At 44.9% G+C, this 57,553-nt stretch carries 59 protein-coding genes and 1 pseudogene (1 of these 60 cut by a window edge); 32 read left to right on the top strand and 28 right to left on the bottom strand.

From position 1 onward, the window contains the following. The 10 genes from gspE to AB4249_RS16950 form a co-directional block, all read left to right on the top strand. Nucleotides 1-625 carry the 3' portion of a type II secretion system ATPase GspE gene (gspE, locus tag AB4249_RS16995; RefSeq protein ID WP_065585034.1) on the top strand. It extends 878 nt beyond the left edge of the window, so only the last 625 of its 1,503 coding nucleotides appear in the window; the start codon falls outside the window, past its left edge; its stop codon occupies nt 623-625. A 1-nt stretch (nt 626) separates the two neighbouring features. Continuing rightward, the gene (gspF, locus tag AB4249_RS16990) at nt 627-1,847 is read left to right on the top strand and encodes a type II secretion system inner membrane protein GspF (RefSeq protein WP_102320993.1); all 1,221 of its coding nucleotides are present in this window, start codon (nt 627-629) and stop codon (nt 1,845-1,847) included. An 88-nt stretch (nt 1,848-1,935) separates the two neighbouring features. Beyond that, entirely contained in the window at nt 1,936-2,379 is a 444-nt protein-coding gene (gene gspG / locus AB4249_RS16985) for a type II secretion system major pseudopilin GspG (RefSeq protein ID WP_017062485.1), read from the top strand. 78 nt (nt 2,380-2,457) lie between these two features. Further along, a complete protein-coding gene (gene gspH, locus AB4249_RS16980; protein ID WP_017062484.1) occupies nt 2,458-3,051 on the top strand; it encodes a type II secretion system minor pseudopilin GspH in 594 nt (197 codons plus the stop codon). Then, nucleotides 3,038-3,433 (top strand): type II secretion system minor pseudopilin GspI, encoded by a 396-nt coding sequence (gene gspI / locus AB4249_RS16975; protein ID WP_017062483.1) that lies wholly within the window; start codon nt 3,038-3,040, stop codon nt 3,431-3,433. The genes gspH and gspI overlap by 14 nt, the downstream gene beginning before the upstream one ends. Next, nucleotides 3,420-4,187, top strand: coding sequence for a type II secretion system minor pseudopilin GspJ (gene gspJ, locus AB4249_RS16970; protein ID WP_017063073.1), 768 nt, complete (start codon nt 3,420-3,422; stop codon nt 4,185-4,187). Before gspI ends, gspJ begins: the two co-directional genes overlap by 14 nt. Next, complete coding sequence (gene gspK / locus AB4249_RS16965; protein ID WP_017062481.1) at nt 4,171-5,220, top strand: type II secretion system minor pseudopilin GspK; 1,050 nt, start codon at nt 4,171-4,173, stop codon at nt 5,218-5,220. The genes gspJ and gspK overlap by 17 nt, the downstream gene beginning before the upstream one ends. After that, the gene (gspL, locus tag AB4249_RS16960) at nt 5,189-6,418 is read left to right on the top strand and encodes a type II secretion system protein GspL (RefSeq protein WP_102332601.1); all 1,230 of its coding nucleotides are present in this window, start codon (nt 5,189-5,191) and stop codon (nt 6,416-6,418) included. Before gspK ends, gspL begins: the two co-directional genes overlap by 32 nt. A gap of 20 nt (nt 6,419-6,438) precedes the next feature. After that, on the top strand, nt 6,439-6,927 hold the full coding sequence (locus AB4249_RS16955) for a type II secretion system protein M (RefSeq protein ID WP_102332602.1): 489 nt from the start codon (nt 6,439-6,441) through the stop codon (nt 6,925-6,927). Between the two features lies 1 nt (nt 6,928). After that, a complete protein-coding gene (locus AB4249_RS16950) occupies nt 6,929-7,708 on the top strand; it encodes a type II secretion system protein N (protein ID WP_372058093.1) in 780 nt (259 codons plus the stop codon). A 119-nt stretch (nt 7,709-7,827) separates the two neighbouring features. Here the strand turns inward: AB4249_RS16950 and cysQ are convergent, their stop codons facing one another. From cysQ to AB4249_RS16930, 4 genes are all read right to left on the bottom strand, one after another. Next, on the bottom strand, nt 7,828-8,655 hold the full coding sequence (gene cysQ / locus AB4249_RS16945) for a 3'(2'),5'-bisphosphate nucleotidase CysQ (protein WP_017062477.1): 828 nt from the start codon (nt 8,653-8,655) through the stop codon (nt 7,828-7,830). 36 nt (nt 8,656-8,691) lie between these two features. Continuing rightward, complete coding sequence (nudE, locus tag AB4249_RS16940) at nt 8,692-9,243, bottom strand: ADP compounds hydrolase NudE (protein WP_019826462.1); 552 nt, start codon at nt 9,241-9,243, stop codon at nt 8,692-8,694. A gap of 298 nt (nt 9,244-9,541) precedes the next feature. Then, on the bottom strand, nt 9,542-10,126 hold the full coding sequence (nfuA, locus tag AB4249_RS16935; RefSeq protein ID WP_102332663.1) for a Fe-S biogenesis protein NfuA: 585 nt from the start codon (nt 10,124-10,126) through the stop codon (nt 9,542-9,544). 109 nt (nt 10,127-10,235) lie between these two features. Further along, the gene (locus AB4249_RS16930; RefSeq protein WP_170962812.1) at nt 10,236-10,949 is read right to left on the bottom strand and encodes a ComF family protein; all 714 of its coding nucleotides are present in this window, start codon (nt 10,947-10,949) and stop codon (nt 10,236-10,238) included. A gap of 93 nt (nt 10,950-11,042) precedes the next feature. Here AB4249_RS16930 and bioH point away from each other — a divergent pair, with 93 nt between their 5' ends. Next, complete coding sequence (gene bioH / locus AB4249_RS16925) at nt 11,043-11,819, top strand: pimeloyl-ACP methyl ester esterase BioH (protein ID WP_017063077.1); 777 nt, start codon at nt 11,043-11,045, stop codon at nt 11,817-11,819. 355 nt (nt 11,820-12,174) lie between these two features. After that, on the top strand, nt 12,175-12,648 hold the full coding sequence (locus tag AB4249_RS16920) for a hypothetical protein (protein WP_017063078.1): 474 nt from the start codon (nt 12,175-12,177) through the stop codon (nt 12,646-12,648). Nucleotides 12,649-12,774: 126 nt separating this feature from the next. Here the strand turns inward: AB4249_RS16920 and AB4249_RS16915 are convergent, their stop codons facing one another. Further along, nucleotides 12,775-15,105, bottom strand: coding sequence for a Tex family protein (locus AB4249_RS16915; protein WP_017066128.1), 2,331 nt, complete (start codon nt 15,103-15,105; stop codon nt 12,775-12,777). A 663-nt stretch (nt 15,106-15,768) separates the two neighbouring features. Continuing rightward, complete coding sequence (gene greB, locus AB4249_RS16910; protein ID WP_017062470.1) at nt 15,769-16,251, bottom strand: transcription elongation factor GreB; 483 nt, start codon at nt 16,249-16,251, stop codon at nt 15,769-15,771. 178 nt (nt 16,252-16,429) lie between these two features. Here greB and ompR point away from each other — a divergent pair, with 178 nt between their 5' ends. After that, nucleotides 16,430-17,149 (top strand): two-component system response regulator OmpR, encoded by a 720-nt coding sequence (gene ompR / locus AB4249_RS16905; protein ID WP_008218409.1) that lies wholly within the window; start codon nt 16,430-16,432, stop codon nt 17,147-17,149. A 153-nt stretch (nt 17,150-17,302) separates the two neighbouring features. After that, nucleotides 17,303-18,604, top strand: a complete 1,302-nt coding sequence (gene envZ, locus AB4249_RS16900; RefSeq protein WP_010433621.1) for a two-component system sensor histidine kinase EnvZ — start codon at nt 17,303-17,305, stop codon at nt 18,602-18,604. Between the two features lie 276 nt (nt 18,605-18,880). Here envZ and recG read toward each other — a convergent pair whose 3' ends face one another. The 4 genes from recG to gmk all read right to left on the bottom strand — a co-directional run bounded on the left by recG (nt 18,881) and on the right by gmk (nt 24,318). Beyond that, the gene (recG, locus tag AB4249_RS16895; RefSeq protein ID WP_017066313.1) at nt 18,881-20,959 is read right to left on the bottom strand and encodes an ATP-dependent DNA helicase RecG; all 2,079 of its coding nucleotides are present in this window, start codon (nt 20,957-20,959) and stop codon (nt 18,881-18,883) included. Nucleotides 20,960-21,136: 177 nt separating this feature from the next. Continuing rightward, complete coding sequence (gene spoT, locus AB4249_RS16890; protein ID WP_048612458.1) at nt 21,137-23,263, bottom strand: bifunctional GTP diphosphokinase/guanosine-3',5'-bis pyrophosphate 3'-pyrophosphohydrolase; 2,127 nt, start codon at nt 23,261-23,263, stop codon at nt 21,137-21,139. A 39-nt stretch (nt 23,264-23,302) separates the two neighbouring features. Further along, on the bottom strand, nt 23,303-23,575 hold the full coding sequence (gene rpoZ, locus AB4249_RS16885) for a DNA-directed RNA polymerase subunit omega (protein ID WP_009848003.1): 273 nt from the start codon (nt 23,573-23,575) through the stop codon (nt 23,303-23,305). Nucleotides 23,576-23,694: 119 nt separating this feature from the next. Next, a complete protein-coding gene (gene gmk, locus AB4249_RS16880; RefSeq protein ID WP_017062466.1) occupies nt 23,695-24,318 on the bottom strand; it encodes a guanylate kinase in 624 nt (207 codons plus the stop codon). A gap of 766 nt (nt 24,319-25,084) precedes the next feature. On the opposite strand from gmk, the gene AB4249_RS16875 reads away from it, so the two are divergent. The 3 genes from AB4249_RS16875 to AB4249_RS16865 all read left to right on the top strand — a co-directional run bounded on the left by AB4249_RS16875 (nt 25,085) and on the right by AB4249_RS16865 (nt 27,625). Next, nucleotides 25,085-26,455, top strand: coding sequence for an NCS2 family permease (locus AB4249_RS16875; RefSeq protein WP_017062465.1), 1,371 nt, complete (start codon nt 25,085-25,087; stop codon nt 26,453-26,455). 221 nt (nt 26,456-26,676) lie between these two features. Continuing rightward, the gene (locus tag AB4249_RS16870) at nt 26,677-27,102 is read left to right on the top strand and encodes a phosphate-starvation-inducible protein PsiE (protein WP_017062464.1); all 426 of its coding nucleotides are present in this window, start codon (nt 26,677-26,679) and stop codon (nt 27,100-27,102) included. Between the two features lie 310 nt (nt 27,103-27,412). Beyond that, entirely contained in the window at nt 27,413-27,625 is a 213-nt protein-coding gene (locus AB4249_RS16865; protein ID WP_004735656.1) for a cold-shock protein, read from the top strand. A 331-nt stretch (nt 27,626-27,956) separates the two neighbouring features. Here the strand turns inward: AB4249_RS16865 and AB4249_RS16860 are convergent, their stop codons facing one another. Beyond that, entirely contained in the window at nt 27,957-28,823 is an 867-nt protein-coding gene (locus AB4249_RS16860; RefSeq protein ID WP_017059268.1) for a YicC/YloC family endoribonuclease, read from the bottom strand. A gap of 248 nt (nt 28,824-29,071) precedes the next feature. On the opposite strand from AB4249_RS16860, the gene rph reads away from it, so the two are divergent. Together rph and pyrE are read left to right on the top strand one after the other, a co-directional pair. Then, nucleotides 29,072-29,788 (top strand): ribonuclease PH, encoded by a 717-nt coding sequence (gene rph / locus AB4249_RS16855; RefSeq protein ID WP_019826449.1) that lies wholly within the window; start codon nt 29,072-29,074, stop codon nt 29,786-29,788. A 232-nt stretch (nt 29,789-30,020) separates the two neighbouring features. Continuing rightward, nucleotides 30,021-30,662: an orotate phosphoribosyltransferase gene (gene pyrE, locus AB4249_RS16850; RefSeq protein ID WP_017059267.1), complete on the top strand. Its 642-nt coding sequence runs from the start codon at nt 30,021-30,023 to the stop codon at nt 30,660-30,662. A 138-nt stretch (nt 30,663-30,800) separates the two neighbouring features. On the opposite strand, the gene lpxL is transcribed toward pyrE, so the two are convergent. The 3 genes from lpxL to coaBC form a co-directional block, all read right to left on the bottom strand. Further along, nucleotides 30,801-31,781, bottom strand: a complete 981-nt coding sequence (lpxL, locus tag AB4249_RS16845; protein ID WP_102332608.1) for an LpxL/LpxP family Kdo(2)-lipid IV(A) lauroyl/palmitoleoyl acyltransferase — start codon at nt 31,779-31,781, stop codon at nt 30,801-30,803. 39 nt (nt 31,782-31,820) lie between these two features. After that, complete coding sequence (gene slmA / locus AB4249_RS16840) at nt 31,821-32,411, bottom strand: nucleoid occlusion factor SlmA (RefSeq protein WP_017063086.1); 591 nt, start codon at nt 32,409-32,411, stop codon at nt 31,821-31,823. A gap of 139 nt (nt 32,412-32,550) precedes the next feature. Continuing rightward, nucleotides 32,551-33,792, bottom strand: a complete 1,242-nt coding sequence (coaBC, locus tag AB4249_RS16835; RefSeq protein ID WP_136979983.1) for a bifunctional phosphopantothenoylcysteine decarboxylase/phosphopantothenate--cysteine ligase CoaBC — start codon at nt 33,790-33,792, stop codon at nt 32,551-32,553. 223 nt (nt 33,793-34,015) lie between these two features. On the opposite strand from coaBC, the gene radC reads away from it, so the two are divergent. From radC to AB4249_RS16805, 6 genes are all read left to right on the top strand, one after another. Further along, the gene (gene radC / locus AB4249_RS16830; RefSeq protein ID WP_017071069.1) at nt 34,016-34,690 is read left to right on the top strand and encodes a DNA repair protein RadC; all 675 of its coding nucleotides are present in this window, start codon (nt 34,016-34,018) and stop codon (nt 34,688-34,690) included. Nucleotides 34,691-34,980: 290 nt separating this feature from the next. Continuing rightward, nucleotides 34,981-35,217: a 50S ribosomal protein L28 gene (gene rpmB, locus AB4249_RS16825; RefSeq protein ID WP_004728407.1), complete on the top strand. Its 237-nt coding sequence runs from the start codon at nt 34,981-34,983 to the stop codon at nt 35,215-35,217. Nucleotides 35,218-35,230: 13 nt separating this feature from the next. After that, a complete protein-coding gene (rpmG, locus tag AB4249_RS16820; protein WP_002535344.1) occupies nt 35,231-35,398 on the top strand; it encodes a 50S ribosomal protein L33 in 168 nt (55 codons plus the stop codon). Between the two features lie 204 nt (nt 35,399-35,602). Continuing rightward, nucleotides 35,603-36,127 carry a hypothetical protein gene (locus AB4249_RS16815; RefSeq protein WP_032546317.1) on the top strand — a complete coding sequence of 175 codons (525 nt, stop codon included), beginning with the start codon at nt 35,603-35,605 and terminating at the stop codon, nt 36,125-36,127. A 2-nt stretch (nt 36,128-36,129) separates the two neighbouring features. After that, on the top strand, nt 36,130-36,939 hold the full coding sequence (gene mutM / locus AB4249_RS16810; RefSeq protein ID WP_372104097.1) for a bifunctional DNA-formamidopyrimidine glycosylase/DNA-(apurinic or apyrimidinic site) lyase: 810 nt from the start codon (nt 36,130-36,132) through the stop codon (nt 36,937-36,939). Nucleotides 36,940-37,030: 91 nt separating this feature from the next. Then, the gene (locus AB4249_RS16805) at nt 37,031-38,035 is read left to right on the top strand and encodes an NAD-dependent epimerase (protein WP_372104094.1); all 1,005 of its coding nucleotides are present in this window, start codon (nt 37,031-37,033) and stop codon (nt 38,033-38,035) included. 72 nt (nt 38,036-38,107) lie between these two features. Here AB4249_RS16805 and coaD read toward each other — a convergent pair whose 3' ends face one another. Then, the gene (coaD, locus tag AB4249_RS16800; protein ID WP_372104092.1) at nt 38,108-38,590 is read right to left on the bottom strand and encodes a pantetheine-phosphate adenylyltransferase; all 483 of its coding nucleotides are present in this window, start codon (nt 38,588-38,590) and stop codon (nt 38,108-38,110) included. A gap of 1 nt (nt 38,591) precedes the next feature. Continuing rightward, nucleotides 38,592-39,674 carry a glycosyltransferase family 9 protein gene (locus tag AB4249_RS16795; RefSeq protein ID WP_372104090.1) on the bottom strand — a complete coding sequence of 361 codons (1,083 nt, stop codon included), beginning with the start codon at nt 39,672-39,674 and terminating at the stop codon, nt 38,592-38,594. Between the two features lie 96 nt (nt 39,675-39,770). Between AB4249_RS16795 and AB4249_RS16790 the strand changes: the two genes are divergently transcribed. Next, nucleotides 39,771-40,484, top strand: coding sequence for a 3-deoxy-D-manno-octulosonic acid kinase (locus tag AB4249_RS16790; protein WP_108117621.1), 714 nt, complete (start codon nt 39,771-39,773; stop codon nt 40,482-40,484). 36 nt (nt 40,485-40,520) lie between these two features. Here the strand turns inward: AB4249_RS16790 and waaA are convergent, their stop codons facing one another. Continuing rightward, nucleotides 40,521-41,783, bottom strand: coding sequence for a lipid IV(A) 3-deoxy-D-manno-octulosonic acid transferase (gene waaA, locus AB4249_RS16785; RefSeq protein WP_372104087.1), 1,263 nt, complete (start codon nt 41,781-41,783; stop codon nt 40,521-40,523). Nucleotides 41,784-41,915: 132 nt separating this feature from the next. On the opposite strand from waaA, the gene AB4249_RS16780 reads away from it, so the two are divergent. From AB4249_RS16780 to AB4249_RS16770, 3 genes are read left to right on the top strand one after another with little or no spacing between them, the layout of a single operon-like run. After that, nucleotides 41,916-42,947, top strand: coding sequence for a UDP-N-acetylglucosamine 2-epimerase (locus AB4249_RS16780; protein ID WP_372058111.1), 1,032 nt, complete (start codon nt 41,916-41,918; stop codon nt 42,945-42,947). Between the two features lie 9 nt (nt 42,948-42,956). Then, nucleotides 42,957-43,724 carry a glycosyltransferase family 2 protein gene (locus AB4249_RS16775; RefSeq protein WP_065100471.1) on the top strand — a complete coding sequence of 256 codons (768 nt, stop codon included), beginning with the start codon at nt 42,957-42,959 and terminating at the stop codon, nt 43,722-43,724. 3 nt (nt 43,725-43,727) lie between these two features. Then, entirely contained in the window at nt 43,728-44,660 is a 933-nt protein-coding gene (locus AB4249_RS16770; protein ID WP_372104084.1) for a polysaccharide pyruvyl transferase family protein, read from the top strand. A gap of 49 nt (nt 44,661-44,709) precedes the next feature. Here AB4249_RS16770 and AB4249_RS16765 read toward each other — a convergent pair whose 3' ends face one another. The 5 genes from AB4249_RS16765 to rfaD all read right to left on the bottom strand — a co-directional run bounded on the left by AB4249_RS16765 (nt 44,710) and on the right by rfaD (nt 49,781). Next, nucleotides 44,710-45,789 carry a glycosyltransferase family 4 protein gene (locus tag AB4249_RS16765; RefSeq protein WP_102413997.1) on the bottom strand — a complete coding sequence of 360 codons (1,080 nt, stop codon included), beginning with the start codon at nt 45,787-45,789 and terminating at the stop codon, nt 44,710-44,712. Between the two features lie 4 nt (nt 45,790-45,793). After that, nucleotides 45,794-46,540: a glycosyltransferase family 25 protein gene (locus tag AB4249_RS16760; RefSeq protein WP_372104082.1), complete on the bottom strand. Its 747-nt coding sequence runs from the start codon at nt 46,538-46,540 to the stop codon at nt 45,794-45,796. Next, entirely contained in the window at nt 46,533-47,732 is a 1,200-nt protein-coding gene (locus AB4249_RS16755; RefSeq protein WP_372104079.1) for an O-antigen ligase family protein, read from the bottom strand. The genes AB4249_RS16760 and AB4249_RS16755 overlap by 8 nt, the downstream gene beginning before the upstream one ends. A gap of 16 nt (nt 47,733-47,748) precedes the next feature. Further along, entirely contained in the window at nt 47,749-48,705 is a 957-nt protein-coding gene (gene lpxM, locus AB4249_RS16750) for a lauroyl-Kdo(2)-lipid IV(A) myristoyltransferase (protein WP_229648003.1), read from the bottom strand. A 134-nt stretch (nt 48,706-48,839) separates the two neighbouring features. Beyond that, entirely contained in the window at nt 48,840-49,781 is a 942-nt protein-coding gene (gene rfaD, locus AB4249_RS16745; RefSeq protein ID WP_010433822.1) for an ADP-glyceromanno-heptose 6-epimerase, read from the bottom strand. 152 nt (nt 49,782-49,933) lie between these two features. Here rfaD and AB4249_RS16740 point away from each other — a divergent pair, with 152 nt between their 5' ends. Then, the gene (locus AB4249_RS16740) at nt 49,934-51,097 is read left to right on the top strand and encodes a nucleotide sugar dehydrogenase (protein ID WP_372104076.1); all 1,164 of its coding nucleotides are present in this window, start codon (nt 49,934-49,936) and stop codon (nt 51,095-51,097) included. Nucleotides 51,098-51,205: 108 nt separating this feature from the next. Beyond that, nucleotides 51,206-51,844 (top strand): TetR/AcrR family transcriptional regulator, encoded by a 639-nt coding sequence (locus AB4249_RS16735; RefSeq protein ID WP_017063104.1) that lies wholly within the window; start codon nt 51,206-51,208, stop codon nt 51,842-51,844. A gap of 62 nt (nt 51,845-51,906) precedes the next feature. Here AB4249_RS16735 and AB4249_RS16730 read toward each other — a convergent pair whose 3' ends face one another. The 6 genes from AB4249_RS16730 to AB4249_RS16705 all read right to left on the bottom strand — a co-directional run bounded on the left by AB4249_RS16730 (nt 51,907) and on the right by AB4249_RS16705 (nt 56,697). Then, complete coding sequence (locus AB4249_RS16730; protein WP_372104073.1) at nt 51,907-53,058, bottom strand: murein hydrolase activator EnvC; 1,152 nt, start codon at nt 53,056-53,058, stop codon at nt 51,907-51,909. A gap of 83 nt (nt 53,059-53,141) precedes the next feature. Beyond that, nucleotides 53,142-53,963, bottom strand: coding sequence for a serine O-acetyltransferase (cysE, locus tag AB4249_RS16725; protein WP_009847961.1), 822 nt, complete (start codon nt 53,961-53,963; stop codon nt 53,142-53,144). A gap of 47 nt (nt 53,964-54,010) precedes the next feature. Continuing rightward, the gene (gene gpsA / locus AB4249_RS16720) at nt 54,011-55,057 is read right to left on the bottom strand and encodes an NAD(P)H-dependent glycerol-3-phosphate dehydrogenase (protein ID WP_372104071.1); all 1,047 of its coding nucleotides are present in this window, start codon (nt 55,055-55,057) and stop codon (nt 54,011-54,013) included. Between the two features lie 175 nt (nt 55,058-55,232). Continuing rightward, the gene (gene secB / locus AB4249_RS16715) at nt 55,233-55,700 is read right to left on the bottom strand and encodes a protein-export chaperone SecB (RefSeq protein ID WP_009847959.1); all 468 of its coding nucleotides are present in this window, start codon (nt 55,698-55,700) and stop codon (nt 55,233-55,235) included. 99 nt (nt 55,701-55,799) lie between these two features. Next, nucleotides 55,800-56,234 (bottom strand): rhodanese-like domain-containing protein, encoded by a 435-nt coding sequence (locus tag AB4249_RS16710; protein ID WP_229647999.1) that lies wholly within the window; start codon nt 56,232-56,234, stop codon nt 55,800-55,802. Between the two features lie 262 nt (nt 56,235-56,496). Further along, a complete protein-coding gene (locus AB4249_RS16705; RefSeq protein ID WP_372104067.1) occupies nt 56,497-56,697 on the bottom strand; it encodes a hypothetical protein in 201 nt (66 codons plus the stop codon). A 213-nt stretch (nt 56,698-56,910) separates the two neighbouring features. Here AB4249_RS16705 and AB4249_RS16700 point away from each other — a divergent pair. Further along, nucleotides 56,911-57,154: pseudogene (locus tag AB4249_RS16700) on the top strand (hypothetical protein). Nucleotides 57,155-57,553: the final 399 nt, after the last annotated feature.

Raw genomic sequence — 57,553 nt, 5'->3', positions numbered from 1 at the left:
ATTTGATATTGATGGCATTGGTCAAACACAAGTGAACCCTAAGGTTGATATGACCTTTGCGCGTGGTTTACGTGCCATTCTTCGTCAAGATCCTGATGTGGTCATGATTGGTGAGATCCGTGATTTGGAAACCGCAGAGATCGCTGTTCAAGCCTCTTTGACCGGTCACTTAGTGATGTCGACCCTTCACACCAATACGGCAATCGGTGCAATTACGCGTCTGCGTGATATGGGCATCGAACCCTTCTTGATCTCTTCTTCGCTGCTGGGTGTTTTGGCTCAGCGCTTGGTTCGCACCCTGTGTAACGACTGTAAAGAACCTTACGAAGCGGATAAAGAACAGAAAAAACTGTTTGGGTTGAAGAAGAAAGACAGCCTAACGCTTTACCATGCCAAAGGGTGTGAAAGCTGCAGTCACAAAGGCTATCGAGGCCGTACTGGTATTCATGAGCTATTGATGATTGACGATTCGGTACAAGAGCTGATTCACAGTGAAGCTGGCGAACAGGCAATTGAGAAAGCAATTCGTGGCACAACACCAAGTATTCGAGATGATGGCTTGAGCAAAGTTCTGAAAGGGGTAACGTCCCTAGAAGAAGTGATGCGCGTGACCAAGGAAGTCTAGTATGGCGGCATTTGAATACAAAGCACTGGATGCCAAGGGTAAGAGCAAAAAGGGCTCGATTGAAGCGGATAACGCTCGTCAGGCTCGCCAGCGCTTAAAAGAACAAGGCTTGATGCCGGTTGAGATGACCGAAGCTAAAGCTAAAACGACGAAAGGTGCACAGCCTTCGACCAGCTTTAAGCGTGGTATCAGCACGCCAGACCTTGCTTTGATTACTCGCCAAATTTCCACCTTGGTGCAATCAGGCATGCCGCTAGAAGAGTGCTTGAAAGCCGTGGCGGAGCAATCTGAAAAGCCACGTATTCGAACCATGTTACTGGCGGTTCGTTCGAAGGTAACGGAAGGTTATTCGCTAGCCGATAGCTTGGCTGATTACCCACATATCTTTGATGAACTGTTTAGAGCCATGGTCGCGGCTGGTGAGAAATCGGGTCACTTAGATGCGGTATTGGAGCGACTGGCTGATTACGCAGAAAACCGTCAGAAGATGCGCTCTAAGTTGCTGCAAGCGATGATCTACCCTGTGGTGCTGGTGGTGTTTGCGGTGACGATTGTTTCGTTCCTGCTGGCAACCGTGGTACCTAAGATCGTTGAACCGATTATCCAAATGGGCCAAGAACTTCCTCAATCGACACAATTTTTATTGGCATCGAGTGAATTTATCCAGAATTGGGGCATCCAATTACTGTTGTTGATCATCGGTGTGATTGTGTTGATTAAGACCGCTCTGAAAAAGCCGGGTGTTCGCATGAGTTGGGATCGCAAGCTATTAAGCATTCCACTGATCGGCAAGATCGCGAAAGGAATTAATACCTCTCGTTTTGCACGAACACTCTCTATCTGTACCTCGAGTGCGATTCCTATCCTTGAGGGGATGAAGGTTGCGGTTGATGTAATGTCGAATCACCATGTGAAGCAACAAGTACTGCAGGCGTCAGACAGTGTTAGAGAAGGGGCAAGCCTGCGTAAAGCGCTCGATCAAACCAAACTCTTCCCTCCAATGATGCTGCATATGATCGCCAGTGGTGAGCAGAGTGGTCAGTTGGAACAGATGCTGACAAGAGCGGCGGACAACCAAGACCAAAGCTTTGAATCTACCGTGAATATCGCATTAGGTATCTTTACGCCAGCACTTATCGCTTTGATGGCAGGCTTAGTACTGTTCATTGTGATGGCGACTCTGATGCCGATGCTTGAAATGAATAATTTGATGAGCGGCTAACCTACCGCTTATAAGACGTTAGTTTTTGGATTAACGAGAAGAAGGACATTATTACCTTCAACTCGCTGTCTGTAATTTGGAGAAAATAATGAAAAACAGAATGAAGAAACAATCAGGCTTTACTCTACTCGAGGTGATGGTTGTTGTGGTTATCCTTGGCGTATTGGCGAGCTTTGTTGTACCTAACCTATTGGGTAATAAAGAGAAGGCAGACCAACAAAAAGCCATCACTGATATCGTGGCGTTAGAGAACGCGCTAGATATGTACAAACTGGATAACAGCGTTTACCCAACAACGGATCAAGGTCTTGATGCATTGGTTTCTAAGCCAAGCAGCCCAGAGCCTCGTAACTACCGCGACGGTGGCTACATCAAGCGTCTGCCAAACGACCCATGGGGTAACGAGTACCAATACCTAAGCCCTGGTGATAACGGCACTATTGATATTTTCACTCTTGGTGCTGATGGCCAAGAAGGTGGTGAAGGTATTGCTGCGGATATCGGCAACTGGAACATGCAGGATTTCCAATAAGCTTCAGCTTATTGTTTGATTCGTTATTGATGCTTGATACGTTATTGATGGTAGGACGTAAACAGATGGAGTCTAAAGGTGAAAACTAAGCAAACACAGCCAGGTTTCACCTTAATTGAGATTCTTTTGGTGTTGGTATTACTGTCAGTAACGGCGGTCGCGGTGATCGCGACCATTCCTACCAATAGCAAAGATGTTGCTAAAAAATACGCTCAAAGCTTTTATCAGCGAGTTCAATTACTCAATGAAGAGGCTATTTTGAGTGGTTTGGATTTTGGCGTTCGTGTTGATGAAAAGAAATCGACCTATGTACTGATGGCGCTTAAGTCCGAAGGCTGGCAAGAAGTCGATTTTGAAAAAATCCCCTCTTTAACTGAACTACCGGAAGAACTCGCATTGTCACTGACCTTAGGTGGTGGCGCATGGGAAGACGATGATCGGTTGTTCAACCCAGGAAGCTTGTTTGATGAAGATATGTTTGCTGATCTTGAAGAGGAAAAGAAGCCGAAACCACCACAGATCTACATCTTGTCGAGTGCTGAAATGACGCCATTTGTATTGTCGTTTTATCCAAATACCGGAGACACCATACAAGATGGTTGGCGTATTCGAGTATTGGACAATGGTGTGATTCGACTGCTAGAACCGGGAGAAGAAGATGAAGAGGAATAACCGTTCTCCTTATCGTTTTCGTGGTATGCCCCTTGGTTCTCGAGGAATGACGCTGCTTGAGGTATTGGTTGCGCTCGCTATCTTTGCGACTGCGGCGATCAGTGTGATTCGTGCTGTTACTCAGCACATCAATACCCTCAGTTATCTCGAAGAAAAAACCTTCGCGGCTATGGTCGTTGATAATCAAATGGCTTTGGTGATGCTGCATCCTGAGAAGCTAAAAAAAGCGCAGGGCACACAAGAGTTGGCCGAGAGAGAGTGGTTTTGGAAGGTCACGCCAATCGATACTAGCGATGATTTATTAAAGGCGTTTGATGTGAGTGTGGCAACCAGTAAACAAGCTTCTCCAGTGGTCACGGTGCGCAGCTATGTGGTCAAGTAAAAGCGTGTCGTTAGCTCAGAGCAAGTCGCTAAGTAAGAGCATGTCCGCCAATAAGCGTGTGCCTCGTAAACAAGGACTATCTTCGAAAGGGAGAGGCTTTACCTTAATTGAGGTTTTGGTCTCGATCGCTATCTTTGCCACGTTAAGCATGGCGGCTTATCAGGTAGTAAATCAGGTTCAGCGCAGCAACGAGCTTTCAATCGAGCGCAGTGCTCGTTTAAATCAACTGCAACGTAGCTTAGTCATTTTAGATAATGATTTTCGCCAGATGGCGGTGCGACAATTTCGTACCAACGGTGAAGAAGCATCATCTAAGCTGATCTTAATTAAAGAGTATTTACTGGATTCCGACAGCGTTGGCATCATGTTTACTCGCCTTGGCTGGCATAACCCACAGCAGCAGTTTCCTCGCGGAGAAGTCACCAAAGTGGGTTACCGCATTAAAGAAGAAACGCTTGAGCGTGTGTGGTGGCGCTACCCCGATACTCCTGCAGGACAAGAAGGTGTGATTACGCCTTTGCTTGATGATGTTGAAAGCTTGGAATTCGAGTTTTATGACGGAAGCCGCTGGGGGAAAGAGTGGCAAGCCGACAAATCGCTACCGAAAGCGGTAAGGTTAAAGCTAACCTTGAAAGATTATGGTGAGATAGAGCGTATTTATCTCACCCCTGGTGGCACGCTAGATCAGGCCGATGATTCTTCAAACAGTGACTCTTCAAGTAGTAATGAGGGGAATAATGACTCATCGAACTAATAAGTTTGCACTGACAAGGTCTGCCATGGGGCGCAAGCAGCGAGGTGTTGCGCTGATCATTATCCTGATGCTACTGGCGATAATGGCAACCATCGCAGGCAGTATGTCGGAACGCCTGTTTACTCAATTTAAGCGCGTGGGCAATCAACTGAATTACCAACAGGCTTACTGGTACAGCATTGGTGTCGAAGCGCTGGTGCAAGACGGCATTAGGCAAAGCTACAAAGACAGTGATACCGTCAACTTGAGTCAACCATGGGCGTTAGAAGAACAGGTATACCCGTTGGATTATGGTCAAGTTAAAGGCCGTATTGTTGATGCTCAGGCATGTTTTAATCTCAATGCGTTGGCTGGTGTGGCGACGACTTCAAGTAACCAAACACCTTATTTAATTACGGTTTGGCAAACCTTGTTGGAAAACCAAGATGTTGAGCCTTATCAGGCCGAGGTTATTGCACATTCAAGCTGGGAATTTGTTGATAGTGATACCCGAACCACCTCTTCAGCTGGTGTAGAAGACAGTACTTATGAGGCGATGAAGCCATCTTATTTGGCAGCGAATGGCTTAATGGCCGATGAGTCCGAGCTACGCTCGGTTTATCAAGTCACTGGTGAGGTGATGAATAAGGTTCGCCCCTTTGTTTGTGCTCTGCCGAGCGACGATTTCCGTTTGAATGTGAATACTCTTACGGAAAAGCAGGCGCCGTTATTGGAAGCGATGTTTGCCCCCGGCTTAAGTGAATCGGATGCCAAACAGCTGATAGACAAACGCCCATTCGATGGTTGGGATACGGTGGATGCGTTTATGGCTGAGCCTGCTATTGTGGGTGTGAGTGCCGAAGTCAGCAAAAAAGCGAAAGCATATTTAACTGTAGATAGCGCCTATTTTGAGCTAGATGCAGAGGTATTAGTTGAGCAGTCACGTGTACGTATACGGACGCTTTTCTATAGTAGTAATCGAGAAACAGTGACGGTAGTACGCCGTCGTTTTGGAGGAATCAGTGAGCGAGTTTCTGACCGTTCGACTGAGTAGCGAACCACAAAGCCCTGTGCAGTGGTTAGTTTGGTCGACAAGCCAACAAGAAGTGATAGCAAGCGGTGAACTGTCTAGCTGGGATCAGCTTGACGAGTTAACGCCTTACGCTGAAAAGCGCAGCTGTATCGCTTTATTGCCGGGAAGTGAATGCTTAATTAAGCGTGTTGAGATCCCGAAAGGTGCTGCTCGCCAGTTCGATTCTATGCTGCCGTTTTTATTAGAAGACGAAGTCGCACAAGATATCGAAGACTTACACCTGACTATTTTAGAGAAAGACGCAACGCACGCGACAGTGTGTGGTGTGGAACGTGATTGGCTTAAGCAGGCGCTGGATACTTTCCGCGAAGCGAACATTATCTTTCGTAAAGTATTGCCTGATACCTTAGCGTTGCCTTTAGAAGATCAAGGCATCAGTGCGCTGCAGATCGACCAACATTGGTTATTGCGTCAAAGCAACTATCAAGCAGTGTCGATCAATGAGGCGTGGCTAGCGATGTTCTTACAAAGCGATTGGGTTGCCTTAGATGACGAAGAGCAATCACCAACGATTTTTAGCTACACCGCACTGCCAAGTGATGACGTTCAACTGCAAAGTGGCATTGAGTGGCAAGCTAAACCTGCTGAACTGGTGATGTCTTTACTGAGCCAACAAGCCATTACAAGTGGCGTAAACTTACTGACTGGCACCTTTAAAACCAAATCTTCATTCAGTAAGTACTGGCGTGTATGGCAAAAAGTAGCGATCGCAGCTTGTTTGCTGGTGGCGGTGATCGTCACTCAGCAAGCCTTAAAGGTTCAGCAGTACGAAGCACAAGCCGAAGCGTACCGAACGGAGAGTGAACGTATCTTTAGAGCGGTGCTGCCTGGTAAACAGCGTATTCCGACGGTCAGCTACCTTAAGCGCCAGATGAACGATGAAGCTAAGAAGTATGGTGGCTCGGGTGATGGTGATTCCTTACTTGGATGGCTAGCGTTACTGCCAGAAACTTTAGGACAAGTGAAAGCCATCGAAGTGAATAGTATTCGCTACGACGGCAACCGCTCAGAGGTGAGATTGGAAGCGAAAAGTACTGACTTCCAATATTTCGAGACTGCGCGAGTGAAACTTGAAGAGAAGTTTACCGTTGAGCAAGGGCCATTGAATCGTAATGGTGATGCCGTATTTGGCAGCTTTACTCTTAAACCCCATCAATAACCTGCGTAAGGAGATCAGTGATGAGAAATATGATTGAGCCACTCCAAGCGTGGTGGACTTCAATAAGTCAAAGAGAGCAACGACTAGTGATTGGTTGCTCAATTCTATTGGTGGTCGGTGTCGTTTATTGGGGGCTAATCCAGCCACTCAGTCAGCGAGCTGAACTTGCGCAGACCCGCATTCAAAGCGAGAAGCAACTACTGGCTTGGGTAACCAATAAAGCCAATGAAGTGGTTGAACTACGAGGCAGTGGCGGCATTAGTGCCAGTCAACCTCTGAATCAATCTGTGCCAGCTTCTATGCGTCGCTTTAATATCGAGCTAATACGCGTGCAACCACGTGGCGAAATGTTGCAAGTGTGGGTAAAACCTGTGCCTTTTAATAAGTTCGTTGACTGGCTAACATACCTGAAAGAAAAACAGGGTGTGGAGGTTGAGTTTATGGACATTGATCGCTCCGATAACCCAGGGGTTATTGAGGTCAACCGACTACAGTTTAAACGAGGTTAATGTGAAACGCGGTTTATCTTTGAAGTTAGGTTTACTTTTTGGCGGCATCTTTATTGTCTTTTTCTCGGTTAGTCTGTTGCTGCATCTACCGGCCTCTTTTGTACTCAAACATGCACCGGCTGTGCGTGGCTTGAATATTGAAGGTGTTGAAGGAACGGTTTGGCAGGGCAGCGCCAATAATATCGCCTGGCAGCGTGTTAATTACGGTTCAGTACAGTGGGACTTTCAGTTCTCTAAACTCTTCCAAGCCAAAGCTGAATTAGCGGTTCGTTTTGGTCGTAATAGCGACATGAACTTGTCAGGAAAAGGGCGTGTTGGGTACAGCATGAGTGGTGCGTATGCGGAAAACTTAGTCGCATCAATGCCCGCTGCTAACGTGATGAAATATGCTCCAGCCATTCCAGTCCCGGTTTCAATTGGTGGAAAGGTTGAGCTGATGATCAAGCATGCGGTTCATGCTCAACCTTGGTGTCAGTCTGGTGAAGGTACTGTGGCTTGGTCTGGTGCTGCAGTCGATTCACCTGTTGGTTCATTAGACCTTGGTCCTGTGATTGCGGACATAACCTGTGAAGACAGTACAATTGCAGCCAAAGGCGTTCAGAAGAGCACTCAAGTAGACAGTGAGTTCTCAGCGAGTCTAACATCTAACCAGCGCTACACATCTGCAGCGTGGTTTAAACCGGGTGTTGAATTCCCGCCAACGATGCAAAATCAGCTTAAATGGTTGGGTAATCCTGATAGCCAAGGTAAGTACCAGTTTACTTATCAAGGTCGTTTTTAGCTAAACGGCTAAGGGTCACTAAATTACGAGATATAAAAAACGGGCACCTCACTGAGGTGCCCGTTTTGTTTGTTCTGAGAATCTAGAGGATATCTGACAGTTAAAGGGAGCAAACTCGCCTAGTCTTTGCCTTGCAAAATTTCTACCCACGGTAAATCTGCATCACCGAGTACAATGAAGTTCGGGTTTTCTAGCGTTTCTCTTTCATTGTACGAAAGCGGTTCTAGTTGAGTACTTAAGATACGTCCGCCAGCTTCTTCAACAATGCACTGCGTTGCGGCGGTATCCCACTCTCCGGTTGGTCCAAGGCGCAGATAACAATCCACAGCGCCTTCTGCGACTAAACAGGCCTTAAGCGCTGCTGAGCCTAGAGGAACCAAATCATAATTCCATGCTGAGCTCATACGGCTAGTGATGCGATTGATGTCCTGGCGACGGCTGATCGCCATGGCGATTGACTGGTTTGGCAGCTCGTGACGATGCGTTTTGATTTTCACGCTGTCATTAAGGTCTGGGATCTTCCAAGCGCCTTTGCCACTGTAAGCGTAATAGCTCACACCTGAAACGGGTGCGTATACCACGCCCATCACTGGCTTGTTATGCTCGATTAGGGCGATAATTGTCGCGAAATCACCACTTCGTGCGATGAACTCCTGGGTGCCGTCCAGTGGGTCAACTAACCAGTAGCGATCCCATTGAGAGCGTTGCTCTAGGCTGATGTCGGCGTCTTCTTCGGATAATACGGGAATATCAGGCGTCAATTCACTGAGTTTTTTTAATATCAGCTTATGTGCTGCAAGATCGGCACTGGTTACTGGAGTGTCATCACTCTTAATGAACTCTTCGTAATCCTTTTTCTCGTAGATCTCTAAGATGAGTTGACCAGCAGAGCGAGCAATCTCAATGACAGAGGGTAGGAGGTGAGACAAATCTTTTGTTATTGGCATAAATGTTCTCTTACTCTTAGAGCGAGCCTGAATGTTCTAGTTATTGTTTAATACACGAAGGCTTAAAAGCAGGGCTGTAATACTCCGAGCCTCACAGAAATCGAGATGTGTTAACAGTTCTTCGGCTTGAGCAAGTGGCCAGCGCACAATATCGAGAGGCTCTGGCTCATCACCTTCTAGCTTTTCTGGGTAGAGGTCTTCTGCAATAAACAACGTCATTTTGCTAGAGAAGTAAGAGGGTGCAAGGATCACTTCCTTCAGCGGAGTAAGCTTGTTGGCACCGAAGCCTATCTCTTCTTTGAGTTCGCGAACGGCGGCTTCGTTTGGCTGCTCACCTGGATCGATAAGCCCTTTCGGAAAGCCCAGTTCATAGCGTTCTGTGCCCGCTGCGTATTCACGCACCAATAGAATGTCGCCTTGTTCAGTAATCGGAACCATCATTACTGCGTTGCGGCCACTAGGCTTCATGCGTTCGTAAGTGCGCTGTTCGCCGTTTGAAAAGCGTAAATCGAGAGACTCGATAGAGAATAGTTTTGATTGAGCGACAGTTTGCTGAGCCAAAATCTCTGGCTTGGTCCTTTTTGTCATTGCGCTCGCTCCTTAGCTCATTGGAATTCTTTCTTATAAAGTCATTCTAATATAGGGGAAATGACGTTGAGTTCCTAGATCCGAGTTTTCATATCCTAGAATTATTAGAGCAGGAACCGATTGCGATCACTTGAATACCTTACTCAAGATGGTAACCAACCGAGAATTCGGGTTATTTCGTTCGGGAATACAAGAGCATAGTGAGATCGTGTTCGAGCGTATCTGTTTAGCCCTAAAACAAAAAAGGTTGATGCTTGCGCATCAACCTTTCAAATAACAACTAACACTAAATCAGTGATTAGTAGTAAGAGTGCTCACCACGATCGTGCTCAGTTGCATCACGAACAGCAGTCAGTTCACCTTCAAACTGTTGAAGAAGTTCTTTCTCGATGCCTTCTTTTAGCGTTACATCAACCATAGAACAACCGTTACAACCACCACCGAATGCTACAATAGCTGCGCCGTCTTCAGTGATTTCTACCAAGCTAACGTGACCGCCGTGACCAGCAAGTTGTGGGTTAACTTGTGTTTGAATTGCGTATTCAACACGTTCTACAAGTGGTGCATCGTCTGCGACTTTACGCATCTTAGCGTTTGGTGCTTTAAGCGTTAGCTGAGAGCCCATTTTGTCAGTAACGAAGTCAATTTCAGCTTCATCTAGGAACGGTAGGCTTAGCTCATCTACGTATGCACAGAAAGCTTCGAATTTAAGCTCTGTGTCAGACGCTTCGATAGCATCTGTTGGGCAGTAAGAAACACCACACTCTGCGTTTTGTGTACCCGGGTTTACCACGAACACACGAATGTTTGTACCTTCAGGCTGCTGTGACAGCAGATTGGCAAAGTGAGTTTGAGCTGTTTCTGTAATAGTAATATTTGACACGACGAATACCTGAGTAGATTTGTAGGTTATTAGCGCCATTCTACTCCTGTCAGATTTGTAATTCAGCCCTTTTTTGTTGGATTGCTGTACAAGTAGTGATTCACAGCTTTTATCCAGAGGGCTCAGGAGTGCGGCAGATGCAGTAAATATCAATCCTTTTAACGTCCACTTCAAGTAGTAATTGGCATAATTGATACACAGTACTGCCGGTGGTTACAACATCATCAATTATCGCGACGTGAGAGGGGATAGTTCCTTGAACGTCTTGTTTTCGCAGCGCAAAAGCGCTCTTTAGATTGTGTAATCGTGCGGATTTAGTCAGCCCCTGCTGGGAAGCCGTTGAGCGAATTCGACGAAAGAGCACATCACTTTCAACGCCAAGCTCTTGAGCCGTGTAGTCGGCTAGCAGCTTACTTTGATTAAAGCCGCGATGAGTATATCGACGCCAATGCAGCGGCACGCTGGTGATCAGCGGAGCAGGATATTCGATACGTGATGCCAATAGCTTAGATAGATCACGTGCAAACCAAAACTTATCAGCGTACTTCATTTGCTGAATGTAACCTGCTGTAGGGAAGGTGTAATCGCCGACACAGTAGAGGCGATGCCAAGGTGGAGGTTGAGATAAGCACTGTCCGCACTGCTCTACTGTGAGCAGTGTTTTTAAACCACATCGTTGGCAGCGTGGTACTGGCTGAAAGAGTTTGAGACAAGAATTGCACCATCGAGGATGTGTATCACTGGGCAGTTTATCAAGTTTGCACAGGTGGCATTGAGGTGTGACCAGACGTGGTGTGTGTTTTTGTAGCCAATCGGATAACATAGCTCGTGATGCTTTTGGGTTATGGTGTTCCTTTTGCTCACCATACTGAAAAGCGCGGATTATCGCTGATGGAAAAAGTAGGGAATATTGAGAATGAGTGACGCGTTATATTGGCATGTTTCTGGGCAAGGGCCTGATTTAGTACTGGTTCACGGCTGGGGAATGAACGGTGCGGTATGGCAACAAACCGTTAATGCATTACAAGCTGATTTTCGAGTGCATGTTGTCGATTTACCAGGGTATGGACACAGCGCGCACTGCCACGCTCAAGATCTTGAAGAGATTGCTCAGCAGCTTTTGGCCGAAGCACCAAAGCAAGCGATTTGGGTGGGTTGGTCACTTGGAGGCTTGGTCGCAACGCACATGGCTCTCCATCACTCAGATTACGTGAGCAAGCTGGTGACTGTCGCCAGTTCTCCCAAATTCGCCGCTGCAAAAGAGCCCGTGTTATGGCGAGGCATTCAGCCCAACGTATTAAGCGCATTCACCGAGCAACTGGTTGAAGATTTCCAAACCACCATCGAACGCTTTATGGCATTGCAAGCCATGGGCAGCCCTTCAGCAAGGCAAGATGTAAAACAACTCAAGCAAGCGGTGCTGTCTCGCCCGTTGCCGAACCCTGACTCATTATTGGCAGGATTAAAGATGCTGTCGGATGTCGATCTGCGTGAACAACTGCCTGAGATTTCAGTACCAATGCTACGCTTGTATGGTCGATTAGATGGATTGGTGCCAATCAAGGTTGCGAAAGACTTAGGCACAGCCTTGCCTCATACCGAGCAATACATATTTACCCAGTCTTCGCATGCACCGTTTATGACCGAAGCGGATGCCTTTTGCAGTGAGCTTGTCAGCTTCGCACAAAAATAATTGCTAAATATATATCCGGCTTGGTCGATATATAAGCTAATACCAATCACAGTAAGTAAGTGTTCAAAAATAGCGTAGGTAAAAGGCTTGAGAACAAGGCAGCTTTTTTTTGACAAGTAGTTTCGATAAGTAGTTATTCTACAATCAAAAAATTTAACGCCGTTATCGAGCATTTTAACAAGCTAGGATGATCAGTTATTTACTACGATTGGTATAACACCAACGTGTTGCTTGATACTCAGACCTAACTCTCTCCTGAGCTGATTGCGCTAAGTTGGGCTATGCCTGTTGTGCTGACTCACAGTACAACAGCGTTATAGCAAAAACGATGGGCGATTCTTGAGGAGAGTTCGCGATGATTGTGTCACCTGCAACTGCAGTGAGTGTGCCACTAATCGCCCCGTCCGTTAATGTGCAAACAGAGCAAGTTGCGCGTGATAATAGAGTCCGAGAGCCTGTTGCTCCCGCAGTAGCATTGGCGAGAACCAATGCAGAGCGTAAGGTAAAATCAGACGATAAACGAAGGCAGCAGTCGGCTTGGGATCCTTCAGACCATCCAGGTTATGAAATGGAGAACGAGTCAGAGGCCAATTCGGTTAGCCAAGAAGAGCCACAAGACCCTTTTGATCGGCTGTTCAGCTTATTGGCACTGAAAACATACAGTGCTGATCAAGGCAAAGGTTATACCATGCGTTTCCGCCTGCCAAAGCATGTTTTAGATGCGGCGATTCAGGAAGGACAGATGGAGAAACGACGTAAGGTCATAAAGTATCATTATGGTCATGCTGTTGCGCCTCATGCTCCATCAGAGATGTTGGTGGTCTTATAAATCAAAAGTTTACGAGTCAACCAAGCTTCGATGTCTTTTTTGAACACATAATAAAAAAACCTGCATACCCTAAGGGATGCAGGTTTTCTGTTTTAAGCACATCAGCTTTTTAGATGAGCTAATGGATTACTTTTTCGCTTTAGCAAAAGCGGCAGCGAATGCTCCACCCATTGCAGCGTTTTGTTGCGGCTCTTCACGACGGCGTTGGCCACCTTGCGAGTTTTGATTCGAGCGGTTTTGTGTACGAGGTGCACTTGAACGTTGAGCACGGTTGTCTTGTCCAGGCTCGTCCTTCATACGCATGCTCAGTGCAATACGTTTACGCTGAACATCCACTTCCATCACCTTCACTTTCACGATGTCGCCCGCTTTAACCACTTCACGTGGGTCAGAGACAAAGCGATCGGTGAGCGCTGAAATATGCACTAAGCCATCTTGGTGAACACCAATATCAACGAAGGCACCAAAGTTAGCCACGTTCGATACCACACCTTCTAAAATCATGCCCGGTTCTAGATCTGAAACACTGTTTACGCCATCGGCGAAGGTTGCAGTCTTAAATTCAGGGCGAGGGTCACGGCCCGGTTTATCGAGCTCTTTGATGATGTCGCTGACCGTTGGTACACCGAAGTTCTCATTGGTGTAATCGATGGCGTGTAAGCCACGTAAGAAGTCTGTGTTACCCACCAGAGATTTGATGTCTTTGTGGTTTTTCTCAGCGATGCTTTTCACTACTGGGTAAGCTTCTGGGTGAACCGATGATGCATCCAGTGGGTTTTTGCCATCCATAATGCGTAGGAAGCCGGCACACTGTTCAAAGGCTTTTGGACCTAAACGAGCCACTTTCTTCAACGTAGTGCGCGCTTCAAAACGACCATTCTCGTCACGGAAATCCACGATGTTCTGAGCAATGGTGCTAGACAGACCAGCAACACGAGTCAGTAGCGCAGCCGAAGCGGTATTCACATCAACACCAACCGCGTTTACACAGTCTTCGACAATCGCATCTAGGCGCTTAGCGAGCATAGTTTGGCTCACATCGTGTTGGTATTGGCCCACACCGATCGATTTAGGGTCAATCTTCACTAGCTCTGCCAGTGGATCTTGCAGACGACGAGCAATAGACACCGCACCACGAATTGATACATCCATGTTCGGGAACTCTTTTGCAGCTAGTTCAGACGCGGAATACACCGATGCGCCCGCTTCGCTAACAATGATCTTTTGCGCTTTTAGGTTGCCGCGTTTAATTACGTCAGCCACAAAGCTGTCGGTTTCGCGTGAAGCCGTACCGTTACCAATCGCAATCAAATCAACATTGAATTGACGAACCATCTGCTCAACCACGTGTGCCGATTTGTCGTATTGCTTTTGAGGTGGGTGAGGGTAAATAGTTTCTGTTGCCAAAACCTTACCGGTTGAATCCACGACAGCGATTTTCGAACCGGTACGTAAACCTGGGTCCAAGCCCAAGGTTGCACGAGGTCCAGCCGGCGCTGCCATGAGTAGGTCTTTTAGGTTGGTTGCGAATACTTCAATCGCTTCGATCTCTGCACGCTCTTTCATTGCGCCCATCAATTCAGTTTCCATGTGCATAGAAACCTTAATGCGCCATGCCCAGCTGATCACTTGCTTACGCCACGCGTCCGCAGGAGCACTGCTCAGAGTAATGCCGTAGTGATCAGAGATAATGTTCTCACAGTATGAACCACGTACACCTTCTTCTTGCTCAGGATCGGCATTCATCGCCAGTGTTAGGAAGCCTTCATTGCGGCCACGCAGCATGGCAAGTGCACGGTGAGACGGCACTTTGCTGAGTGTTTCGTTGTGCTCGAAGTAGTCTTTGAACTTCTCGCCTTCTTGCTCTTTACCTGTCACTACACGAGCGACTAGCTCTGAGTTGCGTGTTAGGTGTTGGCGAATCTTTTCTAGTAGGTTTGCGTCTTCCGCAATGCGTTCCATGATGATCGCACGAGCACCATCGAGAGCAGCTTTGGTATCGGCAATGCCTTTATCGTTGCTGATGAAGTTCGCCGCTTCCGTTTCTGGATCGTGCTGTGGTTCATTCCACAGTGTGTCGGCAAGTGGTTCTAAGCCCGCTTCAATCGCGATCTGGCCTTTAGTGCGGCGCTTTGGTTTGTATGGCAGGTATAAATCTTCTAGGCGAGTCTTGCTGTCTGCTTGAGTGATATCACGCTCGAGTTCTGGCGTGAGTTTTCCTTGGTCTTGAATCGACTTAAGAATTGTTTGGCGACGATCGTCTAGCTCGCGAAGGTATGAAAGGCGGCTATCAAGGTTACGTAGTTGGGTATCGTCTAAGCCACCCGTAACTTCTTTACGGTAGCGGGCAATAAAGGGAACGGTGTTACCGTCGTCAATTAGGTTTACTGCGGCAGTGACTTGCTCAGAACGGACATTCAGTTCTTCAGCGATCAGTCGACAGATAGCTTGGCTCATCCGATGAATCTCTTATTTAATATCATGACAAATACATGGGGGTGAGCGTACGCTTTTTCTAGCTTTGGCTGTGTAATTATCCTGTCAGAAGTCGAATTTCCGTTTCTGATACCCGCTTTGTGCGAGATCTCTTACAAGTGATGTGAGAGTAAGTCGCTTTAGACCGATGAAATCGTCTTGATGTTACACTAAGTTGCTGATTTTATTTGATTGTGTGTTTGTGGGCGTATTTCTCACCTGAAATGTTTTTTAAGACTATCTAGGAAACACGGCCATTTGCCGTAATATTTAACTTGTCGACAGGGAGTTGGCAGGAACAGGAAAAAGCCTAATGGACTAGGTATCTTCAGGATGAAGATTTGATTACTTAGGATGAGTGGTCAGCAAGGAAGTGATAATCTCTGGATGAGATTCGCCAGTCAGGATGACAGGCTAGAATGGACACCGCTAGGATGGCGATGAACAAAAAGGAAATTGGTTAAAGGATTTAGCCACTATCAAGGAAAGATGCAGGGAGCACCTTATCTCGAAGAGATAAACAGTAGCCGGATTGCTGCGATAGAGACTTAACCCCGCTAGGCGAAAGCCTTGCGGGGTTTTCTTTTATCTGGAGTTTGGGTTTGCTGAACACTCAGTTTATCGCTAAGTGTTTATTAAGTTTGGTTATTCGTTGTCTGCGTAGCGAATCGAGTTAATGAACCACTCTTTGTCGCCTTCCGGTGTTTTTACCGTAAACTCATCATCCACTTCTTTCTTGAGCAGAGCTCTAGCCATTGGTGAGTCGATAGATATATAGCCTTTAGCATCGCCGTAGATCTCTTCTGGGCCGACAATTCGAAACTTCTTAATTTCCCCATCATCATTCTCAATTTCGACCCAAGCACCGAAAAAGACCTTACCTTCTTGTTGAGGTGAGTAATCCACGATCGTGACATCAGGTAGGAACTTTCTTAAGAAACGCACTCGGCGATCAATCTGACGAAGCAAACGCTTATTGAAGGTGTAATCTGCGTTTTCTGAACGATCTCCTAGGCTTGCAGCCCAAGTGACTATTTTGGTGATCTCTGGACGCTTCTCGTGCCATAAGTGGTCATGTTCTGCTTTGAGTTTGTTATAACCTTCTCGGGTGATAAGTTTGGTTTTCATAAATCTGACTTAATGAAATGATGATCTAAGATAGAATATATAGAAAGGCAACATACGTTAACAATTATTTAGGCGACTTTTTCTCCAATAATGTTACATTTTTAATGTCTTATACCAATATACAATTTACCAAGAATGCTTAACCTTAGGTTTAAGCTTTAATAGGTGGAACCATTACATGCAAGAAAACTACAAAATTTTAGTGGTCGATGACGATGCTCGTTTACGTGCACTGTTAGAACGCTATCTGTCAGAGCAGGGCTTTCAAGTGCGTAGCGTGGCAAACAGTGAGCAGATGGACCGCCTGTTAACCCGTGAAAATTTTCACTTGATGGTATTGGATTTAATGTTGCCGGGCGAAGATGGTCTATCGATCTGTCGTCGTCTACGAAACGCAAACAACTCGCTACCAATCCTGATGCTTACTGCAAAGGGTGATGAAGTGGATCGCATTGTGGGCTTGGAAGTGGGTGCTGATGATTACCTGCCAAAACCATTTAATCCACGTGAACTGCTTGCTCGTATTAAAGCTGTACTGCGTCGCCAAGTCATTGAAGCACCGGGTGCACCAAGCACAGAAGAGTCTGTGGTTGAGTTTGGTGAGTTCCGCTTGAACTTAGGTACTCGCGAAATGTTCCGCGGTGAAGAGCCAATGCCGCTTACTTCGGGTGAATTTGCGGTTCTTAAGTCCTTGGTAACGAATGCTCGTGAGCCAATGTCTCGCGATAAGCTGATGAACATGGCTCGTGGCCGTGAGTATTCAGCAATGGAACGTTCTATCGATGTTCAGATTTCACGTCTGCGTCGTCTAGTTGAAGAAGATCCAAGCAAACCTCGCTACATCCAAACGGTGTGGGGCTTGGGTTATGTATTCGTTCCAGATGGCAAAGCTGTGTAATTCAGCTTAATAAGCTCTACAGTAGCTTTATCGATTCTGTGAATCTTACGGGTCATCTCATTAATATGCGATGGCCCGTTTTCTATTCAGCACAATGGTTTAGAGTTATAGTCATATAACACTTTCTTTATCTTTCTACATCTCGGGTACCCCATGCGTATACGTAGCTCCTTTACTCAGTCGATAGTGCTCTTCTTAACCTTGTTGGTTGCTAGCCAAATATTTTCTTATTACGCAGTGTTCAACTACGCATTAATGCCGAGTTTGCAGCAGTTTAATAAGATTTTGGCTCATGAGTTAAACCTTGTGTTGGACCAAGGCACTGACATGGATATCGAAATTGATGCGCCACTACGTCAGCGTGTACTTGAGCAGTTAGGGGTAACTGTTCACGCGAAAAACAGTGAAGCGGCGGGTGAGTATTACCACGCCGTTGCGATTGACTTGATGAGCGAGGAGATGACCAAAGAGCTGGGTTCTGAAACCGAAGTGCGGCTGATCTTGGGGAAAGAGAGTTATGTACTGTGGATGGACATTGCGCAGTTACCCAACTCTTTAATTCGTATTCCGTTATCAGAGCTGCAAGAAGAGGATTTTGCACCACTGTTTCGTAACAGTCTGATCATGGCGCTGTTGATTGTCGCAGGTGGTTGGCTGTTTATCCGATTGCAAAACCGTCCGTTGATTGCGCTGGAGAAAGCCGCGCAAGGTGTCGGGCGAGGTGATATTCCACCACCCCTGCCAGTACAAGGTGCGCAAGAGATTCGTTCAGTAACCCGAGCCTTTAATCAGATGTCGAAAGGTATCCAAGAACTCGAAGAAGACCGCGCTTTGTTGATGGCAGGTATCAGTCATGATTTACGTACTCCGTTAACGCGTATTCGTTTAGCGACTGAGATGATGTCACCAGAAGACAGTTACTTAGCGGAAGGCATCATCAGTGATACCGAAGAGTGTAACGAGATCATCAGTCAGTTTATGGATTATTTAAAACCCGTTGATCGAGATTCATTTCAAGCGGTGTTTGTTGACGATATTGCTCGTGAGGTTTCTAGCTCTGAAGGTGGATACGAAGTACAGATTGAAACGGATATTCCTGAATCAATGAAGCCCGCGCTTGGTAACCCAATTGCGATGAAGCGTGCGGTGAGTAACTTGGTAGTCAATGCGCTGCGTTATGGTAATGGTTGGGTCAAGGTATCGACCGGCATGACAGCGGATAACAAACTTGCTTGGGTAACGGTGGAAGATAATGGACCAGGTATCCCACAGGACCAGATCGGGAAGTTGTTTGAACCGTTCACGCGTGGCGATACTGCCCGAGGCAGTGAAGGGACCGGTTTAGGCTTGGCTATTGTGAAACGTATTGTCAGCCAACACCAAGGTGCGGTAGTCGTGAATAATCGTAGTGAAGGTGGCTTAAAAGCGCAGATCAGTTTCCCTGTTAAGCCCTAGTTATCATCGGTCCGTTTGATGACGATAAGTTCGGTTCGAGGAACGGTTAAGAGATCCCCGACTCGGTCATTCTTCCCTCTCCGAGGATGACGAATTGCTAACCATGGACTTTGATGATGAAAGTTTACTTTGATCGTCATTCCCTATCGTGAGGAACGAGCGAATAGGGAATCTCGCTCTTGCTTGATGAAAGTAACGCACACTAAAAAGGCTTCCTTGAGGAAGCCTTTTTTACGTTTGAATACGGTCTCAGTGTTAACTATGCCTTAGTGTTAACTACGCCTTAGAGTAAACATCGCGTTCACCCAACCAACGGTTGATGATCGCCTTAGCATTGTCTGGGTAGCTATCGTGAATATGACGCGCAATACGCTGCACTTCAGGTATCAAACGTTGGTCACGAATTAGATCGGCGATCTTGAAATCAGCCAAGCCAGTTTGTTTGGTACCGAGCAATTCACCGGGGCCACGGATTTCTAAGTCGCGCTGTGCAATCACAAAGCCATCGTTACTTTCACGTAGCACACCTAGGCGTTTCTGAGCGGTTTTAGACAGCGGAGAGTGATACAACAATACACAATGACTTGCGACCGAACCTCGGCCGACACGGCCACGCAGTTGGTGCAGTTGCGCTAGGCCAAGACGTTCTGGGTTCTCGATGATCATTAAGCTCGAATTCGGAACATCCACGCCCACTTCAATCACGGTTGTCGCAACCAATAGATGCAGCTTGTTCTCTTTGAACTCTCGCATCACCGCTTGTTTCTCGGCGGGTTTCATACGGCCATGGACTAAACCAATTTTTACGTCAGGCAGTTTGCGTTGTAGCTCTTCTGCTGTATCAGCTGCAGCTTGAGCTTCCAGTACTTCCGATTCATCAATCAGCGTACATACCCAGTAGGCTTGTTTGCCTTCATTGAGACACGCATTTTTCACACGTTCAACAATATCATCGCGCTTGGTATCAGGAATTGCCACGGTTTGAATTGGGGTTCGTCCCGGTGGCAGTTCATCAATAATCGAAGTTTCGAGGTCGGCATAGGCCGTCATTGCTAACGTTCGTGGGATTGGGGTAGCGGTCATGACCAACTGATGGGGGTAGTAGCCTTGCTTTGCGCCTTTCTCACGTAGCTCTAATCGCTGGTGGACACCAAATCGGTGTTGCTCATCAATGATCACTAAACCAAGGTTTTTGAACTCGACATGCTCTTGGAACAAGGCATGAGTACCGACCACCATTTGCGCTTCGCCACTGGCAATACGTGTTAGTTCAGTTTCACGAGCTTTGCCTTTGAGCTTACCTGCTAGCCATCCAACTTGAATACCCATTGCCTCAAACCAGTTGGCAAAGTTAATCGCGTGTTGTTCTGCGAGTAGTTCAGTGGGTGCCATAAGTGCTACTTGTTGACCGTGTTCCAATGCGCGAACCGCCGCCAGTGCAGCGACTAAGGTTTTACCAGAGCCCACATCACCCTGCACTAAACGCATCATAGGATGCGGCTTTTCCAAGTCAGCTTCGATCTCTTTGGTCACTCGTGCTTGGGCATTGGTTGGTGAAAACGGCAGCTGAGCCAGTAGCTTATCTTTAAGGGTGTTTACTGGAGGAAAAGGCATTGCCTTGTCTTGCTGCCCTTTGCTACGAACAGACAACATAGACAGGTTTTGAGCCAGTAACTCTTCCATAATTAGGCGCAGTTGCGCAGGGTGCTTGCCTTCATCAAACAGCTCTAGGTCAATGCCCGGGGGCGGCCTGTGAATGGTATGCAGTGCTTGTGCGAGGGTAATTTGGTGGTCGTATAAACCTGATGGGAGAAGCTCGTTAACTGCGGCCTTGTCGATTAGCTCTAAGGCTTGATCGGTAAGATTACGCAGCGTGACTTGTCTTAGCCCTTCGGTGGTTGGGTACACCGGAGTCAGATTGGCTTCAACGTCTGGCTGTTGCCTCGGCGCAAAGAATTTGTAGTCCGGATGGACAATCTCAAGCCCCATATTGCCGCGCTTGATCTCACCATAAGCATGCACTTGTTTGCCTTCGGCAAAGTTATTCTTCATGCCTGCAGTGAAGTTGAAAAAACGCAGTGTAATAGTGCCATTACCATCACTGATCTTTACTGCGAGCATCTTACGTTTACCGAAAATGGTATCGACGTGCATTACCTTGCCTTGCACTGCTGCCCATAAACCAGCATGCAGTTTTACGATTGGATAGATACGCGTTCGATCTTCGTAGCGCAAAGGCAGGTGAAACAGTAAATCTTGTACGTTGTTAAGCCCAACCTTCTCCAGTTTCTCTGCGACTTTTGCGCCGACTCCAGATAAAGAGTTGAGAGGGATAGCAGATAAAAGCTGTGACATAACAAGGCTCATAAACGTAAGAGAGATGATCTATTCAAGCATTTTACTGGATTTTTGTACAGGCAGGAATGGGAGGGAGCGCGGTAAATACTAGGATTACGGTTATAAAAATCCCCTTAAGCGATAAAGCATTAAGGGGATTTAAATTCTTGGCAAAACTATTATCAAGTTTAAACGTTAGTTCTTACGACGTCTTACTTTCAGCGCGTGTGGCATCACACGTAGCTTTTTCATAATACTTGCAAGATGAACACGATCTTTGGTGGTCAGCAAGATAGTCACTGTGTACAGGCGTCCATCACGTTCTTCAGTTGAAATACCGTGAATGTTCGAGCCTGTTTTCGAGATAACGTTAGTTAACTCAGCCAGTGCACCTTGGTGGTTCTGCAGATCAACCTGAAGTTCAGCTGTGAACTCTTGGTCGTAATCGTCAGACCATTCCACCGCCATGTACTTGTCTGGTTCTTTTTGGTAACCACGAACGTTTGGACACGTTTCACGGTGAACCACAAGGCCACGACCTGGAGAGACATGGGCAATGATGTGATCATCTGGAATCGGGTGACAACAGTTGGCGAACGTTAGCAGTAGACCTTCAGCACCACGGATTGGAAGTTTCTTCCTAGGCGTGTCGCTGTTGTTTTCTACTTCAGTCAGTTCGTCAGCATCACCAAGCAGACGACGAGCAATTACGATACTCATCAGCTCACCAAGACCAATCGACGCCAGCAAGTCTTCAACGCTTTCTAGGCGTAAGTCAGACAACACATGTTCTAGATTCTCTTGGCCGATATCGGCAATAGAGTGTTCGCCAAGTGCATGATTCAGTAAACGACGGCCTAGCGTGATCGACTCTTCACGACGCATGGTTTTTAGAACCTGACGGATCTTTGTACGTGCGCGTGAGGTCACTACGTAGTTGAGCCATGCTGCATTCGGACGTGCGCCCGGAGCACTGATGATCTCAATAGTTTGACCGTTCTTCAGCGATTTGCTGAGTGGGTAAGGGTTCATGTCTACACGAGCACCTACACACATGTTGCCGACATCGGTATGCACCGCGTAAGCAAAATCGACCGCTGTTGCGCCTGCCGGAAGTTCGACAATGCGACCCTTCGGCGTGAACACGAAGATCTCATCTGGGAACAGATCAGACTTAACGTTTTCAATGAATTCGAATGAGTTACCCGCGCTTTGTTGCAGCTCAAGTAAGCTCTGCATCCAACGTTGTGCTTTAACCTGTGCGGTTGTGCCATTACTGCTGCGTGAGCCGTTGCCTTTGTAAGACCAGTGCGCTGCGACACCTTTGTCTGCCATTTGATCCATATCTTCAGTACGGATCTGAACCTCAACTGGCACCCCGTGAGGGCCGATCATTGACGTGTGCAGAGATTGGTAGCCGTTGGCTTTTGGTACCGCAATGTAATCTTTCATGCGGCCAGGGCGAGGCTTGTACAGGCTGTGAGCCTGACCAAGTACGCGATAACAAGTATCTGGGGTATCAACCACGACGCGGAAAGCGTAGATGTCCATAATGGTGTGGAAGCGCTGCTCTTTAGTTTTCATCTTGTTGTAGATGGAGAACAGGTTTTTTTCACGACCAAGTACGCGAGCAGGCAAACCGACCTCTTCAAGGCGGCCTTCAATTTCGCTATGGATACGTTGGATCATTTCCTTACGGTTACCACGCGCAGCTTTCACTACGTTTTTAAGTACGCGATAACGGTTAGGATAGAGGGCTTCAAAGCCTAGCTCTTCTAGTTCGGTCTTGATGTTATGAATACCAAGACGGTGAGCTAGTGGAGAATAAATCTCTAGGGTTTCACGAGCAATACGACGCTTTTTGTCAGGACGAAGTGCCCCAAGCGTGCGCATGTTGTGAGTACGGTCAGCTAATTTGATCAAGATAACGCGGATGTCTTGCACCATGGCGAGAACCATCTTGCGGAAGTTCTCTGCTTGCGCTTCTTTGCGATCACGAAATTTAAGCTTATCCAGCTTAGATACACCATCAACCAATTCAGCAACGGTATTGCCAAATTTTTCCTCTAGATCTTCTTTAGTGACATCACAGTCTTCGATGACATCATGAAGCAGAGCAGCTTGCAGGGTTTCGATATCCAGACGCATTTCTGCCAGGATTCTTGAAACAGCTACAGGGTGGATAATGTATGGTTCACCGCTTGAGCGGGTTTGCCCTTCATGGGCGTCTCTCGCTACCACATAAGATTGACGCAGAGCCTCAATTTGAGGCTCTGTTAGGTATTCTTGGGCAACGTCTTTGAGGCTATCGAATAGATACAAATTAAAGGCCCGGAAGGTTAATTAGTTCGAATGACGTTCTTAACGAGTGTGAGCGATGCTGCTTACTGCTGCAAGTTCAGCCGCTTCTTGCTCTTGTTGCTCTTGACGTTCACGAGCATCTAGTACGTCTTTAGTGATAAGACCTTCTTCGATTTCGCGAAGAGCGATAACCGTTGGCTTATCGTTTTCTTCAGGCACTAGTGAATCTTTACCGCCAGTTTGCATTTGACGTGCGCGGCGAGCCGCAATAAGAACTAGGTCGAAACGGTTGCCAACTTTTTCAACAGCGTCTTGAACAGTTACGCGTGCCATGAGGACTCCAAATAGTAATTAACTAATAAATTTTTGATGACGAGAAAGTATACAAGTTTAACTAGATACTTTCTAGATCACCGTATACTTATCTCAATAGAAAATCTAGGGGATCTAGATTATTCCGCTAATAAAGCAGTAAGCATGCCGCTGTATTTCGCTGCTTGCTTATCTTCTTTTAAGCGTTCCGCACGAATGATAGCTCTGAAGTCCATTAGGGCTGCATCAAAGTCGTCATTCACGATCACATAATCATATTCTGCATAGTGAGAAATCTCTGATTTTGCTTCGCTCATGCGTTTCGCAATAACTTCGTCGCTGTCTTGACCGCGAACATTCAAACGACGCTCTAGTTCACCATTTGATGGTGGAAGAATGAATACACTCTTCGCTTGAGGCATTTGTTCACGGATCTGACGAGCACCTTGCCAGTCGATATCTAGGAATACATCGATACCGCGGTTTAGGTTTTCTTCAATCCAAACGCGTGAAGTACCGTAGTAGTTGCCGAACACTTCAGCGTACTCTAGGAATTCACCTTTAGTAATAAGGTCTTCAAAATGATGCTTCTCTACGAAGTGGTAGTGAACACCATTTTCTTCACCAGGGCGCATACCGCGAGTGGTGTGTGAAACAGATACCTTCATTGCGTAGGTTGGATTGGTTTCTAGCATTGCTGAGATCAAGCTCGACTTACCTGCGCCACTAGGTGCAGATACGATGTAAAGAGTACCTTTGCCCATCTGTATATTTCCACTGTTGGTTGGATTGAGTGAAGGCAATAAACCTACACTTTAAAAGATAGCACTGACTCTAATTTTTGTTCCGATGGCGCATCTACTAATTGTGCCGTTGGTTACGTCTATAAAGAGATAACGAGTAAAACTAATAGAAGCAACTGGTGAAAATTAGGTCAGAAAAATGGAGGCGAAGAGTAGCATATTTAGATGATTGAGAACAACTGGCTTGATCGTTATTTATTAGCGAATGATCTTCTCAAGGATCTTTGTATAAATGTAATGACTCGTCATCGGTACTTTTTTATGTGATCTGGACAAAATTTGTTGAAGTTTTAATCTCAATCCTTACAATCCGCGCAAACGATTAAATGCTGTATATATCTAGGGTCTGTTGACCTTTCGCGATGGAGTTTTGTTCGAGAAAAAATCGTTTTAGGCGCGGCAAGGAGTTTGTAACCTAGCATTCTAAGTAAAGACTCCTTAACAAAGCATAAAACGATTTTAGCCGAACCCTTCGGGCAGCGTTTGTTGGTGATTTCTACTGCGTTATCGACTTCTTATGTAGGCTAGCTACACATCAAAGTCTCTGCCTTGTAGAAAACCCCAACAACTCGCTGCAAAAATCATCTCGAAGGGCCAACAGACCCTACTAAACTAGATGTTTCTACTACCTAGCCTACCTTGGTGACTACAGTTTTTAGTGTAGAGACCTCTCTATTCTCACAGCATTTGAATCACCAAATTCTTAATTTATTGCAAAGGTTTTGTTGTGAGTACCGATTCCACCCTGAAAGCCCAGAACACCTCTGGCTCGCTTGATTCGATGTTTAAAATCACTGAAAGAAAAACCACGATTGGCACTGAGCTGTATGCGGGTTTCATTACTTTCTTGGCGATGAGTTACATTCTGGCGGTTAACCCAGCAATTTTGGGTGATATTCCAGGCATGGACAAAGGTGCCGTGTTTACTGCAACGGCTCTGTCTGCGGCAATCGCAACCCTAATTATGGGCATTTGGGGCAACTACCCTGTAATGCTAGCGCCGGGCATGAGTATGAACGGCTTTTTCAAAGGTCTGCTGTTAAGTGGATCTGTTGCCGTGCTTTGGAATGAAGCGCTGTTCGGTATCTTCCTATCTGGTATTTTGTACCTTGCGTTCTCATTGACCAATATTCGTAAATCGATGATTGAATCGATTCCTGAAGATTTGAAGTTGGCGATTACCGTGTCTCTCGGACTGTTCATTGCTTTCTTAGGTCTTAAGAATGCGGGCATCATCGTTTCTAACCCATTCGTATTGGTAGGCTTAGGCGACATTTCTGATCCAAAAGTGATCATCGCTTATGTGAGCATCTTCATCGCATTGGGTTGTATGGTTCGTGACATCAAGCTAGCAACGTTCATCTCATTCGTTTCTGCTATCGTGTTGACGATTCTTGCTGACGTCTTCATGGGCACTTCAAACGCACCAATCCCAGAGCAGTTCATTGCTATGCCACCAAGCATGGCTGGCAGCTTCGGCGCTATCTTCGATTTCTCTGCTTTCACGCCAGAGAAAATGTTCGACTTACTGTTCATCGTACTTATCTTCTTGATTGTCGATTTCTTTGATGGCTTGAGCACCATTGTCGGCGTTGGCCGTGATGCGGGTATCATCGATAAAGACGGCAAGGTGCCAAACGCGAAATCGGCTCTAGTAGCAGATGCGGGCGGTACTGTGATTGGTTCAATTCTTGGTACCACATCGATCACTGCTTTCTCTGAGTCTGGCATCGCTTCTTCTCAAGGTGCAAAAACGGGTTTGGCAGCAGTCATGGTGGCTGGTCTGTTCCTAATCTCGCTATTCCTATACCCAATCTTCTCTATCTTCTCGGCTGCAATGGTTGCACCGGCGATGGTAGTAGTCGGCATCTACATGGTAGGTCGTCTTGGTCAGATCAACTGGGAAAAGAAAGAGTCACGCATTGCAGCCTTCTTTACCATCATGTTCACAGTGCTAAGCTTCTCTCCAGCGAACGGTATGGCGATGGGCTTCATCAGCTACGCATTCACAATGGTTGTCGCAGGTAAGCGCAAAGAAGTACACCCGCTTATCTACGGACTGTGTGTGGTGTTCTTAACTTACCTGATTCTGCTTTAAGGCTAATTAGTCACTAAGAAGTCGCTAAGTAAAAGACAAACAGATGGCTCTGCAGTGAATGCGGGGCCATTTTTGTATTTGTTGCTTTTTACCGTTGCTTCTTAATGTTGGTTACCGATGAGTTGATGGCGTTAGCCTAAAGTCGGTGCTTTGACAGTACGCGACTTATATTGATGCATGCTATTGTAGAGACTGGATTAATTATTTTTTGAAGAGTGACTATGCCTTCTCACTTACCTAAATCTTTTAGTAAGCCGTTTTTAAAAGTATTCCACATTATGGAAGCGGTATTGCTGGTGGCGATCACGCTCGCGACCTTGTTTGCGATGGTCGAAGAGTTCATGCATGTCTTCGCTGAACGCCGAGTGCAATTGACCGACATTCTGCTGATGTTTATCTATTTAGAAGTGTTGGCGATGGTTCAGCAGTTTGTGATGAACGGTAAGATCCCAGTGCGATACCCAATCTATATCGCGATGATGGCGATTGCTCGTTACATCACTTTGGGCATGAAAGAACTCGATGCGGTATTGATCGTTTGGTTATCTTTAGCGGCATTTATCTTAGCAGCAGCAACTCTGTTGATTCGAGTCGGTCACCATTACTGGCCATATGTCGATCTCAGAACTAAGCAGCCGGACGAGTAAATTTTTTGAGATCAAAGTCTTACAAATCAAGCCCGGTGACCAAGCTGGGCTTGAATTCAAGCCAACCGAACAAAAAAACATCAATTATTTTCAAATAAAGCTTTACAACCCGACCCAGATCACCAAGAATGGCCTCGCTCTGTTTTCAGAGTTATTAAATGAAACATCAGTTGTAAAGTAAAACCCTTAGTATTGCTTCATTGTTATTCTCAGTGTTTCCCTTGGCTTCATAGATACATTAAATAATTCAAGCTTTCAGCGCATCGCACTTTTGGCGATTAATTTTTTATTTTTATATAAGGGACACATCATGTCTAACAAAACAAACGGCGTAGTAAAATGGTTTAACGAAGAGAAAGGTTTCGGTTTCCTAACTCAAGACAACGGCGGCGCTGACGTATTCGTACACTTCCGTGCAATCGCTTCTGAAGGTTTCAAGACTCTTAAAGAAGGCCAACAAGTGTCTTTCGAAGTAGAGCAAGGCCAAAAAGGTCTTCAAGCTGCAAACGTTGTAGCTCTATAAGATTTTAAGTCGGCGCAGGTTGCAACAGCAACTTGCGTCACTTTCTCTCTCAAATTTGTTCCCCCCTCAGTTTTACCGCAACACTCTTCTCCATTAGCAACACCCTCTCTAAGTATTCAAAAATCCTGTTTTACGTCCGTTATCTCGTTCTAACTATCGTTGTATCTGTTCTTTGCTCTAACTCAACCTTCTACGTAACAACCAGTCACTTGCTCATCCTGATTACTATTACTGTATCCATAAAAAAAAGCCCCTAAAATTAGGAGCTCATTTTGATCTAATCAACACTGATTAAGCTGATTATTCTTTATCGTGTACAGCTTACAGACTGTTATTCAATGTTTTGGATCTGCTCACGCATCTGTTCGATAAGAACCTTAAGCTCTACGCCTGATGCTGTGATGTCTGTGCTGATAGACTTAGACGCTAGCGTGTTTGACTCACGGTTGAACTCTTGCATCATGAAGTCTAGCTTACGGCCACAAGCGCCACCTTTCTTCAGTACTGCATTTGCTTCTTTCACGTGAGAATCTAGACGGTCTAGCTCTTCTGCTACGTCTGACTTCTGCGCAAGTAGGATAAGCTCTTGCTCAACACGAGAACCTTCCAGTTCGATTTTCGCATCTTCAAATTTGGTAAGAAGACGCTCACGTTGCCACTCTAGGATCTCAGGCATGCGTGCACGAACTTTCACTACTTCTTCAGTGATTGCATCTAAGCGCTGTACGATTAGCGCCTTCATGTTCTCACCTTCACGAGCACGAGCATCAATGAACTCTGCGATAGCATCGTTGAATGCTTCAAGTAGGTCTTTGTTGATGGCATCCATGTCTTGCTCTGGCGTTTCCATCACACCAGGCCAATTCATGACTTGGAATGGGTTCAAACGGCTGTCTTCACCTGTCATCGTCATTACTTGGTTCGCAGCATTGATTACTTGCTGAGCCAAACCTTCGTTAATGCTTAGTTCGCCCTTTGCAGCAGGGTTTGCTTCAAAGCGTAGGTTACATTCAACCTTACCGCGTGCAAGACGCTTACGGAAACGCTCACGCAAGATTGGCTCTAAACCACGGAACTGTTCAGGCATACGGAAGTAAGTTTCTAGGTAGCGTTGGTTTACACTACGGATTTCCCATACTGCGCTGCCCCAATCGCCTTTTACTTCTTTGCGTGCGTACGCGGTCATACTATAAATCATCGAATTTTCCTGTCTTTTATCATTCTGAAAATAACGCGCACGCATAGTATCACGATATGGTGTGCTCTCGAAGCCTGTCGCTTTTCACTGTAAATAGCCTTTCGTGATAAATAGCTTTGAACGGTAAATAGATTTGCACGATAAACTGCTATATAATCTTGCCCCAATCAAAACTGTCTCACCCCTTTCTTAGGTGATGCACTCTTTCGATAGTAAATCACTTCAGACTGTTAATAAGGTAGATACCAATGCGTCCAAATGACCGCGCTGTAGATCAAATTCGTCCAATTAAAATTACTCGTAACTACACAGCTTATGCTGAAGGTTCTGTATTAGTTGAGTTCGGCAACACTAAAGTTCTATGTAATGCGACGGTAGAAGAAAACGTACCGCGTTGGTTAAAAGGCCAAGGAAAGGGTTGGGTAACGGCTGAATACGGCATGCTGCCACGTGCAACGCACACTCGTAACCGTCGTGAAGCGGCGAGCGGCAAGCAAGGTGGTCGTACGATGGAAATCCAACGTCTGATCGCTCGTAGCCTACGTGCTGTTGTTGACCTGAAAGTAATGGGTGAAATTATGATCACTGTCGATTGTGATGTTATCCAAGCAGACGGCGGTACTCGTACTGCTTCTATCTCAGGTGCAAGCGTTGCAATGGCTGATGCTATCAACAGCCTACTAGCAAGCGGCAAACTGAAAAAGAACCCAATGAAAGGCCACGTAGCGGCAGTTTCAGTGGGCATCGTTGGTGCACAAGCACTGTGTGACCTTGAGTACGTTGAAGACTCAGCAGCCGATACCGACATGAACGTTGTAATGACGGAAGACGGTAAGATGATTGAGATTCAAGGTACCGCAGAAGGCGAACCGTTCAGCCACGAAGAGCTGATGCAGCTTTTAGCCCTGGCGAATAAGGGCATTGCTGATATTGTTGAAGCGCAGAAGTCGGCGTTAGCAGAATAGTTTTTAGATAGCTCCTTTTTTAAGGGGCTATTTTTTTATTTTCGTCATATATAACTCTACACCAGCGTTAGCTGCAATTTTTCACCCTAATCACATAGGTCCCCTATGCTCATAGGGCTGAAAAACCTTGCTGCCTTGTTGTAGAGCTATCTATTTAGAAAATACATCATTGTTAGCTTCCTGAGCGATTGGAAGTTAGGAACTGGAAAGTAAATTAATTTAGAGGATGAGCATGAAAGCATATCAACGTGAATTTATTGAATTTGCACTAGAGAAAGAAGTACTTAAGTTTGGTGAGTTTACTTTAAAGTCTGGCCGTAAGAGCCCTTACTTCTTCAATGCTGGATTGTTTAATACAGGTCGTGACCTAGCGCGTTTAGGTCGCTTCTACGCAGCAGCATTGGCTGATTCTGGCATTGAGTTTGATGTACTATTTGGTCCTGCATACAAGGGTATCCCAATTGCAACGACGACAGCGGTTGCACTGGCAGATCACCACGATGTAGATACGCCTTACTGTTTTAACCGTAAAGAAGCGAAAAACCACGGTGAAGGTGGCAACCTTGTCGGTAGCGCGCTTGAAGGTCGCATCATGTTAGTGGACGACGTGATCACTGCAGGTACTGCGATTCGTGAGTCGATGGAAATCATCCAAGCAAATGGCGCTGATTTAGCGGGCGTGCTTGTTGCTATCGACCGTCAAGAGAAGGGCAAAGGCGAACTGTCTGCGATTCAAGAAGTTGAGCGTGACTTCGGTTGTGCGATTATCTCAATCGTTAGCCTGACTGACTTGGTGACTTTCCTTGAAGAGAAAGGCACCGACGCAGCGCATCTAGAGTCAGTAAAAGCGTACCGCGCTCAATATGGTATCTAATGCCTGAAGTTTTGAACCTGATGGTTTAGATCCCTAGGTTTAGAATTTCAAAACGAGAAAGGCCCGAGAGATAAATATCTTTCGGGCCTTTTACTTTTCTATTGAGGTGAGCTGCTTTCTTATCTGAAGATAGGTGCTCTATTTGTAACGAATGCCGCGTTCAGCTTCTGGGTCTTCCATAGTCTTAAAGCGCTTGTGCAGCCACATCCACTGTTCTGGTGCTCTTAAGATAATCTTCTCAAGGTAGCGGTTCATGTAGGCGGCAGCCGCTTTCTCATCTTTCTGCGGGTAGTTTTCTTCGATTGACTCATCAGCCATGATTTCATATTTGCCGTTGGCATTTCTAAAACCAGACCCCGGAACAAGTGCACATCGGCTGGTGTAAGCCAGAATACTGGTGCCTGTTGTGGTACACGCATCTTCTACTGCGAAGAAAGGCACAAACACAGATTTGTTACGACCGTAATCATGATCCGGTAGGTAGAAAAGGATCTCACCCTGACGCAGGATTCGAATCATACGCTTCACGTCTTTACGGTGAATCAGGCGGTTGCCGTTCTGAGTACGACCACGGTATTGAATGAATTCATAAGCCGGATTGTTGTGCGGGCGATAAACACCTAAACCTGAAATACCGAGAACAGCCATTGCTCGCGCAGTGATCTCTAGGTTTAAGGCATGCACACAGCATAGAAGAACACCTTTACCGTTAGCTTTGTGCGTACGCAGTGTTTGGGTGTCTTTATCTACTAGGATGCGCTTGAAGCGCCACGTAGGCCAAAACCAGGTAATGCCGGTTTCGATGAGTGCCATACCTGTGTTCTTAAAGTTCTCACTGACCATTGCCGCGACTTCATCTGCTGGCTTGTCTGGGAAGGCGAGCTCCAAGTTACGTGTTGCTACCGCGACGCGCTTTTTACCATAGCGAGCACCCAAAGAGCCTAACGATCGGCCTAACAGCAGTAAGAGGCGATAAGGGAGAACGTTAACAATAAGCGCCAATAACCCAAAACCAAACCATACACCCCAATATTTAGGGTGAAGTAGAGCTAGAGTAAAAGGCGGCTTAGTAATCACGTGTTGTGCTGTGCCGTTTGCTGAAGAAGTTTTCGTCGTCATAACCATCACTTAAGATTTGATTGCCACTTAATTTGATTGCTACTTAATCTGAGCGCTTAGCAGTGCCCAATAAGCATCGAAGTTTTCTGTCGGTTGATATTTGAAGTCTGAGCGAACAAATCGATTCAAGCTGCCTTCAACTTGACCTAGCAGCTGAGCGGCTAAGATTTTCTCATCAACCGGGAATGATTTCCCTTCACGAAGCTTTCTTTCACGCAGGATCTGGCGAAGTTGCGTCTCAATGCGTTCGAAAAGTTGGTTGATGCGATCACGCAGGCGTTCATTTTCAAACATTAGAGCATGACCAGATAAAATTCGAGTCAGGCCTGGGTTACGTTCTGAGAAAACTAAGATAAGTTGTAGCACTAGGCGTATGCGCTCTAGCGTGTCTTTCTCTTCATCCAGAATGCGGTTGATTCGAGACATCAACGCTTCTTCAATGAACTCGATTAGGCCTTCAAACATGCGAGCTTTGCTTGGGAAGTGGCGGTATAACGCAGCCTCAGAAACACCCACTTGCTTGGCTAACTTTACCGTTGTGATACGAGAAGCACCTTCGGTCGATTCCAACATTTGTGCGAGAGCTTGTAGGATTTCTTCACGACGGTTTGATTTTCGAGCACCAGCCATCTATTTACTTCCTTTCCTAAAGATGAGGATTGAGTGAAGAAGGATTATAAACACCATTCAATTCTGTTTCCTAGTTTTGTAAGCCCTAGGTCAACAGAATCGAGAGGTGTCAGCAGATTATCAGAGCAAATTTGTGCGTTTATACATTAATAAGCTGTTGGATCTGATCGAGGATCTGGAAACCAAGTGTGTCTTTGCTCTCCAGTGGTAGAGATTTATCGCCGCCTTTCCAATAAAGGTGCAGCTCATTGCTACTGCTATTGAAGCCTTGGCCTTCAACTGAGACGTCGTTGGCGCAGATCATATCGAGGTTCTTTCTTTCCAGTTTACCGCGTGCGTACTTCTCAACATCTTGAGTTTCTGCTGCGAAGCCGACAGTAAATGGGCGACCTTCGGTCATTGAAGCGACAGAAGCGACAATATCTGGGTTTTTAACCATTTGAATGGTCATGTCGTCTTTACCGTCGACCTTTTTAAGCTTTTGGTCTGCGATGGTCTCAGGGCGATAATCGGCAACCGCGGCGCAGCTGATGAAAATATCATGTTGAGAAGCGTTTGCTGCAACCGCATCAAACATCTGTTGAGCGCTGTCGACATCGATACGATTAACCTTATTTGGTGTCGCGAGTGATACAGGGCCGCTGACTAGAGTTACTGTTGCGCCTTGTTTCGCTGCCGCTTCAGCCAGAGCATAGCCCATCTTGCCCGAGCTGTGGTTGGTAATGTAACGCACAGGGTCAATGGCTTCACGAGTTGGACCCGCCGTGATTAACACAGAGCGACCAGCAAGAGGTTTAGGTTGGAAGAAGTCTTCACAGCGGTGCACGAGCTGCATAGGCTCTAGCATGCGACCCATTCCCACATCACCACACGCTTGTTCGCCAGCCGCCGGTCCCCAAATCTCACAACCACGACGTTTTAGTGTTGCGATGTTCTCTTGAGTGGCAGGGTGGCTGTACATCTGTTGGTTCATTGCCGGAGATACCGCAACTGGCGCATCGGTTGCTAGAACCAAAGTGGTCAGTAGGTCGTTACCCATGCCAGCTGTCATGCGCGCAATCAGATCAGCGGTTGCTGGCGCTAGTAATACCAAATCAGCCCATTTTGCGAGCTCAATGTGCCCCATGGAAGCCTCAGCAGCAGGATCAAGCAAACTATCAGACACTGGCCTTCCAGAGACGGCTTGCATGGTGAGAGGAGTAATGAACTCCTTGGCTGCATTCGTCATCACGACTTGTACTTGTGCTCCACGTTCAATTAAGCGTCGAGTCAGTTCGGCACATTTATACGCAGCGATACCACCACTAATGCCAAGTAGGATTTTTTTCCCAGCCAGGCCTTGTAGGTCAGCGTTATCCAGTTGATTAACCAATGTTTGCATGATTCTGTTCCTTAATTTCTCTGCGACTTACGATATCAGAACAAAGGATAAGTGCCTAGAAGCAGAACTCGAACAGAGTTGACGCTCATCAAGTTGGTGTTATCAAACTTATCAATTACACGATTTTGTTAGTGTCTCGTTTCCTTTGATCTCTATCGAAGGATCTCTGATTACGATCTCATTAAGGTGATGGGTTGTGTTCATGACCAATGATTGTCTTTATATGCCAATAGATAAAATACCTGCCGAATCGATGCCGAGAGAAAAGTTGTTAAATAGAGGGCCTGATTCTTTGAGTGATGCTGAACTGCTCGCGATATTCCTGCGAACAGGGACACAAGGAATGAACGTGTTGGAACTCGCTGACAAGTTGATCAAAGACTTTGGCTCACTCCGTCATCTTTTTTCAGCAACACAGGAAGAGTTTTGTGCTCATAAAGGGATGGGGCAGGCCAAGTATGTTCAATTGCAGGCTGTATTAGAGATGACGCAGCGTTATCTAGCAGAGACTTTATCTCGTGGAGATGCGCTTACGAGCCCTAGCCATACTAAGCTTTATCTTTCGAGCATGTTGCGTGATCGCCAGCGAGAAGCCTTCTATATATTGTTCCTCGATAACCAAAATAGGGTAATAAAGGACGAGGTGATGTTTGAAGGAACCATCGATGCCGCATCGGTTTACCCGCGGGAAGTGGTTAAACGGGCACTTCATCATAATGCGGCGGCATTAATCTTAGCTCATAACCATCCTTCAGGTGTTGCTGAGCCCAGCCAAGCGGATAGGCGGATTACACGCCGATTAACCGACGCATTAGCGCTGGTGGACATCCGAGTTCTCGACCATTTTGTCGTTGGAGATGGTGAAGTTGTCTCTTTTGCAGAGCGTGGATGGATTTGAATCACATTTTAGGTTGTTAGTTGCGTTAAATCTGCTATTATTCCGGCCACATTTTTAGACCTAAAATCAGCTCTGATTACTCAAGCAAGCTGCGCTGCACAAAAAAGATCACGAAATCCGTAAAAAGGATCTGTTCGGGTCTTGAGCAATGCGTGTCAAGTTAGTATAATGCGCGACCTTTGATAGCCTTGTATGGATTTTCCATAACGGTTTTTACCTTCTATTTTAATTGATAGAGAGGTTCGGCCACCAAGGTTGATATCGAGCTGAAACGATTGGAGAAGACATTCATGTCCCGAGTATGCCAAGTAACTGGTAAGCGTCCAGTAACGGGTAACAACCGTTCACACGCACGCAATGCTACTAAGCGCCGTTTTCTGCCGAACCTACAAACTCATCGTTTCTGGGTAGAGAGCGAAAAACGTTTTGTTAAACTACGTCTAACTGCTAAAGGCATGCGTATCATTGATAAGAAAGGCATCGATGCTGTTCTTGTTGATATCCGTGCACGTGGCGAAAACGTTTAAGAGGAATTAAGCAATGGCTAAAGGCATTCGTGAGAAAATTCGTCTAGTATCTTCTGCAGGTACTGGTCACTTCTACACAACTGATAAGAACAAGCGTAACATGCCAGGCAAATTTGAGATCAAAAAGTTTGATCCAGTAGTTCGCCAACACGTTATGTACAAAGAAGCTAAAATCAAGTAATTGATGCTTTTTTTGCTCTTCTTCAGTAGAAGAAAGAATTGAAAAACCCAGTTTAATCGCTGGGTTTTTTTATATCTACAATTTGAGGAACTCAATTATTCTTGCTTGATATAGCCTCTGATAGATAGAAATCTGTACAACATAGAAAGTATTGCCACTTTCACGATATACTGAATGTTCAATAGGTTAGATGAGCAGAATCAGATGAGATATCGTGGACGCCGGTGGAACAACATACTCATGTTCAGTGTGATCGCTTTTATTGGCGTGTTAAACCTTCCAACATTGATCAAAGCGTACCTTATCGAGCCTGAACCGCAGGTTGATAGCCCTTATCCTTATCTCCTGAACCCAACAGCAAAGCTTCAAGCGTTACACTTTGCTAAGTGGTCTGTCATTCAACAAGATAATCAATGGGTTTACCAGTTCGAAGATACTGACTTTCCTCAAGCCACCAATGCACAAGAGCTGTCACAACGTTGGAAAGAGCTTGTGGGCACGGAAGTCGACTCACAGACCTACACAGACCTTACGCCTCGGTTAAATACACCACACACCATCGAAGTATGGTATCAAGACCAAGAAGAGCCCCAGCGTATTACCTATTATCAATTGCCTGAGTTCTGGTTGTTAAAAAACTGGAATGATCAGTGGTTGGCGGTGTCTATTGAAGAGAGCTACCTGTTTCCAAGCTTTAACGCTAACCACTCCTCTAAATCGGACGACTAACTATGCCTGAATTACCCGAAGTCGAAGTAAGCAGAATGGGGATCTCGCCTCATTTAGTCGGTGAGACCATTAAAACTCTTACTTTTCGCACGCCCAAGCTGCGTTGGGATATCCCACAAGAGTTAAAAGCATTAGAAGGGCAGATGATTCGCTCCATCTCGCGCCGTGCAAAGTACCTATTGATTGAAACGGATACTGGCACTGCCATTGTTCACCTTGGTATGTCTGGCTCACTACGCGTATTAGATGCTGACTTCCCAGCAGCCAAGCACGATCACGTGGATCTTAAGCTCACCAATGGCAAAGTATTGCGCTACAACGACCCTCGCCGCTTTGGCGCTTGGTTGTGGTCGGCGCCTGATGAAGTCCACTCTGTGTTGCTTGGTTCTGGTCCTGAGCCGTTAACGGACGACTTTAACGCTGATTACATCGCTGAGAAAGCAGAAAAGCGTAAAGTCGCAGTCAAGCAGTTCATCATGGACAACAAAGTAGTGGTCGGTGTCGGGAATATCTACGCTAACGAAGCCTTGTTCTCTGCAAAAATCCACCCGTTACGATCGGCAAACAAAGTGACCAAAGCCGAATGGATCTTGTTAACCGATGAGATTAAACAAGTACTCGCAACGGCTATCAAGCAAGGTGGTACTACGCTGAAAGATTTTTCTCAGGCTGATGGTAAACCAGGCTACTTCGCACAAGGGCTGCAAGTGTATGGTAAAGCAGGTGAAAAGTGTCCAAGCTGCGAAGCATTGATTCAAGAGCTAAAAATCGGACAGAGGAATACGTTTTTTTGCTCTCAATGTCAGGTATAGAAAAACTGAACCTATGTTCACCTTTTTAAGCTAGTAGATAGGTAGGCTATTAGCTACAATTACACTAATGATATGAATTGAGAATAGTAGAATGAAATATTTAGTAACTGGTGTTGCCGGGTTTATTGGCTCTGCAGTGTCAGAGCGATTATGTGCAGCTGGGCATGAGGTTGTGGGCATTGATAACTTGAATGACTACTACGAAGTTTCTTTGAAACATGATCGCCTAAAGCGCATTGAGCATGAAAACCTGACCTTCATCGAGCTGGATCTTGCTGATAGAGAAGGCATGGCAACGCTGTTTGCTGAGCAAAAGTTTGACCGTGTTATTCACTTAGCGGCGCAAGCGGGCGTTCGTTACTCAATTGATAACCCGATGGCGTATGCCGACAGCAACCTTGTTGGCCATTTAGCTATCTTAGAAGGTTGTCGTCATAACAAGGTTGAACACCTAGTTTATGCATCATCTAGCTCAGTCTATGGCTTGAACCAGAAAATGCCATTCCATACAGCAGACAGTGTTGATCACCCGATTTCACTGTACGCCGCGACTAAGAAGTCGAATGAGTTGATGGCGCATACCTATTCTCATTTATACGACGTACCAACGACAGGTCTTCGCTTCTTTACGGTTTACGGCCCTTGGAGTCGCCCTGATATGGCGATGTTCAAGTTTGCGAATCTAATCGTAGCGGGCAAAGAAATCGACATTTATAACAACGGCGACATGATGCGTGACTTCACTTATATCGATGATATCGTTGAAGGTATTATTCGTGTTCAAGATCGTATACCAGCCAAGCAACCAGATTGGACCGTTGAGCAAGGCTCACCAGCAACCAGTTCTGCTCCGTATCGTGTGTTTAACATCGGTCATGGCAGCCCGGTTAAATTAATGGACTACATCGAAGCATTAGAAGGTGCTCTAGGTGTTGAAGCGAAAAAGAACTTCATGCCAATGCAGCCAGGTGATGTGTACGCGACTTACGCTGATACTGACGATCTGTTTGAAGCAGTTGGCTATAAGCCTCAAGTGAAGATCCAAGAAGGGGCAAAAGCTTTCGCGGATTGGTATAAAGCCTACTACTCGCTGTAGTAATTGATAGCTTTGAATTAAAAATAGCGCTCACTGAGCGCTATTTTAGTTTTTCGGGGTAGGTAAAGGGAATTACTTGGCTGTTTTTAGCTTTATTTCGTCTGCTACTTTTTGTGGTACGAACTGACTTATATCCCCACCATGGATAGCCACTTCTCGAACTATTGTCGAAGAGAGAAATGCATACTCTTCTGAAGGGGTTAGAAATACACTCTCAAGGCCCGGCAGTAACTTCCGGTACATGCTCGTGAGACCAAACTCGTATTCAAAATCCATTGTTGTTCTCAAACCACGCACCAACACGTTTGCTTTCTGTTGTTTGGCAAAATCTACAAGTAATCCAGAAAACCCTTCAACAGATACATTAGACAGGTGAGCTACGGCATCGCGTAATAGCTCTACTCGTTCATCTAATTCAAACATGGTCTTTTTACTTGGGCTCGCCGCTACTCCAACGGTGATATGGTCAAACATACTCGCGGCACGAACAATAATATCAAGGTGGCCATTGGTCACAGGATCAAAAGTCCCTGGGTAAATAACGTGTGTGCTCATATCAGCTGTCCTTGCTTAATGTAGTGTTCGAATTCGGTGCTTTACTAGAGTTTAAGGCCTTATCGAGTTTCTGCTTTACCATCTCGACGGTGATGTCCTTCATTAGATCATCGCCTTTTGCGCGAGTTCCCCATGGAAGGTCTGCGACTGGCTTACCTTGTTGCGCTTCTACATGCTGTTGATAAACACTCACTACGATATCGAGATCGTTGTAAGGGCCTGTTCTACGAGGATCGCTGTGTGCGTACAAGCCGATTACAGGCGTTGACTGCGTAGTTGCCAAGTGAGCTGGGCCAGTATCAGGTGCCAATACCACCGTTGCATGTTTCAGTACGGCAGTCAGTTGCTTCAAGTTCGTTTTGCCAATCAAGTTGGTTACTGGCGACTGGCATAATTTTTCGATGTCGCTACCTAGGTTAACTTCTCTTGGTGCCGGAGAACCACATAACACCACTTGCATGCCTTGTTCGACAGCATAATCAGCAATAGCTGCATATCGCTCAGTTAACCAATTGCGTGAATCTTTGCTTGCAGCTGGGGAGATAACCAAGGTCGGCTTGTCTGCCATAGTGTTGATTGCTAATTGTTCATCTTCAGGTGTTAAAGGGATATCCCATTGAGGCTTATCGAAGGGGACACCAATGTAGCGAGCAAATTCGGCAAAGTTATCCAACACATGAAACTTATCTGAAATAGGTAGATGGCGGTTGGTAAAGAGTGACTGCATTTCACGAGTACGGTTTTTGCCAAATCCCACTTTGCACTTCGCCTTGATCCCCCAAGATAGCACGCTGGCTCTGAGTGCGGCTTGCATGTGCAGAAGTGCATCAAATTTACGATCAGATAGCTGACGCCATAATTCACGCATTCCTTTGAAGCTTTGTTTCTTATCGAAAACAATAACCTCAATACCGGGTAGATCGCCGATCAGCATGGCTTCTATTTTGCCCGTTATCCAAGTAATTTTCGTTTCAGGCCACTGCTTCTGGATGGCTTGAACCACAGAGATAGCATGACAAACGTCGCCAATCGCGGAAAGGCGAAGTATGCAAAGAGATTGAGGTGCAGTTGAGAACAGTGACATAAAGTGCCCGAAAAAAGTGAATAACATCAGAATTATGCAGATACTCGCATTAGTTGTAAAATAGCAATGACGAAAAGCGACCCAAAGGCCTCATAGATGGAAACGATTAGCACCAAGAACCAAACAATTTGGTACGACCCTGAACTTCTGGCTCAGGTACCAGAGGACGATATCGCACAGATCTTCGAGGCTGAATACTGGCGAAAACGTGAAGCCATTTCAGGGAGTGCTCAAGGTCGTGGTACCACATGGTTCATTCAGCTTGATGGAATACAGGCCGCGTTGCGTCACTATCGCCGTGGCGGATTGTTTGGGAAGCTAGTCGAAGACCAATATCGTTTCTCTGATTGGGAGAGTACTCGCTGTGCGATGGAGCTTAATGTCCTCAAGATATTGGCAAACGCAGGTGTGAATGTACCGAAGCCTATTGCTGCTAGAGCAATTAAAAGCGGACTACTTTATCGAGCTGACTTAATGTCTGAACGAATTCCCAATGCCAAAGATCTGGTTGATGTCTTGGTCAATGGCCCGATAGATGCGGATGTTTATCGTCGAATTGGCCAAGAGGTACGCAAGATGCACGATGCTGGGGTTAATCATACCGATCTCAACATTCATAATATCCTGCTTGATGACTCGCAAAGGGTGTGGATTATTGACTTTGATAAGTGTGGTCAGCAAGCGGGTGATGACTGGAAAGAAGGCAACTTGAATCGCTTAAAGCGCTCGTTCTTAAAAGAAGTGAACAAGCGCCAGATTCAATGGCAAGAGCAGGATTGGGAACCGTTATTGCAAGGCTACCAAGGTTAATAGCTATTCGTTAAGAATGGCGAACAGCCAAGAATGTTAGCTAAGAATGTATTCCAAGGTTTTATTCAATGCCCCTCGGTTCTGCTCAACCACTTGATAAGCCGCTAAGCCTTTAGTTTTACGCAGCTCTGATTGTTTGAACAGTTGTTCGAGCTGGCCTACGATATCTTGGCTATCTTGACAAATAACCACGGCATTGGCTTCCAGTAGCTTGTCAGTAATCTCGCTGAAGTTAAAATAGCTAGGGCCATTGAGTAAAGGTAACTGCAGGGCCGCCGGCTCTAGAAGATTATGGCCACCTACCTTATCGCCTACAAGGCTTCCTCCCATAAAACACACATCAGCACCACCGAGTAAGGTCAACATTTCTCCCATCGTATCAGCGATATACACTTCAACATCAGAGGCGATAGGTTGTTGACTTGTTCGAGTGACGGTATTGAATTCGTACTGTTTAGCCAGTTCCGTCACTTGGCTGAATCGTTCAGGGTGACGAGGTACAATCATCAATAACGCTCTTGGTTTGTCTTTTAGAAGTTGCTTATGAGCATCTAAAACAATTTCATCTTCACCTTGGTGGGTACTCGCAGCAATCCAGACATCACGATTAAAGCCGACTTGATCCCTCAAAGCTTTACCTTTTTCTACTTGTTCAGAAGAGACTTCAATATCAAACTTGATTGAGCCTGTCACATGCACCGATGCTCTATCTAACCCTAATCGTATAAAACGCTCAGCATCACTTGGGTATTGGCAGAGTACTTGAGAAAGGTTTTTCGCTAGAAGGTTAAAGACGGATTGGAATTTAGCATAGCGCTGGCACGAGCGCTCAGATAGGCGAGCGTTGAGTACTGAAATAGGAATCCCAGCTTTCGCGACGCAATGTAACGTGTTTGGCCAAAGCTCTGTTTCCATAATCAACATTTGCTTTGGTTTTACTGATTTAAGGAAGCCTCGTACACACCAAGAAAAATCAATCGGCATGTAGCGATGTTCGACCAAATCACCGAGTTTTTCTATCTGCTCTGCACCCGTGCTGGTTGTGGTGGTAACGATAATGGCTTGGTTTGGATTGCGTCGCTTCAGTTGCTTTATGATCGGTACGGCGGCAATCGATTCACCAACCGATACTGCGTGAATCCAGATAGGATTCTTACCTTGAGTTTGCGGTGTGATCCCGAAATGTTCTTTCCAACGCTGACCAAAACTTGGCTTTCCAGGTTTGCTCTTATAAAGCCCATACAGCAGTAGCGGAGAAGCTAATGACAATATGAGAGTATAGATAAGTCGTATAAGCATAAGAACAGTGACACCAGAGGGTAAAATCAGTAATGAGAAGAGTATTTTCTTCAATCTCGAAAGTAAAGAGCGTTATAATTAAATGCTTAGTGACACTTTCAAACGGAAATGGTGAACTCTATCTCATCGCTTATTCAAACCGATCAATCCTATCGTTTCTTGCTCTATGTCGAGCAAAACTACTCATTTGCTATTCTTCGTCCATTTTATAACTACGCGAAGCAACTTGGCCACGATGTAAAGTGGTTGCTCGTTGGGGAAGGTGCTTCTGAACATCTTTTACTGGATCAAGAGCAGTGTGTCTCTTTGACAGAAGCTGTCGCCTATAATCCTTCGGCTGTTTTAGTGCCAGGGGATCGCGTTCCTGCTTTTATCCCTGGATTGAAGGTGCAAGTGTTTCACGGTTTGAACGAGAGCAAACGAGGGAACTTATATCCTGAACGTGGTCTATTTGATTTGTATTGCACCGAAGGCCATGAAAGAACAAGCTCGCTTGAGCCGCTAGCTAAGCAGCGCGGCTATTTTCAAGTTAAAGAGACCGGGTGGCTGAAGCTCGATAGCTTGTTTAATTATCAAACCAGTGACAAGCATTTTGAAAGACCTCAAATTCTATTCGCTTCCACTTTTTCGCCAAGTTTATCCTGTGCTGAATTGGTTTATGAAGAGCTTAAGCGCCTAAGCAAACTGAGCCAGTGGCAATGGTTAGTCACATTGCATCCTAAAATGAAGCAAGAGACACGAGAAAAATACCAGGCGTTGGAAGGGGACAACCTTCTGTTCTTCGACAATGATCGAGTGATTGAAATGCAGCATCGTGCTGATGTTATGGTGTGTGACAACTCATCGATATTTCAGGAATTCTTGTTGCTCAATAAGCCGGTTGTTACGGTAAATAACCGAGAGCCTCAAGCGAGCTTCATCAATATTACCCAAGCAGAGCAGTTAGAATCAGCAATTCAACAAGCTATGCTGCCTGATGAAACAAGAGATAAAGCCATTGCTAATTATGGTCCGTCAATAACGCCATATTTGGACGGTCAATCCTCAGCGAGAGTTCTGAGTGCTATTACGGATGTGCTAGAAAGCGGTTGGCAGGATAAAAAACCAAAAAATTGGATTCGTAACTTTAAAATCCGCAAATCATTAAACTATTGGAAATTCTAGGGCTGAATAATGAGAAAACATACCCTGTCTGTCATTGTTATTACCAAGAATGAAGAAGACCGAATTGAAACTTGCCTAAAATCTGTGGTTGATATTGCCGATGAGCTAATTGTGTTAGACAGCGGATCAACGGACGCAACCGTTGAGATATGCCAAAAATATACAGATAACGTGACAATCACAGATTGGCCTGGCTTTGGTAAGCAAAAACAGCGAGCGCTAGATAAAGCGACATGTGATTGGGTGCTATCAATTGATGCTGACGAAGCTCTCGATAAAGAGATGAGCGACGCTCTTGTTGAACTATTAAAACAAGATCAAATCAAGCACACTGCTTATAAACTTCCTTGGGGAGTGACTCTTTATGGCACGACTCTAAAACATGGCCGCAGTGCTCGTGCAGTATTAAGACTGTTTAAGAGAGAAGGCTCTCGATATACGTTAGACGAGGTTCACGAGACAGTCGTTCCTGAGCAAGGCTCTACAGGTGTATTGAAGGGGTTTCTTCTTCATTACACCCATCGCGATTATGGTCACGGCCTAGATAAAGCAGCGCAGTACGCTTGGCTTGGTTCTCAAAAATATCACCGTAAAGGTAAGAAATCACATGGCCTATTCCTCGCTCTACTACGAGCGATATGGACGTTCTTCTTAGTCTATATTATCCGCCGTGGCTTTATGGATGGCAGTGTCGGTTTCATTATGGCTATGACTTACGCTCAAGTGAATTTCAATAAATATGTTGGCTTGTGGCTTATTGAAAAAGAAAGGAGCTAACCAGTGGCTTTTAAATTAGAGTACTGTCTGTCAGATACTTACAACGTAGGGGATGATCTTAACCCTTGGTTGTGGCCACAACTTTTTGGTGACTTGATTGTAGAAGATAGCTCTCGTTATTTTTTAGGCATAGGGACGATTTTGACGGAGAAGCGATTAGATAAAACTCTTTCAGGTGCGGACGAAATCATTATTTTCTCATCAGGTTCATGGGAGTGGAATGTCCCCAAGCTATCTGATAAGTGTACCGTTTATGGTGTAAGAGGTCCTAGGACGGCAAAAAAATTAGGGTTAAAGCCAGAGTTAGTAGTTGGAGATGGCGCTTATCTTCTTCGTGAAGTTGATTTCCCTAAAGCAGAAAGACAAGAAGGGAAGATTGGATTTATTCCACACCATCGTAGTGAAGATTTTATCGATTGGGATAAAGTTTGCCAGAAGATAGGTTTAACATATATTACAGCAAAACAACCAGTCGAGGACTTTTTGTTGGCACTTCAACAGTGTGAATCCGTTGTGACTGAGGCTATGCACGGTGCTATTATTGCGGACGTACTTCGCATCCCTTGGAAAGGAGTTCGTTTCTCCCCGGCATTTGACGATGAAAAGTGGTATGACTTTGCTGAATCTATGGATGTAGAGCTAATATTACACGACTTACCTTTTATGAGTGTTAATAAGATGCCCATTGGTAAATTGTTAGAAAATACGTTTAAGAGAAATGTAGCTAAATTATTTAAATCTTCATCGAGAAAGTGGCTGTCACTCGTGACTGTGTACAAACTGGCCTCTAATGACGATATGAAAAATTTACAATTGAAGCTTAAAGTTTTAGCCAATGACAAGAGCAATTACCAATTGAGCTCTTTGGCACAACTCAATGCGATAGTCGAGACTCAAAAAGCAGTGGTAAACAGAATTATTCAAGACCACAAGTAGGTCGTTTGGGCAAGTTGGTTATCCACTTACTTGCCCTTTGATTGCTAAGCTATTTGTTCGTTAATTTCTCAAAAAAGCGAATGTGTTGTTTAACTGTTTCTGATGACGAAAAGTAGCGTTGGAGTCTGATCTTTGCTTTATGTCCCATTTCTGAACATCGTTCTTTACTCTTTGCCATGTTGTTTATAGATTCACCTAAAGACTGAGCATTTTTTACAGGAACAATATGGCCAGTTTCGTTTTCTTCGATCAGCTCTGGGGAGCCACCCGTTGTTGTCACTATTGACGGTGTCCCATTTGCCATAGCTTCAACAATCGTTCTTGGGAGCCCCTCTCCACTGATTGATGGTTGAATTTGAAAATCAGCCATAGCCATAATGGATGGAACATCTTTTCTGTGACCAATGAAGTGTATTCTCTCTGACATAGGGCTATCTTTCGCCATATCAAAATAAGGTTCGTAACCACTGCCAATTAAAAGAAGATGAAAGTTTGGGTTATCAACAAAGTGTGTAGCTCTGATTAGAACATCAATTCCCTTGCTGGGCCTAACATGAGCAGCACACACAGCAATGACATTATTGGAGTCTAAGCCAAACTCTTCTGGCTTATTTTCCTGAACAGTATACCAGTCTAGTTCGTGACCTTTGTAGATGGTAACTACATTATCTTTATTGCACCAAACTCTCTTTTTAACGTCATTGGCGACAGCTTTTGATACGCATACAACACCACTGACTTTTGGGTGCAGGTGAGTGAGGTAGGCTGAAGGATCATGGCGATACAGGCCACCTGTAGTCCCGCGATATGTGATTAATTTTGTTTTCTTACCAATACAAGCAAACGCAGCGTTTGGTATCGTCTTAGAATTAAATGCATAAAAAATGTCATAGGCTTTGCTGTTCAGTTCAGCCCTATAAGCTTTAATAGTCTTTAAACAAATCTTTTTATTTGGGTAGGCATCAACAACTCTTACGCCATTTTCTTGAAACCGTTGAGCGTATTCTGCATCGCCTTGGGTAAGAACTGTGACCTCATGACCTTGCTTTACCATTTCTATAAACATTTCGGCTTCAGGACGTACACTATTTCGAGCATGATAGTAGGAACTAGCAATAAGAATTTTCATTGGATTACCGCTTCGAGTATTTGAATTTTATGTTATGTAGGTGACGCTGGATAGTTTCGTTTAAATTGAACCATTCACGCTTACATTTCTTGAATAAACTTCTGGTGCTTGTGCGTTTTTCATAACCGATATCGGAATCAAACTTAGGGTCGTTCGTTAAACAAGGAACCGCAGTCCCATAACACTCAACTTCATTTTGCCAGAATCGGTCCATATAAATATCTACGGCCATATACCATTCATGTGAATGCTGGAGGAATTTTTTAGCTCCAGAAGGTCTTAAAAAATAGGCTGTAGCACTCATGTGTCCTTTGGTGAACTTATGAATGTTCGTTGAGTTACTCTTGTAGACTTCGTAAGAGTCATACTTTCGACGTTTATTTTTGAATAACCTGACACACTCTACAGCTTCTGGTACATCACTGATATCTTGTATGAAATTAAGAAACTCGTCTTTAAATATAAGAGCATCATCTTCAATTACGATTATTGGTTGATTAATTTCAACACATTTTTCCCATAATAAATAATGGCTCGCATAGCATCCTAGCTGACCAGCACTCAGTGTTTTTGCTCTGAATGCTTGACTTAGCTTGTCGTTGTAACGCTCAAATAATGGATGAGTTGGTGTATCTCTACCGTCTACAGCATTAAATATATCAAAAGAAAGATCTAATTCATTCAATTGACAACTAATGTTTTTTCTTCTTTCTATCGAAGATTCTAAATTTATGACAAAGATTTTAGTCATTGGAATCCCTCTGAATTCTTGAGCATATAGGAATTAGAAATAATAAATATAACATTAAAGGTTGAGGGTGATTAAAAGGTACATCAGTTAAACCTGCGATGTAAAATAAGCTAACCAAACCAATTATTATATATGCATCGGATGGTGGTGATTTCCTCACCATCATTAGTGGATAAAGCAGAAGTCCAATTACTAGCATCGTTCCTATAACCCCAGACTTAACCATTTTATCTAAAAACTGATTGTGGAAGTGGGCTGAAGCATAGTGATATAGCGATCTAGATATTTCACCATGTTCTAACTTACCTTTTAATATATCCCGTTGTTCTTGTCCGTGCCCTAGTATTGGTTTTTGTTTTATTAATTCCGGAGCTAACATCCACATTTGTAATCTAAGCCCAACGGATGTACTATAATCGCCTGATTGAATCTTTTTGACTTCATAGATGGTTTGGTTATATCTCTCATTTATTTTATCTTTAAATAAGAAGGCGCCAGTAGAAGTTAGAATGGCTGTGAGTATAAGTGTAAATAGTATATATTTTCTCGAAGGAGGATTTTTAATACATTTAACTGCGATTATAATAAAGATACTTAAAGTAAACGCCAACCAAATCCCTCTAGTTTCACTTAGGATTATAGGAGGTAACGACAGCAGAAAAGCGACCAAAGGAAGGGTTTTACCCTTTAAAGGAGAATTACCTAGCAATAAAGAAAACGCGATTATGGATATCAATGCGCATGCAGTTGAGTAAGGTATCGGATTTATATAACCAGCATTACGCCCTGTACAGATATAAACATTGAAATAGACGCTATTGACAAATATTGCCAAACTACCGATCAAAACTACCCATTGAATTACTTTTTGAGTAAGTATATGGTATGGAAAAGCTATAAGGAAAAGAGTAAGTCCAATCAGTGCTCTTAGCTCTCTAGAACTGGATCCGTGATAATAATAGCTAAAGATAGTATATATACATGAAATGCCAATTAACCACACAAACTGGCTCTGTATGTTATTTAATATAGTTTCTTTTTTAAATACTAATATACTGCCGATGATACTAATCAAAAATAGTGGGATCATTTTCTTATCACCACTATCTAAAACTAACATGCCTGTAACAGCAAAAAAGTAAGGTAATAGTAAGATTGCTGTATAAATCTGCTTTCTGTTAATAATATTCATACTGTTTAATGTAATGCTAACCACTATAAGGATTTATATTGCTATCAGGGCGAGTCTTAAGCAGTCTTAAGATCCACATATATTGCTCTGGGTTTTTGCTTACGTAGTCTTCAATACATTGATTCATCATACGAGCATCCTGTTCTTCGCTTCCTGTTGGGAAGGGTAGAGCAGGGTAGAAGTCCAAGGCGTATTGGCCTGTACTGCTATCGTATTGAGCAAACAAGGGCACAATTTTAGCTTTACTTAGTTTTGATAGGCGACCAAGGCCTGAGATAGTTGCTTTTTGAGTCGCGAAAAAGTCAACGAAGACACTGTGCTCACGGCCAAGATCTTCATCAGGGAGGTAGTAACCCAGGTACCCATCACGTACCGACTTGATGAAAGGTTTGATACCACCGCTGCGATCATAAACACGACCGCCGTATTGCACGCGCTGTCGGTGCATTAGCCAGTCACTGAGTTTGTTTTTTTGTGCTTTCGCCATCGCAGATACAGGTAAATTGCGTGAAGCTAATAATACCGCTGGGATATCGATAGCCCATGTGTGTGGCACCAGCAAGATCACATTCTCGCCACTGTCTATAATATCGGTTAGGTTGCTTAGGCCGTTTATCGCAGTGTTATTCTCTAGCCAAGTTTTACTCTTGAGTGTCAGTGAAGCAAATCCCATCAAAAATGAGATGGAAGTAACGTATGACTGATAGAGAGTTTCTTCGCGCTCTTCGATTGATTGCTCAGGGAAACACATCTCAAGGTTCACTCGAGCCCGGCGGTTAGCCTTATTCTTAATTTTTACAGCTTGCTTAGCCATAAACTTAGCTAATGCTAAACGAATGCTATTAGGTAAGAAGCAGACTAAAGACGATAACAAAACAGCAATCCAAGTTCCCCAGTATTTAGGTGCTAGAAAACCCCATTCAAACTCAGGATTGTAAGCTTTTGGATCAAAATCATTGCGTTGTGTGGTCATTCATTCACTACATTATTTAAATCAGAGAGTTAACTTAATATCGGTCACTCTGGGAATGATTATATTCGTTAGACATTCCCAATAATACACGCTAAAAGTAGGGTGTATTATTGGTCCTAATCTGAAATATACCGTTAAGCGTTTACGATCTTCATGTACTCAGCAACGCCATCGGCTACTGCTTTAAACTCGATATCGCAACCTGTACCGCGAAGTTTAGTTAAGTCTGCTTGAGTGAATTCTTGGTAAGCACCTTTTAAATGCTCAGGGAAAGGAATCGTTTCGATTTCGCCTTTACCATGGTGCTTGATAACTGCCTTGGCGACTTCTTCAAACGACTCAGCATTGCCAGTACCTAGATTAAAGAGGCCTGATACCCCATTCTCTAAGAACCACAAGTTTACAGCCGCAACATCACCTACATACACAAAATCACGCTTAAAGGTTTCGCTACCTGCGAACAATTTCGGGTTTTCACCGGCATTCATTTGGTTGTTTAGGTGGAAAGCGACAGAGGCCATGCTGCCTTTGTGTTGCTCGCGTGGACCATAAACATTGAAGTAACGAAACCCTACGATTTGCGAAAGCGTTTCGTTGTGTGCTGCTGCATCCGCGGTTAAGCGACGAACGTAGTTATCAAATTGTTGTTTTGAATAGCCGTAGACATTCAATGCACCTTCGTACTCTCGCTCTTCGATGAAAGTGTCGGTCTCACCGTAAGTTGCAGCTGAAGAGGCATACAAGAAAGGAATTTCACGCTCAACACAGTAATGAAGTAGCTCTTTTGAGTATTCATAGTTGTTGAGCATCATGTATTTGCCATCCCACTCAGTGGTAGCAGAGCATGCTCCTTCATGGAAAACAGCTTCAATATGACCAAAATCATCACCGGCCATGACTTGAGTTAGGAAGTCATCACGATCCATGTAATCCGTGATGTCTAGGTCTACAAGGTTCTTAAATTTCTTACCATCTTTTAAGTTGTCGACGACTAGAATATCGTTGTGGCCCGCTTCATTAAGCGCCTTAACAATATTGCTGCCAATCATGCCAGCACCACCCGTTACGATAATCATAATTTTCTAACTCTTTTGAATACAAAACTGTCACGAGTATAGCAAGGAATGGATAAAGCGGGCTAGTGGAATAATTCCCCAACCAGAGTATGATACGGCAAGCTAAGTTATAAATTATGTTGAGTTAATTACTCAAAACTATAGGTATTATCATGAAGATTGCAGTAGCCGGTACAGGGTATGTGGGTCTATCAAACGCTATGCTTTTGGCACAACATCATGAAGTCATTGCGGTAGATATCATCGATGAAAAAGTGGCAATGCTAAACAATAAGCAGTCACCGATTGTAGACAATGAGATTGAGCACTTTCTATCAAATAAGACGCTGAACTTCATGGCAACAACGGATAAAGCCGCTTACAAAAATGCTGAATTTGTCATCATTGCTACACCTACCGATTATGACCCTAAAAACAATTATTTTGATACCAGCTCTGTAGAATCTGTCATCAAAGACGTCATGGAGATCAATCCTGATGCGGTGATGGTTATTAAATCAACGGTGCCGGTTGGCTATACCGAGCGTATTAAGCAAGAGCTGAACTGCGAAAACGTCATGTTCTCACCGGAGTTTTTGCGTGAAGGCAAGGCCCTGTACGATAACCTACACCCATCACGTATTATCGTTGGTGAGTGCTCTGAACGCGCTAAAGTGTTTGCGAATCTGCTGGTTGAAGGCGCAGAAAAAGAGAGTATCGATGTTTTGTTTACTAACTCAACGGAAGCCGAAGCAGTAAAACTGTTCTCAAATACCTACTTAGCGATGCGTGTTTCTTATTTCAATGAGCTCGATTCTTACGCGGAAGCGCATGGCTTGGATTCTCGTCAGATCATAGAAGGTGTTGGCTTAGACCCTCGTATCGGCAATCATTACAACAACCCTTCATTTGGTTACGGTGGTTACTGCTTACCAAAAGACACCAAGCAACTATTAGCAAACTATCAAGATGTACCTAACAATATTGTGGGTGCCATTGTCGATGCTAACCGTACTCGTAAGGACTTCATTGCGGATTCAATTATTAAGCGCTCGCCTAAAATTGTCGGTATTTATCGTTTGATCATGAAGGCTGGCTCCGACAACTTTCGAGCATCGTCGATTCAAGGGATAATGAAGCGTTTGAAAGCTAAGGGTATCGAAGTGGTCGTATTCGAACCTGTGTTAGAGGAAGAGCATTTCTTTAACTCGAAGGTTTATTCTGACCTAGAAGAGTTCAAAGCTGTATCGGATGTGATTGTATCTAACAGAATGGTGGAAGAAATCGCAGACGTTGCAGATAAGGTGTACACACGAGATCTGTTTGGCAGTGATTGATTCGGCTCTATTTTAGCTAATGCTAATTAGACCAGATGTTAACAGCTCGATCTATCCGTTTAGTGGCGATATACTGAACCTCTAAACGGATAGGGATACTAATAACTAATGAAAACACGTGACAAGATTGTTTACGCTGCTCTAGAGCTTTTTAATGAGCACGGTGAGCGTAGTATTACGACCAATCATATTGCTGAGCATATCGAGATTAGCCCTGGTAACCTCTACTACCATTTCCGCAACAAGCAAGAAATTGTCCGTGACATCTTTACTCTCTATTCGACAGAGTTACTTGAAAGGTTCACACCGATTCAAGGCCAACAAGAAAGCCTGACGTTACTAAAGACTTACTTAGATTCTATCTTCACACTGATGTGGAAGTACCGATTCTTCTATGCGAATCTGCCTGAAATATTGTCACGTGATGAAAAACTCCACCTTGATTACATGGCCGTACAAGAAAAGCTGCAAACGAATCTTGTCGATATCATGCGAGCCTTCGTTGAGTTGAACCTGCTCAAAGCAACGGATACGGAAATGAAATCGATGGTCACTTCTCTTCACTTGATCGCATCGGGTTGGTTGGCGTATCAGTCTGCGATGTCTCCAAAAGCTCAAATTACCGAGCAAGTGGTTCATCAAGGAATGCTGCAGATGATCGCGACGGTTAAACCGATTGCGACAGCTCAAGGTTTTGAGCAGCTGACATTATTGGAAGATGGTGTAAGGGCGTTGAACTCTAAATAGAAAGAGACGAGTAAGCGGTATACGGGATTCGAAGAAAGATACTCGCATCCCGTATCTGCTCTTTATCGAACTAACCAACTCTTCGGGTTTTGGGCTTGGCTGTTTCTGCGAATCTCAAAGTACAGTGAAGGGCGCGTTTGGCCGCCAGTGTCACCAGCAAGCGCAATCGCTTCGCCAGCTTTAACCTTGTCACCTTCTTTCTTCAGTAGTGCTTGGTTAAAGCCATAGAGCGTCATATCACCTTTACCATGATCGAGAAGAACCACTAAACCATAGCCTCGCAGATACTCGGCAAATACCACCGTACCTGAGTAAACGGATTTAACCTGCTGACCGTACTTGGCGTTGATCACCATGCCTTTCCAGTTAATTTGCCCCGTTTGACGTGAACCGTAGTTATGTAGAACTTTATCTTTGATCGGCCAAGGTAGCTTACCTTTACGTTTTGCTAGGCCATCCATCGGGACTGCATTACGTCGTTCTCGAGCCGCTTTTTCTGCTTTTGCTATTTCAGCTTTCAGGCGAGTTTCATTTCGCTGAAGTTCAGCCAAGTAATTTTTGTCGCCAGAAATATTCTTCTTAATACTGCCAACGGTTTTCTTACGTTGTGTTTGAGTCTGAGACAACTTGTCACGCTTAGTGGTTTGCTGTTTTAACAATGTTGCGATTTGTTCTTGCTCGAGTTGACGCTGTTTGTGGCTTTCTTCTAATTCAAGTTGCGTCTGTTCAATCGTTTTAATGGTTGCGGAGCGAGCTTTGGCAAGGTGCTGGTAATAATGACTGATGCGATCTTCTTCCACACCTGTGTTGAGGATGTGAGAAGAAGCTTTAGCTCGACTTGTCATGTAGTATGTCTGAATCAGTTGCTCTAATTTATCGGTATGGACTTTTTTCTGAGCCGTAAGCGCTTTAATCTTGGTGTCTAAGTTAGCAATATTTGCATTAGCCGTATTGAGCTGCTTTTTACTGTCTAGAATCGCTTTTTCAAGTGAAGCGATGGATAGCTCTTGTTTCTTGAGGCTTGCTTGTAGGCTATCGAGTTTTTTCTGTTGTGAGGACAGGTTTTTTTGTTGGCGAGATATTTCACTCGATACGCCTTTCAGTTCCCCCTGAGATGCAGCAAATGATGATGAAGACAAAAGAGCAACACCAAGGCTGGCAGATATCAAAAGAACAGTGCTCATTGATTGAACGGGTTTCATCATTATCGTCATTTTGCTCTTATTAATAATCAGCATCTGCTGCGAGTCTTTTCGCATCTCGGCTATCGGCTATTCGTCGGATCCCGAATCTGCTCTTAAATCCCATCACCATGGATGAAGTTCTGAGAGCGACCGTTAAACCCCTGATCCATGTCTAAAGATGGCTTATCAGTTTTCGGCTTTCCAACAATTTTTGCAGGAACACCAGCGACAGTCGTATGAGGCGGAACGGCTTGAAGAACCACTGAGCAAGAACCAATTTTCGCGCCTTCACCCACTTCAATATTGCCAAGTATTTTAGCGCCGGCACCGATCATTACACCTTCGCGGATTTTAGGGTGACGATCGCCACCTTCTTTACCCGTACCACCTAAAGTCACGTCTTGAAGGATAGATACATCATTTTCAACTACGGCTGTTTCACCAATCACGATACCGGTGGCGTGGTCGAGCATGATCGCTTTACCGATACGAGCGGCTGGGTGAATATCCACTTGGCAAGCAACCGAAATTTGGTTCTGTAGGTAAGTAGCAAGTGCAATACGCCCTTGCTTCCATAGCCAGTTAGCCACTCGGTAACCTTGCAAAGCGTGGTAGCCTTTCAGATAAAGCAAAGGCATCGAGTACATCTCGACCGCAGGATCTCGATTTACCGTCGCGCAGATATCACAAGCAGCCGCATCAATAATCGATTGATCTTGCTTGAATGCTTGTTCAACCACCTCACGCACCGCCATTGCGGGCATTGAAGCCGTCTTTAGCTTATTGGCTAGGATATAACTTAATGCAGCGCCTAAGCTTTCGTGGTTGATAATGGTGGCATGGTAAAAACTCGCAAGCATAGGTTCTTGCTCTGACTGCTGTCGAGCTTCCTTCACAATGCATTGCCAAACCTTTTGCTGTTCACAGTGTTTCATTTTTCCATCCATTTTATCTATTTCATTCCACGACTTAATAAGCGATGTTATCGCTCTGACTTCTTGTCTCGAGCAAGCAGATCTTGTGCCGCTAAGTGGGCATCTTTCCCTTGATACAGCACTTGATAGATTTGTTCAACAATTGGCATCTCAACACCCATACGTTCGGATAGTAACCAAACTTCTTTAGTGTTGCGATAGCCTTCGACCACTTGGCCGATCTCTTCTTGTGCAGTATCGACGTCTTTACCTGAACCTAAAGCCAATCCAAAACGACGGTTACGTGATTGGTTATCAGTACAGGTTAGTACTAGATCGCCCAGCCCTGCCATACCCATAAAGGTTTCGGGTTGTGCACCCAGTGCAGCGCCTAAGCGACTCATTTCAGCTAAACCACGCGTGATCAGTGCAGTACGAGCATTGGCACCAAAACCAATGCCATCCGACATGCCTGCGCCAATTGCGATAACATTTTTCACCGCGCCGCCAAGTTGCATGCCGATGAAATCTGAGTTTGCGTATACGCGGAATGTTTTACCGCAGTGGATCTTCTCTTGCAGCTCTTCTAAGAATACTTCATCTGGTGAAGCGACAGAGATAGCCGTTGGCATGCCCATCGCTAACTCTTTGGCAAAAGTAGGCCCTGATAGAACCGCTAACGAATACCCATTACCAAGCACATCATGTGCGACATCTTTAAGTAAACGACCTGTTTCTGGCTCTAGGCCTTTGGTCGCCCAACAGATGCGAGAATCCGTACCTAAGTAAGGTTTCAGGCTGTTTAGAACAATACCAAATACGTGGCTAGGCACAACAACGAGAAGGTCACGACTTGCTGTTACTGCTTTCTCAAGATCGGATTCGATGATTAGGCTTTCTGGAAAGTCGATATTTGGCAGGAACTCATTATTAGCACGCTCAGATTCAAGACGAGCCATATGAACAGGGTCGTGTCCCCAAAGAACAACATTGGCACCGTTACGCGCTAGAGATATCGCTAAAGAGGTTCCGTAAGAACCAGCGCCAATGACAGTCATGGCGATTTCTTTGCCGTAAGCGTCTGCCGTGTTAGTCGGGCGAGTTGTGTCTGTCATGCTTCCACCTAAAAATAATGAGGGAAATCGAAGAATTCTGGAAAAGCTTCCTAATAATCAGAAGGCTTTCTATCTTAGTACAGTGTAAAGAAAAAATGCACATCGCAGAAGTTACGATGTGCATTTAAGAGTTAACTAGCGTTTGAAACGTTAGGATTAAGTTCTACTTTGAGACTTAAGCCTGCTCGCCTTCAGCTTGTTGAGCTTGGTTCTGTAGGTAGTTCATGAACAAAGCATCGAAGTTTACAGGTGCTAGGTTCAGTTGTGGGAACGTACCTTTAACCACTAGGCTAGAAATCGTTTCACGAGCGTATGGGAACAGGATGTTCGGGCAGAATGCACCTAGGCAATGAGCCAGTTGGCCAGCTTCCATTTCGCTAGCAGAGAAGATACCGCCTTGTTGAACTTCACAAAGGAATGCAGTGTCTTCTGCGTTCTTAACCGTAACCGTTAGACGTAGGATGACTTCGTAAACACCTTCGCCAAGTTCACGGCTTTGAGTGTCTAGATCCAGTTTTACATCTGGGTTCCACTCTTTTTGAAACATGTCTGGAGAGTTTGGCGCTTCGAAAGATACGTCTTTTAGGAAGATACGTTGGATTGCGAAGTTTTGTTGTGCGTCTTGTTGTGCTGCTTCAGCCATTTTCTTGTCCTTAAAAATTTTAAATTAGACTCTGTTCATTGTATTTATCGAACAGAGCCTGAAAGTTAGTTTATCGGTCAGCCGCTTCTTGCCTTTAACCTATTTCTTACCTTTAACTAAAGGAAGGTTAGCTTCGCTCCAAGCCACTAAGCCGCTTTTCAGTACGCTTACGTTTTCGAAACCTGCTTTAACCAGCAAGTTCGCGCTTTCTTGAGCGGTTTGACCTGTCTTGCATACTACGATGATTGGGTCTGCTTTTTGGCTTTCAAGGCTACCAAAGCTATTTGCTTTGATATCTGACGGCAAAATGTGAACTGCGTCCGTAATATGGCCCTTTTTGAACTCATCCTTAGTACGAATATCAACCACAATACCGTTTTCACGGTTAATCATGTGTGTGGTTTGCGCTGCCGTGATCTCTTTGTAGGCTGCGCTTGATGTCTTGATAACGTTCGCAATGATGGCAACAACCAAGCCGATCCATACGATGGCTAAAATCATATTCTCTTGAACAAATGGAACTAACTCTTGCATGTCTTGAACTCTTATTCGTTATTGGGCGAAAAACTATAGATCGGGAGTATAGCGAGAAAGGGTAGGAGAATACAGAGGAAGGGTGTAGTGGAACTCAGCGTTACCTCTCTTTCTTGATACTTCGTATTCCGTTCATTCTAATCCCTCCTCCTTCTGCTCTTCGTCCTTTCACATGCGTGCCGGTTTGCGACAACAACCTACCAAGTTCGACTTCCCCATTGCGACGATTAACAAAGTGATACCCCACTTCGTGAACGGCTTGCTACGTAGAAGCCGTAAAGCCAGTTTCATAGCCACTCTCTAAACAAACAAGGACATGTAAACCAGAAAGGGTATCTACACCAACAAGAGCTTCAGAATCAACAAAGGCAGCTAAATCAAGAACAACAGCGAAGCCCAAACAAGCCGTGCGAGCGATAAAGTCCAAATAAGCAATATCATCTGAACAAGTGGTACGGGCCACTTAGCTTATGAACCCTCAACAACCCATGCTCGTTACTCAGCCTTAGCGGAATTTAAAGCCAACCCGCTTGAAGTGCGTATCAAGGCTCAAAGTCAATCCAAGCCGATTGGTGAGGATGCTAAGCAATGAGAACTCGTGACTAAGATTGAGCAAAGACTTATTTCAAAAGAAAGCTTTTTTGGAGCAAGGGCGATACCAACATAAAAACTGACAATGGAAGAGAAATTAACGATTTTAGAAAAGGAGATAGCGCGAGTGGAAGCGCGCATCTGCGAGTTCTTAGCCTTGCAGCTGAGCCACTACCTACACGGACTAGCATGTAAAGAAATCAAAGTGTTATTTTTGGTAAACAATAACCAAAGCTTCGAATAGCTGTACCGAAACGGCAACATTTATTGATATAGAAAAACGCTACTGCACTACAGCACAAAAAAATCGCTACTTCATAGGCCCCTAGTACTTGCGAAACGAACAATGTTTTCGTTGGGTGAGTAAGTGGTCACAGGCTGGTAAGTTAGACAAAGGAATACGCTGGTTAATACACACATATGTTGCTAAAATTGACATTAGAATGCTAATTAGAACCGTATGGAACTGCATAAAAGTAGCACCATCTTGCCTTTAGGAGCTAAACCTAGGGGCGGTAGCGTACCCAAATTCGAATGAATGGCAAACCTAAAGGTTGGACATCAGGGCAAGATCATGAAAAACCCATATGGAATAAGGGGTAGCGTGAAGTGATGTTTCCACTAATTTGTACACTGAAGTCACAACAAATTCAATACATTCAAGATCGATTTGATGATCAGATTTAGGTGTGATCATATACTGTTTTTTAACAGCAGATATTTAGCCA

Source organism: Vibrio sp. 10N.261.55.F4 (assembly GCF_041470465.1).
GTDB classification, from domain to species: domain Bacteria; phylum Pseudomonadota; class Gammaproteobacteria; order Enterobacterales; family Vibrionaceae; genus Vibrio; species Vibrio crassostreae_C.
Note: the sequence above shows the minus strand (reverse complement) of the source record. Positions and strands in the feature narration are given on the sequence as shown.

Coding starts and splice junctions, on each gene's coding strand:
- rpmG (WP_002535344.1), top strand. CDS start 35,231: ATGGCTAAAGGCATTCGTGAGAAAATTCGTCTAGTATCTTCTGCAGGT.
- rfaD (WP_010433822.1), bottom strand. CDS start 49,781: ATGATTATCGTAACGGGTGGTGCTGGCATGATTGGCAGCAATATTGTT.
- AB4249_RS16790 (WP_108117621.1), top strand. CDS start 39,771: ATGGAAACGATTAGCACCAAGAACCAAACAATTTGGTACGACCCTGAA.
- AB4249_RS16775 (WP_065100471.1), top strand. CDS start 42,957: ATGAGAAAACATACCCTGTCTGTCATTGTTATTACCAAGAATGAAGAA.
- AB4249_RS16795 (WP_372104090.1), bottom strand. CDS start 39,674: ATGTCACTGTTCTCAACTGCACCTCAATCTCTTTGCATACTTCGCCTT.
- gmk (WP_017062466.1), bottom strand. CDS start 24,318: ATGGGCAAAGGTACTCTTTACATCGTATCTGCACCTAGTGGCGCAGGT.
- rph (WP_019826449.1), top strand. CDS start 29,072: ATGCGTCCAAATGACCGCGCTGTAGATCAAATTCGTCCAATTAAAATT.
- ompR (WP_008218409.1), top strand. CDS start 16,430: ATGCAAGAAAACTACAAAATTTTAGTGGTCGATGACGATGCTCGTTTA.
- AB4249_RS16765 (WP_102413997.1), bottom strand. CDS start 45,789: ATGAAAATTCTTATTGCTAGTTCCTACTATCATGCTCGAAATAGTGTA.
- cysQ (WP_017062477.1), bottom strand. CDS start 8,655: ATGCCAATAACAAAAGATTTGTCTCACCTCCTACCCTCTGTCATTGAG.
- gspG (WP_017062485.1), top strand. CDS start 1,936: ATGAAAAACAGAATGAAGAAACAATCAGGCTTTACTCTACTCGAGGTG.
- pyrE (WP_017059267.1), top strand. CDS start 30,021: ATGAAAGCATATCAACGTGAATTTATTGAATTTGCACTAGAGAAAGAA.
- AB4249_RS16735 (WP_017063104.1), top strand. CDS start 51,206: ATGAAAACACGTGACAAGATTGTTTACGCTGCTCTAGAGCTTTTTAAT.
- coaD (WP_372104092.1), bottom strand. CDS start 38,590: ATGAGCACACACGTTATTTACCCAGGGACTTTTGATCCTGTGACCAAT.
- AB4249_RS16710 (WP_229647999.1), bottom strand. CDS start 56,234: ATGCAAGAGTTAGTTCCATTTGTTCAAGAGAATATGATTTTAGCCATC.
- rpoZ (WP_009848003.1), bottom strand. CDS start 23,575: ATGGCACGCGTAACTGTTCAAGACGCTGTTGAAAAAGTTGGCAACCGT.
- lpxL (WP_102332608.1), bottom strand. CDS start 31,781: ATGACGACGAAAACTTCTTCAGCAAACGGCACAGCACAACACGTGATT.
- rpmB (WP_004728407.1), top strand. CDS start 34,981: ATGTCCCGAGTATGCCAAGTAACTGGTAAGCGTCCAGTAACGGGTAAC.
- AB4249_RS16920 (WP_017063078.1), top strand. CDS start 12,175: ATGATTGTGTCACCTGCAACTGCAGTGAGTGTGCCACTAATCGCCCCG.
- AB4249_RS16760 (WP_372104082.1), bottom strand. CDS start 46,540: ATGACTAAAATCTTTGTCATAAATTTAGAATCTTCGATAGAAAGAAGA.
- lpxM (WP_229648003.1), bottom strand. CDS start 48,705: ATGACCACACAACGCAATGATTTTGATCCAAAAGCTTACAATCCTGAG.
- AB4249_RS16730 (WP_372104073.1), bottom strand. CDS start 53,058: ATGACGATAATGATGAAACCCGTTCAATCAATGAGCACTGTTCTTTTG.
- nudE (WP_019826462.1), bottom strand. CDS start 9,243: ATGACAAAAAGGACCAAGCCAGAGATTTTGGCTCAGCAAACTGTCGCT.
- recG (WP_017066313.1), bottom strand. CDS start 20,959: ATGTCACAGCTTTTATCTGCTATCCCTCTCAACTCTTTATCTGGAGTC.
- gspK (WP_017062481.1), top strand. CDS start 4,171: ATGACTCATCGAACTAATAAGTTTGCACTGACAAGGTCTGCCATGGGG.
- AB4249_RS16815 (WP_032546317.1), top strand. CDS start 35,603: ATGAGATATCGTGGACGCCGGTGGAACAACATACTCATGTTCAGTGTG.
- AB4249_RS16805 (WP_372104094.1), top strand. CDS start 37,031: ATGAAATATTTAGTAACTGGTGTTGCCGGGTTTATTGGCTCTGCAGTG.
- radC (WP_017071069.1), top strand. CDS start 34,016: ATGCCAATAGATAAAATACCTGCCGAATCGATGCCGAGAGAAAAGTTG.
- greB (WP_017062470.1), bottom strand. CDS start 16,251: ATGAAAACCAAACTTATCACCCGAGAAGGTTATAACAAACTCAAAGCA.
- gspF (WP_102320993.1), top strand. CDS start 627: ATGGCGGCATTTGAATACAAAGCACTGGATGCCAAGGGTAAGAGCAAA.
- AB4249_RS16870 (WP_017062464.1), top strand. CDS start 26,677: ATGCCTTCTCACTTACCTAAATCTTTTAGTAAGCCGTTTTTAAAAGTA.
- bioH (WP_017063077.1), top strand. CDS start 11,043: ATGAGTGACGCGTTATATTGGCATGTTTCTGGGCAAGGGCCTGATTTA.
- gpsA (WP_372104071.1), bottom strand. CDS start 55,057: ATGACAGACACAACTCGCCCGACTAACACGGCAGACGCTTACGGCAAA.
- AB4249_RS16740 (WP_372104076.1), top strand. CDS start 49,934: ATGAAGATTGCAGTAGCCGGTACAGGGTATGTGGGTCTATCAAACGCT.
- waaA (WP_372104087.1), bottom strand. CDS start 41,783: ATGCTTATACGACTTATCTATACTCTCATATTGTCATTAGCTTCTCCG.
- secB (WP_009847959.1), bottom strand. CDS start 55,700: ATGGCTGAAGCAGCACAACAAGACGCACAACAAAACTTCGCAATCCAA.
- slmA (WP_017063086.1), bottom strand. CDS start 32,411: ATGGCTGGTGCTCGAAAATCAAACCGTCGTGAAGAAATCCTACAAGCT.
- AB4249_RS16955 (WP_102332602.1), top strand. CDS start 6,439: ATGAGAAATATGATTGAGCCACTCCAAGCGTGGTGGACTTCAATAAGT.
- envZ (WP_010433621.1), top strand. CDS start 17,303: ATGCGTATACGTAGCTCCTTTACTCAGTCGATAGTGCTCTTCTTAACC.
- AB4249_RS16860 (WP_017059268.1), bottom strand. CDS start 28,823: ATGATTTATAGTATGACCGCGTACGCACGCAAAGAAGTAAAAGGCGAT.
- gspI (WP_017062483.1), top strand. CDS start 3,038: ATGAAGAGGAATAACCGTTCTCCTTATCGTTTTCGTGGTATGCCCCTT.
- mutM (WP_372104097.1), top strand. CDS start 36,130: ATGCCTGAATTACCCGAAGTCGAAGTAAGCAGAATGGGGATCTCGCCT.
- AB4249_RS16930 (WP_170962812.1), bottom strand. CDS start 10,949: ATGTTATCCGATTGGCTACAAAAACACACACCACGTCTGGTCACACCT.
- AB4249_RS16865 (WP_004735656.1), top strand. CDS start 27,413: ATGTCTAACAAAACAAACGGCGTAGTAAAATGGTTTAACGAAGAGAAA.
- gspJ (WP_017063073.1), top strand. CDS start 3,420: ATGTGGTCAAGTAAAAGCGTGTCGTTAGCTCAGAGCAAGTCGCTAAGT.
- AB4249_RS16755 (WP_372104079.1), bottom strand. CDS start 47,732: ATGAATATTATTAACAGAAAGCAGATTTATACAGCAATCTTACTATTA.
- coaBC (WP_136979983.1), bottom strand. CDS start 33,792: ATGCAAACATTGGTTAATCAACTGGATAACGCTGACCTACAAGGCCTG.
- AB4249_RS16915 (WP_017066128.1), bottom strand. CDS start 15,105: ATGAGCCAAGCTATCTGTCGACTGATCGCTGAAGAACTGAATGTCCGT.
- cysE (WP_009847961.1), bottom strand. CDS start 53,963: ATGAAACACTGTGAACAGCAAAAGGTTTGGCAATGCATTGTGAAGGAA.